This is a genomic window from Desulfobacterales bacterium (assembly GCA_034003325.1).
In the GTDB taxonomy this organism is placed as follows: Bacteria; Desulfobacterota; Desulfobacteria; order Desulfobacterales; family JAFDDL01; genus JAVEYW01.
In genome coordinates, this window is record JAVEYW010000015.1 from 57672 (window position 1) to 115342 (window position 57671).

Annotated in this window: 50 protein-coding genes and 2 pseudogenes (2 of these 52 cut by a window edge); 7 read left to right on the forward strand and 45 right to left on the reverse strand. The window is 54.1% G+C overall.

All coding sequences use genetic code 11. From position 1 onward, the window contains the following. The 22 genes from RBT11_15480 to RBT11_15585 all read right to left on the reverse strand — a co-directional run. Window positions 1-597, reverse strand: the 5' portion of a protein-coding gene (locus RBT11_15480; protein MDX9788182.1) for a hypothetical protein. Its footprint begins 240 nt before the window's first position; only the first 597 of its 837 coding nucleotides appear in the window; its start codon is at window positions 595-597; its stop codon lies off the left edge, out of view. 217 nt (window positions 598-814) lie between these two features. Next, entirely contained in the window at window positions 815-3556 is a 2742-nt protein-coding gene (locus tag RBT11_15485; GenBank protein MDX9788183.1) for a hypothetical protein, read from the reverse strand. Between the two features lie 57 nt (window positions 3557-3613). Next, entirely contained in the window at window positions 3614-4426 is an 813-nt protein-coding gene (locus tag RBT11_15490; protein MDX9788184.1) for a hypothetical protein, read from the reverse strand. Between the two features lie 100 nt (window positions 4427-4526). Continuing rightward, on the reverse strand, window positions 4527-5351 hold the full coding sequence (locus RBT11_15495; protein MDX9788185.1) for a ferredoxin--NADP reductase: 825 nt from the start codon (window positions 5349-5351) through the stop codon (window positions 4527-4529). Window positions 5352-5400: 49 nt separating this feature from the next. Continuing rightward, entirely contained in the window at window positions 5401-6279 is an 879-nt protein-coding gene (locus RBT11_15500; GenBank protein ID MDX9788186.1) for a bile acid:sodium symporter, read from the reverse strand. A 69-nt stretch (window positions 6280-6348) separates the two neighbouring features. Beyond that, window positions 6349-6750: a DUF202 domain-containing protein gene (locus RBT11_15505; GenBank protein MDX9788187.1), complete on the reverse strand. Its 402-nt coding sequence runs from the start codon at window positions 6748-6750 to the stop codon at window positions 6349-6351. 70 nt (window positions 6751-6820) lie between these two features. Beyond that, window positions 6821-7795: a glycyl-radical enzyme activating protein gene (locus RBT11_15510; protein MDX9788188.1), complete on the reverse strand. Its 975-nt coding sequence runs from the start codon at window positions 7793-7795 to the stop codon at window positions 6821-6823. Window positions 7796-7807: 12 nt separating this feature from the next. Beyond that, entirely contained in the window at window positions 7808-8965 is a 1158-nt protein-coding gene (locus tag RBT11_15515) for a 6-phosphofructokinase (GenBank protein ID MDX9788189.1), read from the reverse strand. 20 nt (window positions 8966-8985) lie between these two features. Next, a complete protein-coding gene (locus RBT11_15520; GenBank protein ID MDX9788190.1) occupies window positions 8986-9807 on the reverse strand; it encodes an SDR family NAD(P)-dependent oxidoreductase in 822 nt (273 codons plus the stop codon). Beyond that, entirely contained in the window at window positions 9808-10275 is a 468-nt protein-coding gene (locus RBT11_15525) for a threonine/serine exporter family protein (GenBank protein ID MDX9788191.1), read from the reverse strand. Window positions 10276-10292: 17 nt separating this feature from the next. Further along, complete coding sequence (locus RBT11_15530; protein MDX9788192.1) at window positions 10293-11036, reverse strand: threonine/serine exporter family protein; 744 nt, start codon at window positions 11034-11036, stop codon at window positions 10293-10295. 35 nt (window positions 11037-11071) lie between these two features. Next, window positions 11072-12511, reverse strand: a complete 1440-nt coding sequence (locus RBT11_15535; protein ID MDX9788193.1) for a DUF1254 domain-containing protein — start codon at window positions 12509-12511, stop codon at window positions 11072-11074. A gap of 174 nt (window positions 12512-12685) precedes the next feature. Further along, window positions 12686-14158: an aconitase X gene (locus tag RBT11_15540; protein ID MDX9788194.1), complete on the reverse strand. Its 1473-nt coding sequence runs from the start codon at window positions 14156-14158 to the stop codon at window positions 12686-12688. Between the two features lie 49 nt (window positions 14159-14207). After that, a complete protein-coding gene (locus RBT11_15545) occupies window positions 14208-14648 on the reverse strand; it encodes a DUF126 domain-containing protein (GenBank protein ID MDX9788195.1) in 441 nt (146 codons plus the stop codon). A 149-nt stretch (window positions 14649-14797) separates the two neighbouring features. Then, window positions 14798-17323 carry a pyruvate formate lyase family protein gene (locus RBT11_15550; protein ID MDX9788196.1) on the reverse strand — a complete coding sequence of 842 codons (2526 nt, stop codon included), beginning with the start codon at window positions 17321-17323 and terminating at the stop codon, window positions 14798-14800. Between the two features lie 122 nt (window positions 17324-17445). Beyond that, window positions 17446-18861: an aconitase X catalytic domain-containing protein gene (locus tag RBT11_15555; GenBank protein ID MDX9788197.1), complete on the reverse strand. Its 1416-nt coding sequence runs from the start codon at window positions 18859-18861 to the stop codon at window positions 17446-17448. A gap of 47 nt (window positions 18862-18908) precedes the next feature. Next, window positions 18909-19343 (reverse strand): DUF126 domain-containing protein, encoded by a 435-nt coding sequence (locus tag RBT11_15560; GenBank protein ID MDX9788198.1) that lies wholly within the window; start codon window positions 19341-19343, stop codon window positions 18909-18911. 141 nt (window positions 19344-19484) lie between these two features. Further along, entirely contained in the window at window positions 19485-19886 is a 402-nt protein-coding gene (locus RBT11_15565) for a response regulator transcription factor (protein MDX9788199.1), read from the reverse strand. Between the two features lie 345 nt (window positions 19887-20231). After that, window positions 20232-20873 (reverse strand): response regulator transcription factor, encoded by a 642-nt coding sequence (locus RBT11_15570; GenBank protein MDX9788200.1) that lies wholly within the window; start codon window positions 20871-20873, stop codon window positions 20232-20234. Window positions 20874-20899: 26 nt separating this feature from the next. Beyond that, complete coding sequence (locus tag RBT11_15575) at window positions 20900-23668, reverse strand: PAS domain S-box protein (GenBank protein ID MDX9788201.1); 2769 nt, start codon at window positions 23666-23668, stop codon at window positions 20900-20902. A 355-nt stretch (window positions 23669-24023) separates the two neighbouring features. Further along, window positions 24024-24200: a hypothetical protein gene (locus tag RBT11_15580; protein MDX9788202.1), complete on the reverse strand. Its 177-nt coding sequence runs from the start codon at window positions 24198-24200 to the stop codon at window positions 24024-24026. A 42-nt stretch (window positions 24201-24242) separates the two neighbouring features. Beyond that, window positions 24243-24413, reverse strand: a complete 171-nt coding sequence (locus tag RBT11_15585) for an efflux RND transporter permease subunit (GenBank protein MDX9788203.1) — start codon at window positions 24411-24413, stop codon at window positions 24243-24245. 44 nt (window positions 24414-24457) lie between these two features. On the opposite strand from RBT11_15585, the gene RBT11_15590 reads away from it, so the two are divergent. Beyond that, complete coding sequence (locus RBT11_15590) at window positions 24458-24775, forward strand: hypothetical protein (protein ID MDX9788204.1); 318 nt, start codon at window positions 24458-24460, stop codon at window positions 24773-24775. Here RBT11_15590 and RBT11_15595 read toward each other — a convergent pair. The 5 genes and pseudogenes from RBT11_15595 to RBT11_15615 form a co-directional block, all read right to left on the reverse strand. Beyond that, window positions 24717-24842 (reverse strand): annotated as a pseudogene (locus RBT11_15595) (IS630 family transposase). The gene RBT11_15590 and the pseudogene RBT11_15595 overlap by 59 nt on opposite strands. Window positions 24843-24937: 95 nt before the next feature. Beyond that, entirely contained in the window at window positions 24938-25876 is a 939-nt protein-coding gene (locus tag RBT11_15600) for a mechanosensitive ion channel (protein MDX9788205.1), read from the reverse strand. Between the two features lie 356 nt (window positions 25877-26232). Next, the gene (locus RBT11_15605; GenBank protein MDX9788206.1) at window positions 26233-26691 is read right to left on the reverse strand and encodes a hypothetical protein; all 459 of its coding nucleotides are present in this window, start codon (window positions 26689-26691) and stop codon (window positions 26233-26235) included. 213 nt (window positions 26692-26904) lie between these two features. After that, window positions 26905-28233 (reverse strand): annotated as a pseudogene (locus RBT11_15610) (sigma 54-interacting transcriptional regulator). A gap of 25 nt (window positions 28234-28258) precedes the next feature. Then, window positions 28259-29239, reverse strand: a complete 981-nt coding sequence (locus RBT11_15615) for a PAS domain-containing protein (GenBank protein ID MDX9788207.1) — start codon at window positions 29237-29239, stop codon at window positions 28259-28261. 532 nt (window positions 29240-29771) lie between these two features. Here RBT11_15615 and ilvB point away from each other — a divergent pair. Continuing rightward, entirely contained in the window at window positions 29772-31463 is a 1692-nt protein-coding gene (gene ilvB, locus RBT11_15620; GenBank protein ID MDX9788208.1) for a biosynthetic-type acetolactate synthase large subunit, read from the forward strand. Then, window positions 31456-31965: an acetolactate synthase small subunit gene (gene ilvN / locus RBT11_15625; protein MDX9788209.1), complete on the forward strand. Its 510-nt coding sequence runs from the start codon at window positions 31456-31458 to the stop codon at window positions 31963-31965. The genes ilvB and ilvN overlap by 8 nt, the downstream gene beginning before the upstream one ends. A gap of 184 nt (window positions 31966-32149) precedes the next feature. Here ilvN and RBT11_15630 read toward each other — a convergent pair whose 3' ends face one another. The 7 genes from RBT11_15630 to RBT11_15660 form a co-directional block, all read right to left on the reverse strand. Further along, a complete protein-coding gene (locus tag RBT11_15630; GenBank protein ID MDX9788210.1) occupies window positions 32150-33892 on the reverse strand; it encodes a cache domain-containing protein in 1743 nt (580 codons plus the stop codon). Window positions 33893-34152: 260 nt separating this feature from the next. Then, complete coding sequence (locus RBT11_15635; GenBank protein ID MDX9788211.1) at window positions 34153-34998, reverse strand: FAD/NAD(P)-binding protein; 846 nt, start codon at window positions 34996-34998, stop codon at window positions 34153-34155. A gap of 13 nt (window positions 34999-35011) precedes the next feature. Then, window positions 35012-36067, reverse strand: a complete 1056-nt coding sequence (locus RBT11_15640) for a 4Fe-4S dicluster domain-containing protein (protein MDX9788212.1) — start codon at window positions 36065-36067, stop codon at window positions 35012-35014. 20 nt (window positions 36068-36087) lie between these two features. After that, window positions 36088-37035 (reverse strand): 4Fe-4S ferredoxin, encoded by a 948-nt coding sequence (locus RBT11_15645; GenBank protein ID MDX9788213.1) that lies wholly within the window; start codon window positions 37033-37035, stop codon window positions 36088-36090. Next, window positions 37032-37469, reverse strand: a complete 438-nt coding sequence (locus tag RBT11_15650) for a hydrogenase iron-sulfur subunit (protein MDX9788214.1) — start codon at window positions 37467-37469, stop codon at window positions 37032-37034. The genes RBT11_15645 and RBT11_15650 overlap by 4 nt, the downstream gene beginning before the upstream one ends. Before the next feature lie 39 nt (window positions 37470-37508). Further along, window positions 37509-41954 (reverse strand): FAD-dependent oxidoreductase, encoded by a 4446-nt coding sequence (locus tag RBT11_15655; protein ID MDX9788215.1) that lies wholly within the window; start codon window positions 41952-41954, stop codon window positions 37509-37511. Window positions 41955-42410: 456 nt separating this feature from the next. Next, window positions 42411-42890: a ferritin family protein gene (locus RBT11_15660; protein MDX9788216.1), complete on the reverse strand. Its 480-nt coding sequence runs from the start codon at window positions 42888-42890 to the stop codon at window positions 42411-42413. Window positions 42891-43177: 287 nt separating this feature from the next. Between RBT11_15660 and RBT11_15665 the strand changes: the two genes are divergently transcribed. The 3 genes from RBT11_15665 to RBT11_15675 are packed head-to-tail and all read left to right on the forward strand — an operon-like array spanning window position 43178 to window position 45651. Next, the gene (locus RBT11_15665; protein MDX9788217.1) at window positions 43178-44110 is read left to right on the forward strand and encodes a response regulator; all 933 of its coding nucleotides are present in this window, start codon (window positions 43178-43180) and stop codon (window positions 44108-44110) included. Window positions 44111-44150: 40 nt separating this feature from the next. Continuing rightward, window positions 44151-45245 (forward strand): ATP-binding protein, encoded by a 1095-nt coding sequence (locus tag RBT11_15670; GenBank protein MDX9788218.1) that lies wholly within the window; start codon window positions 44151-44153, stop codon window positions 45243-45245. 16 nt (window positions 45246-45261) lie between these two features. Beyond that, entirely contained in the window at window positions 45262-45651 is a 390-nt protein-coding gene (locus tag RBT11_15675; GenBank protein MDX9788219.1) for a response regulator, read from the forward strand. A gap of 83 nt (window positions 45652-45734) precedes the next feature. Here RBT11_15675 and RBT11_15680 read toward each other — a convergent pair whose 3' ends face one another. The 10 genes from RBT11_15680 to RBT11_15725 all read right to left on the reverse strand — a co-directional run bounded on the left by RBT11_15680 (window position 45735) and on the right by RBT11_15725 (window position 56445). After that, window positions 45735-46823 (reverse strand): trypsin-like peptidase domain-containing protein, encoded by a 1089-nt coding sequence (locus RBT11_15680; protein MDX9788220.1) that lies wholly within the window; start codon window positions 46821-46823, stop codon window positions 45735-45737. Window positions 46824-46835: 12 nt separating this feature from the next. Further along, window positions 46836-47354 carry a VTT domain-containing protein gene (locus tag RBT11_15685; GenBank protein MDX9788221.1) on the reverse strand — a complete coding sequence of 173 codons (519 nt, stop codon included), beginning with the start codon at window positions 47352-47354 and terminating at the stop codon, window positions 46836-46838. Between the two features lie 173 nt (window positions 47355-47527). Continuing rightward, complete coding sequence (locus RBT11_15690) at window positions 47528-48727, reverse strand: phosphoglycerate kinase (protein MDX9788222.1); 1200 nt, start codon at window positions 48725-48727, stop codon at window positions 47528-47530. Continuing rightward, entirely contained in the window at window positions 48724-49020 is a 297-nt protein-coding gene (locus tag RBT11_15695; protein MDX9788223.1) for a hypothetical protein, read from the reverse strand. The genes RBT11_15690 and RBT11_15695 overlap by 4 nt, the downstream gene beginning before the upstream one ends. A 270-nt stretch (window positions 49021-49290) precedes the next feature. After that, window positions 49291-50007 (reverse strand): DNA repair protein RadC, encoded by a 717-nt coding sequence (gene radC, locus RBT11_15700; GenBank protein ID MDX9788224.1) that lies wholly within the window; start codon window positions 50005-50007, stop codon window positions 49291-49293. Between the two features lie 14 nt (window positions 50008-50021). Further along, on the reverse strand, window positions 50022-51065 hold the full coding sequence (locus RBT11_15705) for an NAD(P)H-dependent glycerol-3-phosphate dehydrogenase (protein ID MDX9788225.1): 1044 nt from the start codon (window positions 51063-51065) through the stop codon (window positions 50022-50024). Then, on the reverse strand, window positions 51062-53584 hold the full coding sequence (gyrA, locus tag RBT11_15710; GenBank protein ID MDX9788226.1) for a DNA gyrase subunit A: 2523 nt from the start codon (window positions 53582-53584) through the stop codon (window positions 51062-51064). Before gyrA ends, RBT11_15705 begins: the two co-directional genes overlap by 4 nt. A gap of 6 nt (window positions 53585-53590) precedes the next feature. Next, window positions 53591-54703: an AI-2E family transporter gene (locus RBT11_15715; GenBank protein MDX9788227.1), complete on the reverse strand. Its 1113-nt coding sequence runs from the start codon at window positions 54701-54703 to the stop codon at window positions 53591-53593. 170 nt (window positions 54704-54873) lie between these two features. Further along, window positions 54874-55029 (reverse strand): hypothetical protein, encoded by a 156-nt coding sequence (locus tag RBT11_15720; protein ID MDX9788228.1) that lies wholly within the window; start codon window positions 55027-55029, stop codon window positions 54874-54876. Between the two features lie 129 nt (window positions 55030-55158). Further along, the gene (locus RBT11_15725; protein MDX9788229.1) at window positions 55159-56445 is read right to left on the reverse strand and encodes an acetyl-CoA C-acetyltransferase; all 1287 of its coding nucleotides are present in this window, start codon (window positions 56443-56445) and stop codon (window positions 55159-55161) included. A 133-nt stretch (window positions 56446-56578) separates the two neighbouring features. On the opposite strand from RBT11_15725, the gene RBT11_15730 reads away from it, so the two are divergent. After that, window positions 56579-57400 (forward strand): NRDE family protein, encoded by an 822-nt coding sequence (locus RBT11_15730; protein ID MDX9788230.1) that lies wholly within the window; start codon window positions 56579-56581, stop codon window positions 57398-57400. Here RBT11_15730 and RBT11_15735 read toward each other — a convergent pair. Further along, a protein-coding gene (locus RBT11_15735) for a replication-associated recombination protein A (GenBank protein MDX9788231.1) crosses the window boundary here: on the reverse strand, window positions 57337-57671 show its 3' portion. The gene runs 1012 nt beyond the window's last position; 335 of the gene's 1347 nt are visible here — the last part of the coding sequence; its start codon lies off the right edge, out of view; it ends in the stop codon at window positions 57337-57339. The two genes, RBT11_15730 and RBT11_15735, sit on opposite strands and share 64 nt — an antisense overlap.

Here is a 57671-nt window from a genome sequence, read left to right on the forward strand (position 1 = left end):
GCCGTCCCAATTATCTGCCGATTCAGAAATGTTTCTGTCTCTTGCACTCACCGGTCCGGTGACATTGAGACTCAGCTCGGACTTAAGATAGAGATAACGTGCACCCCCTAATATCTCCATCCTGAAAGCGCCGGTGTCGATGAAGCGGTAGCCAATGGCCGGCGTAACAACCCAGGCCTCCAAATCCACATCGGCTCTCGCCTTGATTCCGGGCCGGCCGGGCACCCCAATCATGCCGTCGTTTTCCTCATTCAAATTCAAATACATCAGATCCGTCGCGATGTGCCATTTGCCGTTGAGCGCATGGATACCCCCTAAAGCGGCGAACTCCAGGTTGTCGATGACGTCGTCGACTGGAATATCGATATCGTCCCCGCCGGCGGTTTCTCCGCCGATGGCGATCGCCCACAAGTATAGATCGCCGTTAACTTGCCAACCGCCATCCCCTTCCGTTTGCCCCGCGGTCGCACGGGCCGGTATGACGGCGACCAGTACGAAAAGCATAAAAAGAAGAAAAGCACACCCTCTCGACATTCCTGTGCCCGCCCATCCGTTATGATTGCGGTTCCCTGAAAAACGCCTCCATTTTTTTTTCATTATATCCCCCATGATGTTCGTTTACGCCTGTGATCTTATATCAGCCGATGTCCTTAATTCCTCAAAATTTAAAAAAACTCCCCTTTTTTCTTCCGTTAAACCTCGGTCGTTCAATGCTTTTCCCGGCCCAACTCGCGGGATAGCTCCGTCAGCCGCGCACGGGTCGGGTGTTGATTTGGTACGGCAGAGGACAGCTGTGATCGGACATGTTCCCTCCTCAAATCCCTCCGGCCGGTTCTCCGCCCACCTGCTCTCTGATGAGCCGGGTCACCATGCGCGAACGTTCGGTTTCCAGGAGGGATTTGGTATCGACGCGTCCGAAGATGTCCATGAGCAAAGCGACCAGACCGGTCCACCCCGTCTGATGGCTGGCCCCGAGTCCCGCGCCGTTGTCACCGTGAAAGTACTCATGAAACAGGATCAGATCTCGCCAATGCGGATCTTCCTGGAACCTGGCCATCCCGCCGTAGACCGGACGCCGGCCGTCGGCATCGCGCAGAAAGGTGCCCGCCAGCCGGCGGGAAATTTCCTGAGCCACGTCGAACAGCGTCATGTGCCGCCCCGACCCGGTCGGACACTCAACCTCGAATTCGTCACCGTAGAATGAATACAGATTTAAAAGCGCCCGGACGATCAGCACATTGACCGGCATCCACACCGGCCCCCGCCAATTGGAGTTCCCGCCGAACATCCCCGTATTTGACTCCGCCGGAAGGTATTGCACCTTATACTGCTCATGGCCCACCTGGAAAATAAAGGGATGATCCAGGTGATACCGGGAGAGGGAACGGATGCCGTGGGGGCCTAAAAACTCATTCTCGTCAAGCAAATAACCGAGCACCCGGGTGAGCTTCTTCTTGCTCAGGATCGAGAGAAGACGGCGTCCTTTGTATCCGATGAAACCCTCGTCGATCGGCGCCACGTGGGAAACCAACTCGGGGTGGCGTTTCCGAAAGAGGGTCATCATTTCCATCAGCTTCGGATACCGTGTCACGGCATCCCCCTCGAACACCGTGGATGCGCACAGCGGCAGAAGTCCCACCAGGGACCGCACCTTCAACCGCATGGCCTGCCCGTCCGGAAGCTTCAACAGATCATAGAAAAATCCGTCTTGCTCATCCCACATCTCGTCGTGATGAACGCCGATGCGGTCCATGGCATAAGAAATCCACATGAAATGCTGGACAAACTTAAAGGCGGTCTCCTCGTACATCGGATCGTATTCGGTCAGAATCAGCGCGATTTCGAGCATGTTCTGGCAGTAGAACGCCATCCAGGCCGTTCCATCGGCCTGCTCCAGTGATCCGCCGGTAGGAAGTTGCGCGCTCCGGTCGAACACGCCGATGTTGTCCAGCCCCAGAAATCCGCCGGCAAAAACGTTTCGTCCGTCGGGGTCTTTCCGGTTCACCCACCAGTTGAAGTTCAGCATCAACCCCTGAAACGATCGTTCCAGGAACCGCAGGTCGGACCGGCCCAGGGTCCGCTCGTATTTGTACAGCCAGAGCGTCGCCCAGGCATGAACCGGCGGATTCACATCGCTGAAATTCCACTCGTAGGCAGGGATTTGCCCGTTGGGGTGAAGATAGAGACTTCGCAGCATCAGCAGAAGCTGCTCCTTGGCGAAATCGAAATCCACCAGCGCCAGGGTGGTCGTGTGGAAGGCCAGGTCCCAGGCCGCATACCACGGATACTCCCATTTGTCCGGCATCGAGATGATGTCGGCATTGAGCATGTGAAACCATTGCGTGTTGCGCACATCATGCCGGGCGGATTCGAGCAATGGATGACTCTTATGCTCAATCAGCCACGCTTCCAGATCAAAGTAATAGAACTGTTTGCTCCAGAGCATTCCGGCCAGCGCCTGGCGGTGCACCCGGCGTTCATCTTCGCCAAGCGCGTTCGGCGTGATTCTCTCGTAGAACTCGTCCGCGTCGCTGATTCTGCTGTTGAATGTCTTCTCGAAGTTGCGGAAAACATTTTCCGCCGGGGCGTTCGTGAGCCGCAGACGGACCGTCCGGCTGCCGCCGCCGGGCACTTCCAGCACGTAGTGGGCAGCGGCCTTGGTTCCCGTCTTGGCAGGATTTACCGCATCGGCCTGACCGGAAATGAGGTAGGCGTGGAACGCATCCTTGACATAGGGGGAGGTGTTGGGTTGCCCCCAGAGACGCTGTGAATTCGTCTCATTTTCCGTGAACAAGAGTTCCGGCGCTCCATCGCCGTACAACCAGTACTCGCCCAGAAATGGGTGTGCGGCCTGAATGGCGCCCGGCCCAACCTCGCGTAAGGAAGGCTTGGGCTGATCCTCTCCCCACGACCATGTGTTCCGGAACCACAGGGTCGGCAACAATCGAAGCCGGGCCGTTTCAGGGCCGCGATTGTGCAGGGTGATACGAATGGAAATGTTTTCCGGGTCTTCCTTGGCGTATTCCACAAACACGTCGAAATAGCGGTCGCCGTCAAACACCCCCGTATCGAGCAGTTCGTACTCCAACTCCTCCCGCGACCTTTTCCGGTTTGTCTCAATGAGATCCCGGTAGGGATATTCCCGCTGCGGATACTTGTAGAGATATTTCATGTAGGAGTGGGTAGGCGTGCTGTCGATATAAAAGTAGTACTCTTTCACATCCTCTCCGTGATTGGCCTCGCTATTGGTAAGCCCAAAAAGGCGTTCTTTCAGGATCGGGTCTTTCTCGTTCCAAAGCGCTAAGGCAAAGCAGAGCTGTTGCTTATCATCGCAGATCCCCCCAAGTCCATCTTCGCCCCAATGGTAGGCCCGCGCGCGCGACTGGTCATGCGTGAAGTAATTCCAGGCATCGCCGTTCTCGCTGTAATCCTCGCGCACCGTGCCCCACTGACGTTCGCTGAGATACGGTCCCCATTTCTTCCAGGGGATTCCCGCCTCTCGCGCGTCGTTCAGCCGTTTTTGCTCTGTGACATCGATGATTTTATGTTTCGTCATGGTTTCTCAATTTCCCGAAGATTCTCGGATCATCCTTTAAGGAATAGGGGGCTAATTCTATTTTGGGAACAAGAACGTTAACTGCGCCCTGAAGCCCCAACCCTCAGGGCCGTTATCCGGTGATTCGACCCAGTACTTCGCGCCTACGCCGAACTGGAGGATCTGCGGCCCGACCTTGAACAGTTGTGATATCACAGCGATTACCGGCACGGACCACGCCTCGTATTCCCAATCGTAGGTGGATTCCGTTTGCAACGTCAGGGTCGTCTTGGTCTTGGTGATGTAGCTTAAAAACGGCTGCAGGAAGGTGGCATTGATATCGGCCCGGTCGTCGTCGCCGGCCACGGACCAGATATGGTTGGCCAACATGCCGACCGTCCAGGCACCTTGTTGTTTCAGCACCACCACGGTCGGGCCCAGCCCCCACTTTTCACCGCCGAGCATCTCGTCGGTTGCGGACGGCAACAACTCGACCGGGCCGGCGCCCCAGATCCACCCGCCGGCGGTCGGCGCTTTCGGCGAGAAGAACTGGCTGGCCACGATATCGCCAAGGCCCGTCTCGTTCATTGCATCGACCGGGAAACCGTGCTGGTCAATCAAGGGCACAATGGTTCGGGTAATCACGTTCCATTGGTCGGTCAGCGAAAACGGGATAACCGGTTGAATGTTCAGCCGGCTTACCGAAGCGCCATCGTTCGATCCGCCGTACTCATCGTAGTTATACTGCGCCGGCACACTGATCAGGCTGGCGATCGGATTCGCCAGTTTTTTGGCCAGTTCAGCCGCTTGATCCGCCGCCCGGGCATGTGCTGGAAAGGCCAAGGTTGTGGTGATTACCATCAGCGTGACCAGCCAAAAGAAAGCCTTCATTCGACATATACGCACTGCTTTTCCCTCTCTTATGACAGAAGTTGAAGACGAATTTTCAACCTCCCGTCGATGTGGAAAGCGTCCTGGAAGGGAAGGAAGATCATCTCCAATATTTCTCTACGTGAATCTGCCCGGGATCGCCCTTACCGTCCTTTTTGAATCCCTCTTGCTGCAGTATCGCGAACATGGATTCACTCATATGGGGGCTGCCGCACATGAAAACATGCACATTTCCCGGCACCGGTCGGTAACCCCATGCCTTCTCAATTACCCCGCTTTTCCATACATCCTGGACATGACCCGTCGCACCTTTCCAGGGAACCGGCTCCTCCTGCGGCCGGCTGACAACCGGCAGGTAGATTAAGTTGGTGCGAAGGTTCTCCATGGCCATCAGGATCGATCGGTAACCCAGGTCCCACGAATGTCGCACGCCATGAATGATCGCTATCCGGCGCTGGGGCGGGAACTTCAAGTGGGTTTTCAGCATGCTGATGAAGGGCGCGAGACCGGAACCGGTGGTGATCAGAACCAGGTCGGCTTCCTCGGGCACTTTCGAATCGTCGTAGGTGAAATTGCCGACCGCCCTTTGGGACATCCAAATGCGGTCGCCGATCTTCAGGTTGAACAGACGAGGCGTCAGCGTACCGCTCGGAACCAGGGCCACGTAGAATTCCAAAAAATCCCGGTTCACCGGAGACGAGGCGATGCTGTAGGCACGTTTGATCAATTTTTCCGGATCCACGGGATTTCTTTCGGGTTCGGCAAGGGCGCAGCGGGGTGCCGAACCGAACAATCCCAGGGAAGTTATCTGGCCGGGTACATAGTCGGGAAAATCCCAACCATCCGGTACGACCTGCAGGATCATCAGCCAGGGTGAAACCTCGTTACGCAGGGTGACCACCGCATTTAAAATTGTTTTGTCCATGCCCGTTTCCCTTAGGTTGTTATCTGAAGCCTGTTGTCCAACATTTGCATCAATATGAATGCGTATCGCCGGCCGGATCACTTGCCGCGCTCAAGCGCGACAGCACCCGGGCTGTGGCGAATCCAACGATGGCCCCAATATAGACCGACATAACGCACATCGTGATGGCGCGCTGATCCGCGCCGGCCACAGCGTACAACGGGGCAATGGCGGGCCCGGTGTTCCGCGTGCAAACGCCGAGAGCGAGGACACTCTTCTGACCATGGGAAAGCCCGAAGCCTACCCCGTACGACGCGGCCGCCAATACGCCGTAGTAGACGAACTGGGTTGCGATCGCGTAAGTCCCGACCGCGCCAAGAAAGTCCCTCCAATTGGCCAACAAGAGGATGATCAGCAGGAGTAGGGTGTCAATCCCCGTCACTTTCTTAACGATCGGATGGGCCTTTTCGGCAAACGGTTCCGCGGCACGACGTACTGCTATTCCGAGCGCCAGCGGGAATGCAATGAATAATACGAGGGGCTTGGCGATGGTCCAGGTATCCGCAGTGATCCCCTTGCACAACACCGGGACCATGAGCGGCATGTATACCACCGTGCCCACCGCGGCCAGCAGCATGAAAGTCGCCACGTAAGCCAGGTCCCCGCGTGCCTTTTGCGCCACTATCGGCATGAACGGCGCGCATGGCACCATTCCCAGCAGGATCAGACCGAGGGCGTACGGCTCAGCCAACGGCAGGATTTTCGTGAGCAAAACGGCAAAGAGCGGGCCAAGGACAAAACACCAGATCAAGCTCAGTGTCACGAAACGCACGTTGCGCAAGGCTTGGAGGGCCTCATCGAGCTTGAGCTTGAGCCCCATCTCCAGCAAGTTGCCGAACATGAAGATGACGATGGTAATCGGTAACAGCTTATTCATTATTTCGATCACAGCTTACCTCCTTTTTCACCAGTCGATACACCAAGGCGACGCGCCACTATCAGCGGCCCTCTTTCTCTGTCATAAAAAGCTTATGCGTAAGATAATGGTAAGGATCAGAATTGCCCCCAACAAAAAGATGGCGCCGGCGGCCAGAAAATTCGGCTCCAGGAGCATATTGCCCTTGTAGCCCAATCGTTTTATTCCCCGGACGTATTCAATGATCGCTAAAAGCAGGGGTATGGTTCCCGTGAGAAGCAGAAACAGCCCGACATTTCTGGGGGTCTCAGGTCGCATCAATAATGAGGTACCCTCCTTTAACACATATTGGAGGACCTTGAATATGGTAAAGCCAAAACCGATCAACGATAGCGATGTGCGTACCCAGGCCAGGAGCGTACTGCGTTCCGCATGAATCGTACGCTGGATCGCAAGTTTATCAACCATTTTCAATTCTTCGAGCTTAATTATATCATTATTCATTCACGATTCCTTCCGCTCAGCCATAGACCCGTGATCAGTCGCCAGCCATCAGCATCTTTCACCTTAACCGTCAACTACGCGCCGGCGTGCCGCTGCGGCCGAAGGCCTCGTCTATGATCGCCTGCAGACGTTTGACGGTTTCCGGCGTCGGCGAAGCAAAGTCCATCATTTCGTAAACTTTCCCCAAAAAATCATATTTGCCTTCACCGAAGCGGTGATAGGGCAGCAGTTCGTAATCCACCACGTTCTTGTATGGCTTGATGAACGCCAAGGTTGCCCGAATGTGCTCTTCATCATCGTTGACACCCGGGATGAGCGGCGTACGGGCGATGAACTGCTTATCCGGAAATGTATCATAGGCCCGTATGAGGTTGGCACGGATGCGCGTGTTGTCCGCCCCGCACCACTTCTTGTGGCGCTCCGGTTCGGTCAACTTGATATCGTGGAGCACGGTATCGACATGAGGCAGGACCTTGGCCATAAAAGTCCATGGCACATTGCTCGCTGTTTCGATCGCGGTGTTGATTCCGCGCTGGTGGGCTCCGGACAGGAGGGCCGCCATGAAATCGGCCTGAAGCTGGCATTCGCCACCGCTCACCGTCATCCCGCCGCCGGATTCGCGGTAGAAGGCACTGTCCTGCTCCACCTCGTCGAGCACCTGGTCTACCGTCATTTCCTGTCCGAACATGTAGAGCGCATTGGCCGGGCAGACGGGAACGCACTGACCGCAGTTGGTGCACAGGTCCCAGTTGATCCGCACCTTATCGTCCGCCCGATCGCCGGATCCGACCACATAAATGGCCGACTCCGGGCAGACATTCTTCAGGCAGAACCCGCATTGTTTTTCCCCGATGCACTTGCCGGGGTTATACCCAAGCTCCGGCTTCGGGTAGATGCTCTCGGGATTGGCGCACCACTTGCAGCGGAGGGAGCAACCTTTAAGGAAAACGGTCGTCCTGATGCCTGGGCCGTCGTGGGTGCAAAAATGCTGAATGTTCAGGACCAGTGCCGTCGGAGGTGTTGTGTTCATTTGCCGATTCTCCATGATTGTTTCTCCTCAGTCTCCAAGAGAGATTCCCAGCGCCCGCGCGATCTGAACGAACTCGCTGTCCGCGGGTACGGTCCTATATTTGTTGATGGCCTCGGCCATGGGCACGAACTTCAGGTCCGGCGGCTGGAAGACCACCATGACGCCGTTCTGATCGTTTTTCAGGGCGCGCACCGCACCGGCGCCATAGGCCAGCCCCAGTTGGCGATCGACAACCGTCGGGGTTCCGCCTTTGGCCAAATGCCCCAAAACGATGGGGTAGGTCTCCTGGTCGGTCAATCGCTGGATCTCAAGGGCGACCTCTGCGGCAACCCGGCCGGATCGCTCGATGACATGGAAGCCCTCGTCGCCCGCGGCTCCGGGGGAGAGCGCGGCTTTCATTTTCGGATCCGAGGTCATGGCAGGTGCATTGAGGCCGGCCAACGGTTTTGCGCCTTCGGCCACCACCACCAGCCCAAACGTTTGCCCGGCTTTTGCCTTCTCCTGCAGCTTCGCCGCGACCTTGCGAAGGTCGTAGTTAATCTCGGGGATGAGGACGGCATCGGCGCAAACGGCCATTCCCGCCTGCAGCGCCAGCCATCCCGCGCGTTCCCCCAAAACCTCGATGACCCCGATCCGCCGCGCTGACTGAGCCGCCTGCCGGCACCGTTCAAGCATTTCAGCCATGAAGCTCAGAGCGCTGTTGAACCCAAAAGATCGCACCGTGGCCGCCACATCGTTTTCGATCGACTTCGGCACGCAAATCGTCTTGAGTCCTTTTTTGCTGAGTTTCCAGAGAATGCTGAGCGCCCTGGCGCCGACAACGGAGATGACCGCATCGATATTCTCCTTCTGGATCATCCCTATAAGCTCATCGGACCGGTCCAGTTCCTCAACCATATTCTCCGTGTTGATGGTGCGGACATGGAAGGGATCGCTCTGGGCCGCGGTACCCAGGATGCACCCGCCTGTTCCGGCGAGGTTGTCAACTTTTTGGGGGATGAGCTTCACCAGTCCACCATCGGGGTAACGGTCGGGGAATAGAAGGCCTTCGTATCCATCGCGGATGCCCACGGTCTCACAGCCCAGTTCGCTCGCTGCCAGGACCGCACCCGTGATGACGGCGTTGAGCCCGGGGACATAGCCCCCGCCAAAATTGATGGCAATGCGTTTTATTTGTGTTGTCATGATTGAACTCCCTTTCGATATCAGTGGTTGCCGCCGGCTTTCATATCTTCCATTCGTTTCCGGACCACGGCCCGCAGATCCTCTCCGAAGCCGGTAAGCATCCCCCCGTCCACAGCCAGCATCTGACCGGTGATCATGCCGGCGCGATCACTGGCGAGAAAGCTCACGGCCTCGCCGATCTCTTCGATCGTGGTAAAACGGCCCAGCGGAACCAACCTCTTGACCGTCATCTCCCTGTACTCGGGCGTTGTCCCCGCTTCCATCAGCGGGGTTTGAACGCCGCCCGGACAAACCGTGTTGACGGTGATATTGGAATCCGCCAGTTCCCAGGCAAGGTGCTGGTTCAGGCCTGTCACGCCGTGCTTGGAAACCGTGTAATCAAGACTTCCGAAAAAGGTCATCCTGATCCCTGCGGTGGAGGCGATGTTCACGATGCGGCCCTTATTCTGTTTCATCATTTGCGGAATGACCGCCTGACAGCAGAGGAAGACACCTTTTAAATTAACGCCCAAAACCCGGTCCCACTGCTCCTCCGAAAGATCCTTGGCCAGCCCGGGAGTGCCTTCAATTCCGGCATTGTTCACCAGGATGTCGATAGCCCCGAACCGCTTGACCGTTGCTGCGGCCATGGCATGAACATCGGCTTTCCTGGCGGAATCGGCCGTGAAGGCCATGGCCCCTCCGCCCCGGGACTCTATCTTTTTAGCGACCGCTGCGATCTCGTCCATTTTTCTGGCGGTCAAAACGACATTTGCCCCTTCCCGGGCGAGGACAAGTGCTATTCCCTCGCCGATCCCTCTTCCTGAACCGGTTACGATGGCTGTCTTACCTTTAAGTTCCATTTATTCCCCTTCCCGTCTGAAAAGTCGGGTGATGGCCACGCCCGCTCCAAGCCCCAGCGCGATAGCCAAAGATGTGGTAAAGACTTTGCCCATGTTGGCAATCAATGCGACCGATGCGCCGCTGAGGGCCTCTCCTTGAATGCTTGAAACCCTCATCAGTTCCACAATTCCATTGAACATGGCTACGGCGGCGCCGAGCGGGAGGACCCCGCTGATCATGACAACAGGGGATACCTCATGCCCGCGGATGAGGATCACTGCGACCCAGACAACAACGGCGGCGGCAACCGCGGTCGACCAGTTTTGATTCATTCCCCAACTCATGAATGCATCACGAACGAAACGCCCGGCAAAACCGCTGAGAAATGCGGGGACAATGTATCGAGGCGGCGCCGTGAGAAGAATCCCCAGGCCGCCGGCGAAAAGGCCCGCCCACAGACTATTCATAAGAATTGCCAAGAGGTCCATTTTCCTTTTCCTGTTTCTTACTCGACGACAGCAATGGCGAGCGCAATGGCAACCGCCAGGACCAGAAACAAAAACACGGCAGCGGCTATCCGTTCCAATCCCACAAACATATATTTTTGGGATACCATGCCAACAAATCCGTTGATTAACGGGAGACCCGGGACCATGTAGATAACCGACGCAATCAGCGTCGCCGGCGCCGTCTGGCTCAGACCCATCCGCAGCCCGATACAGGCAATAAAAGCAGAAAGCACTCCACAGACAAGCGTCACGGGTGCGACTGCGAGCCTCCGGGACTGAAGCAGGGACCGGACAAACTGCCCAACACCCGCAGCCGCAAAGGCTATGCCGAGTGCCCCCCAATCCCCCCCGGGGATCCGGGAAAAAAACGCCGCGGTGCAGGCTGCGGCCGCTACCATCACCCACCGATTATAGGGAGTGGCAAGTGCCTTAATGCGCTCGATCTCGGCATCAAGGGCCGCAGTGCCGACCTCTCCTCTTGCCACCCGCTCGCCAAGGATCTCTGCTTCGGAGGCGCGATTCAGGTTGACGCCGATCGGGCCGACCGGCCGCAGGATCGTTGAAGACCGTCCTTCCGCTACACAGTTTGCCGCCACGAAATCCAGCCGCCATGCCGCGGTAACGCTGTTCTGTTTGCATCCTTTGATGACATTCTGAAAGGTCCGATCCGCCATCGCCGTTGAGCCGCCATTCTGCATGACGATCAAAGCCACATCCAACGCCCTCTCAACCGGTTGCATCGTCCTTTCCTTTCACAATTGTATCGGACTGCGTCTTAACCCAATAACTCGATTTCCCTTGGACGCCACGTTTTATTGAACCAGGGTTCGAGCGCGCCGTAAAGACGAAGCATCGTGAACCAGCCTTTTCCGGGCATGGTTTGTATCCAGTTGCTTTCCTTGCCGGCCGGGGCTTCCGGTCCGAAGTACACATCTACGGATCCGTCTGCGTTTGCTTTCACTGTTCCGGATTCGCTGGTCAGCGCCGTGTCGCGCTGATCTGTCTGCAACACCGAGCGTGTCTGGGTGTCATAGGGAATCAACGACCAAAATCGGTTGACCGGCACGTTCGGCGGCAGATGAAGACGATAGGTCTTTCCACCGTCAAGGTAGTTGCGCTCCGCGTCCAGAGTGGCCACGGCATACTGCGACCCGCCGCCGACAATCTTCACGGCCATTGCCGGAGAAATCCCGGTCGCGAAATAGAAGAAACCGGCGCGCGCATCAAGCAGCCGAACGTTGTTCCGGATGAACTCATGGCTGCCGCCGACGAAGGGCTCGGTCCACGACGATTCGCCTGGGTAGAAATAGTTGGCGGTGTCCCGCGGGCGGAAGGTGAGAGCCCGGCCGGTGGCGTTTCCGATCGCCGCCGCATCCGTGAGAATCTTTTCCATTCGCTTGTCCGGCGCAAACGGCCGGCCCTTCACGATGCCGATCGCCGCAAGCTGTCCAAGAATCTCGGGGTCGGCTGCGTCGGCGGGCTCCTCCTGGATGACGGTGTTGATCTCCTCGAAGAAGTTGAAGTCGGTCGATTGGATCGTGTTAAAGTACAGACCGGAACCATTGATAAACGTCATCGGGGGCGGGTTCGTTTTTCGAGCGAGCGGGTAGACCTTAAACTGTTCTTTGAAGGTCTTCACTACCGGACCCAAGTCGCCATTGACCGCGAAACCGCGCAAACCATACCACACGTGATAGGTGCGGGATCGCGCCACAAAGTAGTCCTCTGACACCGGGCCGTCGTAAACCGGCGGCAGGAAGAGGTACTTCCCGCCTTTGCCCTTGTCCGGTCCGGCAAGAACCAGGTCGATGATGTAGCGCATCCACAGATCGTCAGCAAGGCCGAGCACGCCCGGCGGCACTTCGACAACCACTGGGCCGTCCTTCAGGTTCATGTGTGCCCAGAGCGTCGCCGTCTGGGTGTTCGGGGTCAGCAGAAGCGTTTTGGCGTCCACCCGATTCTCGTGGATGACCGCCGAGAATATATCGCAACCCACACTTTTCAATCCTTCGATGTTGGCAAGGGCCGAGGCCGCTGACATCGTATTGAGGAAGACGTCCACTCCGCGAATCAGATCGAGATTGTCGTAGACCTTCCGAACGGTGTCGGCGTCCGGAAGACCGTCGAAAAACCTCAGCGTGCCCAGCGAGGTCTCAACTTGGTCAGGCGTGGTGATGGACGCCGGAATCTCTGTTCTCATCTTTGGACTATTCATGATTAGCCCTCAATCCTTTGTTTCTTTATTCATGGATGCAACCCACCATCAACAGCAATCATCGCAACCTTCCCCGGGCGAATAAAGGCCTGGTGAACCTCTCCAAATCTTTGTCACACTGAGCGCCCCGGTTGCCAGGGGCGCCCGGTAAATCTCGAAAGGCAGCATCCGCTCTTAGGAGACCATCGGCTGGATGCCGTCATACAGCGGCTTATCCTTTTCGCTGGCCAACCGATTTTCCTTTGGCTGGCTCCAGTAATCCCAGCGCGCGGTCGGCTTGAACACGCCGGTGACCGCCGCATTGACGAGGGCCTCCGGGTTGGCGTAGATCCAGGTCGTTCCCTCCGCCCCAAAGCCCGCGCACAGCTTCGTGTACTTGAAACTGCTCGTTGCGACGGTGCAGTTCTTCGGGAAGTGCCGGAATGGGAGCATACACATGCAGGTCTGGTGGTAGATCTTGCCGCCGGCATCCTCGATGCTCTTGGTATCGCCGTAGTGCTGCGCCATGAAGTAGGTCGGCGTGTCGGTCTGCACCCAAAGCTGCACGCCCTCCTTGATCTTCCTGCCCTTCACCAGGCGGGCGATCTCGCGGACTTCATCCCAAGTCGCGTGCGGACAACCGACAATCACGATATCCACCGGCTTCGCGTCTTTCGGGCCGGGCGCCGGCGCCAGGTTGTTGAGGTAGTGGTACATCTCAACGATGTCGTCCATCGTCACCTTGAACCGTTCCGGGTTCTTGGGCATGTTGCCTTTGAACGCGGCTTCCAGCGTCGGTGATTCCGGCGTGATGCCCATCAGATGCAGGATCGGATCGTTCATGCCGGGCGAAGCGCAGGAGATCAGATTCTTGGTCGCGCCCGGGAACATGATTTTCGGCAGGTTGAGCACTGCCATGATCCGGTTTCCCGCCTTCGCCGCGATGCAGGCGCCCAGGGCGCCAAAATCGGCCATGCCCTTGACGTTATCGCGAACTTCGTCATCCAACTCCACGATGCACTTGGCCGCCCGATTCTCGTCCAGGTGGCTGCCATACAATGGCAGGCAGCCGGTGTAGGCGCAGTATACGGTGTTGACGGGGGATTCCCGATTGGTCCTTGCACCCAGGACGGTGTTGATGTAGCACGCCGCACTGGACTCCGAGCTGGCACAGTACTCCCCCATCTTGGGGATGCGGGTATTGAGATAAGTGTTGCACGAGGACCAGTTGAGCCAGCCATGCTCATGCAGCTTGTCATACCCCGCCTTGTAATCCCGCACCATTTCCGGATCGAGCTTGAAGCTGCCCTTGCCCGGGATCTCGAAGTTCCACGGGTAGCCCTTTTCTTCGACCTTGTCCAACTGGCACAAATAGGGATCGTTTCCGCAGGCAGTGCCGGTTTCGTCGGCGACGTGCGCGTCCTTCATGGCGAAGATCGGATCATAGAGCGGGCTGTGTCCCAGGTCGTAGGCATTGAGCTTCGCCAACGTTGCCGGGTTCCTGCGGTCCTTCGACCAGATGGGGCACTCGTTGAGCACGAGCGTGAGGTCCACCATTTCCGTAGACTCGACCGCTTCGCCGAAGTCCACGAGTTTTTCCATACAGAACTGCTTGCATTCGCCATGCTTGCCGTCGAGCATTTCCTGTTGTTTTTTGGTAAGTTTCATACTCATATTCAAATCTCCTTTCTTTCAGTTGACTGTCTTTGCGCGAGCCTTACGCACCCTTGCGGGTGATCGTGACGGTGGCCTTCTTGCCGACCGCTGGCGCGTCGATCTCAACCATGTCGCCGTTCTTGATGGTTGTGATCGGGTCCTGGTCCAAATTGTCCACGGCCGGAATCTCGGCGGCAATGGCGCCGCTGATATCGAAGGGGAAGACCTCCCGGCAGATGATGGCCACGGGGCCGTGCTTGGACTCCTTGACCTTGTAGTACAGGCTGATAGCGCCGCTGGTGGAGCCGGTCACGGTGGGATATACCACGATCTTGCCCTCCACGGATTGGCCCAGGTTATCCCAGCCGGCCGTCAGGATTTTGCCGTCCTCGTTGCCGACGTGGTTGAACGCCCATCCAAAGCGATGGCTGAACACCATCGCTTCGGCTTTCGCTTTGCCTTTCGACCGGGCAATGCCTGTTAAAACGATCCTTGTTTCCATATGTTATCTCCTTCTGTGATTAGCGCTGCTTCCTTTGTCGGCAACGCAGCGCCGATTTTATTTTCCGGTGTCCGTTATCGGGCGCCGGATGGCCTGGTCAATTCGGAGAATCCGATTGGTGCCTTAATCTTGTTGGCCCTTCTCACAGCTCAGCCCATTTGCTCTTCCGTCCGCGCGATGATCTCCGCCTGCTGCGAGGGCGAAAGTTCGGTGAAATACGCGCAGTAGCCGGCAACCCGAACGACGAGATCCCGGTATTTTTCCGGATTTTTCTGCGCGTCCAGCAGGGATTGCTTATTGAGGATATTGAACTGAATATGTGCATGTTTCTGACTGCACCAGGCGCGGATAAGATGCATCAGCCGGCGAGTCCCCTCTTCCCCGGCCACATTCGCGGGGGCCATTTTCATATTCAGCAGGTCTTCGCGATGCTCCTTGTAGATTTGGCAGGTCGCCCTGGCGATGGACTGGAGCGTCACCGTGGGCCCCTTGGTGTCGCAGCCGTGGGAGGGAACAATCCCGTCGGAGAGGAATTCTCCGGCCGGCCGGCCGTTCGGCGTGGCCATGGTCGCCTTGCCGCAGGGGTTGTGGAAGGTGATCGGAATGATGCGCATATTGTAACTCTGACCATGGGGCTTGGGATACTTGTGGGCGTATTCCATAACCGTGCGCTGGATATGGTAGCCGATGGCGTCCACCCACTCGATGCCGTTGCCGTACTTGGGGGCATTGAGACACATCTGGCGAATGGCTTCCCTGCCTTCCCAGTTGCACTCCAGGGCCTCCAGGAGCTGGTCCCAGGTCAGCTTCTTCGTGTCATAGACGAGGTGCTTGATCGCTGCCAGGGAGTCAATGCAGGTGGCGAATCCGCCAAGCCCGTCGATACAGCCCGCATCCAGCCCCCCCGGGAAGTAATCCGCGTGTGTGTGGAGATCCCGGCCTTGCTCCATGGCCAAATCATGCATCAGGGAGGCCAGCGGAGCCGCGATATACCTGGGCTTCAGGGTGACTGCCGTGGTAGTCTGTATCATGCAATGCTTGGTAACATTCTCCAATTGCATCTTGAAGGCATTCCACACCTCGTCATACGTCTTGAAGGTCCTCGGATCGCCTGTATTCAAGCCGAATTGCTCGTCCTGATGGATTTTCATCCTGCCGTCCCGGAGCGTCATCTCAATGACAGCGCCGTAATTGATGCCGGAATTTCCGGTCTTGTGGGTTTCGCGGTTCGGCAGACGCGATTCGCTGCATCCGGATATGGCGTAATCCAGGGCTTCTTTTCTCACGATGCCGTTGCTCATAAACCACGGCACCATGAACTCGTCGTTCAGCAGTTTGGGCGAGCCTTTGCCGTCCTTGATGACCTCAGCCACGGCATGCAGGAACTTGTCGGGGGTATTGGCATGAATCCGCACTCCCAGCTCCGGGTAGCTGCACTTGAGCGCCCGGGTCGATTCCAGCAACACATAGGAAAGCTCGTTCGTGGCGTCGAAACCGTCGGGGGTCTGGCCGCCGATGGTTACGGTCTCGTGGTGGGAGAATCCCTCGCGGCCCTTGGCAAAGGCGGGCGACATCGAAGACTGAATGCACTGCATGATGTTCAACCAGAGGCACTGGAACAGCTCCCGGGCCGCTTCCGGCGTGATCCGGCCCTCCTCGAGGTCTTTTTTGTACGTGGGATAGAAATACTGGTCCATCCGGCCTGAGTTGATATCTCCTCCGACCATCTCCTCAAAGCGCGAGAAAAGCTGGGTGAACCACTGGGACTGGATCGCCTCCCGGAAAGTGCGCGCCGGATTTTCCGGAACCCACGCGCAGATGGCCGCGATCTCCTCCAGTTCCTTCTTGCGCTGCACATCTTTCGTCTGGGCTGCCATCTGGGCGGCCAACTCCGAGTAACGCTTCGCGAACAGGCTCAATGCGTCGCAGGTGATGATCGCCGCTTCGTAGAATGGCCCTTTGAGGACAATATCCCGCGGATGCTCCAGCGCGGCCAGCCGTGCTTTGGCTTCCTCGCGCAAGCCCTTGCAGCCGCGCTTCAGCATCTTCTCAAAATCAAGGACCCAGTTCTGGGAATGCCGCATGGTGGAAGTACTGACGACCACGAACGTCTGTTTGCTCCCGACGTTCTCCGGATCCCGCCCGTAGTTCATGGCCCGGCTTTCAGGAGGCAGCGCCCTGACGAAATTAGGGGTAAAGTCCTTGCCATTCCAGTAGGGGAAGAGAACCTCGTCAATGATCTTCTTGTCTTCCTCGGTGACGGCAACAGCGTCCGGAGCCCCTTTAGCCGCAATGAATGCTTCCGCTCCCGCTTTCATGATGCTGCCGTCCAGTTCGGGAAAGACCAGAGAATACCGCCCGAACCAGGTGTTGGGCCGGCCCACGATCAGCTCATCGTCGAAGATGGTGACGGTCATTTTTTCCGCGATGTTCTTCAGGGCCTTGGCCCAGCGCAGAACCAGCGGCTGGCCTTCAGTGACCTTGAAAGACTCGGTGAAGTAGACCGCCCGATCCAGGGTGACGCGGGGGGGGCCGTAGGTGCGAATGGCGTCGAACATTCTGAGGACCCGGTCGGTCACGGTGCCGTGCAAGACCTTCTTGCCCTCGAGAATGGCCTGTTCTTGTGCTGATAGTACCTGTGCGGTTTCCATACCCATTGTACCTCCCTTTTTCATATGTTTCTTCCTGCCATCTTATACTCCTTACGAACCCCAAAGCCTTCGCCTATGAGTGACATCACACGGCAGCGGGACTTCTCCCCCGCAGTCAGGCAGGGAAGCCCCACACCGATTTTCACTTAAAAGATTTCATGTTTTCCTCTGAACTCCTCAATGTCGTCGATGCTGGGATCGGGAATCACTCTGTCGATCTCAAGCGGTTCATCCCACCGGGTGGAATCATACTTCCCGGTCACCGCCGCGTTGATCAGTTCGGGCAGGCTGGCGAATATGACCCCGTGTCCCAGGCCGCCAAAGATCTTGAACTGCTTGAAGCTGTTGGTGGCGACGTTGAAGTCGCTACCCCAGTCCACACTCAACGCATTCATACCCCAGCAGACTTGGTGATAGATCTTGCCGCCGGCGTCCTCGATGATCTTGGCATCCCCGTAATGCTTCGCCATGTGGTAGCTCGGCGTATCGGTCTGCACCCAGAGCATGACGTCTTTGTGCACTTTTTTGCCCTTGATGGCTTGGGCGATCTGATGGATTTCCTCGTAGATCAGCAGCGGACAACCCATGTGGACGATATCCACCTTGTCGGTTTTGGCCGTACGCAGCTCCGCATACATCGCCTTCACATCCTTGAGGGAGAGGGGAATACGTTCCACGTCCTTGGGCACCTTGCCCCCGAAGGCGGCCTCCAGCGTCGGGGAGCCGGGCGTGATGCCGATCAGATGCAGCATCGGATCGTTCATGCCGGGGGAAGCGCAGGCGCACAAAGCCTTGGCGGCCGAGGGCATCAAGCGGGGAGGCATATTGAGCACAGCCGGAAGCCGGTTGTTGGCCCGCTTTGCAATGGCGCCGCCTAATGCAGCCCAGTCGGCCGGATCATCCACAAGGTTGAGTTTGATGTCATCGTCCAGTTCATAAATCACTTTCGGTAGGCGATTCTCGTCCAGCAGCATTCCGTACTTCGGGATACAGCCGGTGATTGTCGCATACGGGGCAGCCACGGCACTCTCCCGGTTCGTCTTGACGCCGAGGATGGTGTTGAGGTAGCAGGCGCAGCTCGATTCACAACTGGCGGCGTATTCCCCGTGCAGAGGAAAAGCGCTGTTGAAGTGGGGCGTGCAGGAGTAGGTCGGCAGCCAGCCCATCTTATGCAGGGCATTGTAGCCTTCCTTGACGGCTTCATAAACGGTCTTCGACATCTTGAAATACTTGTTGTTCCAAGGCATTCCCTCCTTCTCATACGCGTCGATTTGAAGGACGTAGGGGTCCATGCAGCAAACGAGGTTGGGATCATCGGATACCTTGGCGCCCATATCCCAGAAGGGCTCCAGAACCAGGCCTTGCCCCCACTCGAACTGTTCATATTCCGGTGAGTCTTTCGGAAAGCCTTTGGGGCAGCCGATGTAGTGAATAAAGGACAGCTTTACCATTTCTTCAGCCTCAACAGCCTCGCCAAAGGCCATCAGTCCTTCCATGGCGAGCTTCTTGGCCTCGCCGTGAACCCCGTCGAGCATTTCTCGTTCGTATTTTGTAAGCTTCATGATTGTCTCCTTTTCTAAAGTCGTCGTTCCAATTTCGTTGGGAGAAGCTACCCCCTCCGGGTTACGGTAACGATGGCCGGCTTGTCGAAGCCGTCTGCCTCGATGGTCACCCAGTCGCCGCTCTTGATGGCCTTCAATGGATCGGTGTCGAGACTGTCCACGGCGGGAATCCTGCTTGCGACGGCGCCGCCGACATCAATGCCATGGACAGCCTGGCAGATGATGCCTGCAGGGCCCTGCTTGGATCCCCTGACCTTGAACAGCAACCCGAAGGCGCCGGAGGTGGAGCCGGTCACCGTCGGGTAGACCACAATCTTGTCCTTCACGCTTTGACCACTCATCGGGTTTCCGACCATCTTGATGATTCCATTATTCAGGATGGAACACGGGGCCCAACTTAGAGGCATCTCGCTTACCAGAGCCTCGCCTTCTGCTCTCCCCTTGGCCTTAGTCTTGCCTTTCAACACCACTTTCTCTTCCATGATCAGTCTCCTTTATGTTTGGGCGCTGCCGTGAAGCGGCGCAAATTTCACCGGGACCGCGCCTTTCACGATTCCGGATGCCTCGAACTCGTTTCTATCCAAGATCTTTTAAGCGCAAAATCACCTGAATCTGATTTCCGATCACGACACGCCATTCATAAGCGATGAAATGTATTTCCGGCCTTCAAGGACTTCCCGGATGGCTGGAATCAAATCGATCACTGCTCTTCGCTTTAAAACAAAGCCATCGGCTCCTGCCGCCATCGCGTCTTTTATTATTGATCTTTCTTCATGGAGGCTCAGAATAATGATTTTTATGTTGGGAAAATCTCTTTTGAGCGCCGATGCAATGTTTATTCCCCCTGAAAATGGAAGCGACTGATCAACCAACACCACATCGGGATGGAAGCTTTCCAGGGCATCATAGAGCGACCTCTCGTCGGCCACCATCAAAACCGTCTTGGCCTCATCTTCAAGAAGGCGGCATATCCCTCCCAGCATGTTTGCATGTTTATCAGCGAGCATGATGCGGCTTTTTTTCAAGATGTTTTTGCCCCTCCGGGCGTTGTCCGGATAATTTTCTCTATGGTTTCAGGAAAATTTGAATAGCGACCCACCACTCTTGCCCCATACAATCGCTTCCGCCAAAGGTATCAAGACTGCGGCGTCCGGTACCAACAGATCCAATTAATTTGGTCATGTTGAAACTTAGGGTATAGAGACGGCGATCATAAAACAACCGGGGTAATTACTCGGTTCAGGGGAAAACTTTACGGATCGGCTACTAGTAAAGTTACGATGTTCAGGAGGGATTTTTACGAGGAACCCAAAAACTCGCGTCATCTCCGGATTGATGGGGGCGAATGGGGTGTCGCCAACCGCTATACGTTATACCGAGACGATGCCGTGTTTCACGGCGAACTGGACCAATTCGGCGCTGGTCTTGATATTGAGCTGTTCCATCATCTTGTATTTATGAAATTCAACCGTCCGGGTTGAAACATTCAAAACGGATGCGATTTCTTTGGCGGACCTACCTTCGGCCAGGAGCTGTAAAACCTCCCGCTGCCGAGGGCTTATCTTATTCAACAGAAACTTTTCCGGTGAAACCCCTTCCTGATAGGTGCGGATAAGGTCTCCCGCGATCAGGGGGGTTATATACGTTCGCCCCTTCATGGCTTCATGGATCGCCGTAACCAGCTCGGATGGAGCCGAGTGTTTCAGGACAAAACCGGAAGCACCCGCCTCGAAGGCGCTCGCAGCATAGGTTACGTCCGGGTGCATGGTTAGAAAAACGATTTTAATATTTTTATCGGTTATTTTAATCCGGCGAGCCGCTTCAATACCGTTGAGCTGGGGCATCGAAATATCCGCCACAATCACATCCGGACGGAGTGCGGCCGCCTGATCCACAAGTGCCCGACCATCCTCAACGCTTGCCACAATTTCAAACTCGCCCTCCAGAAGGCTTTTCATCCCTTCGAGGACGATCTTATGATCATCCGCCAACAGCACCCGTGGTTTTTTCATGCGTCCTCCTTCATTAAACCCCGTTGTTACAACTTCAAAGGAACTCTGACGGAGATCAGGGTTCCCTTTTCCGGCTGGGAGTGAATGGCAAGCTCCCCATTGATCAGCCTGACCCGTTCACGAATGCTTGAGAGCCCCAGTCCCGGTTTATACTTAACTTCCACCGGATCGAATCCAATGCCGTTATCCTGCACCGATAACAAAACGTCATGCGCCTTGCCTTGTAAAGAAACAGAGACATCTCCTGCACAGGCATGTTTTGAAATGTTGTTGAGCCCCTCCTGGATAATGCGGTAAAGGGAAAGGCAAATATCCTTCGGGATATCCGTTCGGATGTTCTCATGATTAAAGACGACGTTTATCCCTTCCCTCCTTGAAAAGTTCGTGCATTCCGATTCGACCGCCTTGGTCAGTCCTAAATCATCCAGGATGGATGGGTGCAACTGGCGCGAGAGGTTGTGGACATCTCCGGAAGTTTTCACCAACCCCTCTTTTATCACACGAAGTTTCTCCCGAACAAGAGCAGGTAAAGTCGGCAATTGCCCTTCGAGTTTGCCGATATCGATCGCAAATACCGCCAAGCGCTGCACCAGATCATCATGGAGCTCCCGGGCCAAACGGCTGCGCTCCAGCTCCTGATTGAAAATCAGTCTTCCAGCAAGCTGCCGGAGATCTTTTTCACTCTGTCGCAACAACCAGTCTCTTTTTCGAGATGTCTCTTCCGTCTGCTTACGTTCCAGGGCATTGACTAAAATCTCTCCCAGCAGGCGCAGTCGCGGGATAAATTCCTCCGGCCAGTCCCGCTCGCTTTTCACCGAATTGAAGACGATGATATGATCAACGGACCCACCGATGATGATTGGAATGTTCAGGTTGGATCGAATTCCCCACTTGATCCAGGTCTGTTTGTCCACGTCCGCCTCAGCCGGTAGATCATCGAGGCGTGAAACAGACAATACTTCGTGCCTTCGAATCAGTTTGTCGTACGCCCATGGGTTGATCGATACAGGGAGCTTTATCCCCCGGGGAACCGGTGGCAAAATCTCTTGTTCGCTAACATGGGTGATCTTCCATTCCGTCTTATCCGGCAATACCTGAAGCAGTGCGCAGCGGTCGCTCTGAAAGAATTCGAGGATCTGTTTCAGTTTGTCCTCGATCTCAGGGTCCAGCTGATCAGGAGATATGTTCACCAACCCGGCCGAGATGTTTGATACCAAACGTTCAAACCTCAGCAGATCCTCCAGGGTTTTCTCCGCTTGTTTACGCTCGGTGATGTCTTGAACGAATCCCGAATAGTAGAGCGTTTCCCCACCCGAGCCGACCACCCTCCGGCTGCTGACCGATGCCCAAATTTTCACGCCATCCCGTCGCATTATTTCTAGCTCAAAACCAAGCACAACATCCTGCTTTTCCATCAACCTCAATAACTCCAGACGCTTATCCGGATCTGAGTATAGCTGACGTCCCAAGTCCTGAATCTTTGACATAAACTCACCGGACGAATCATATCCCAAGATCCTTGCCAGAGTGGGGTTGACCGTCAGGGGTTTTCCCTGCGGCGAGGTTTCAAAAATACCTTCCACGGCACCTTCGAAAATGTTTCGGTACTTTTTTTCCGCTTCCCTGAGGGATGTCTCGGCCGACTTTTTCCGGCGTATCTGGCCAACGAGAAAAATGATCAGGACGCTTTCCGCCAGGCAGAAGGCCAAAATCCCGATCATGTGATACTTGAAGTCCCAGATCGTGAACTCCTTATTGCTGATGATGCTTCCCTTCGGTAAAGCGCTTTCGCTCAGGTGCCAACGCTTGAGCTGCCGCCAGTCGAATATGGGTACGGGAGGCGTCTTCAGGATTTCGGAGGCATCCCTCCTCGGCGCAATGCCGCTGAGGAAATCCAGAACGAGTTTCCCCGCCTGCGAGCCGATACGCTCGGAGTCGAGGAGACTGCCTCCCACAATCCCGTATCCCAGACCGGTGTCGACAACCCCGAAGATTGGCGCTGCGGAGACCTGACTTAATCTTTGGGCAACTATCGGGGTCGTGTACTTTGCCCCTTTGATATCCTGAACAAGAGCCAACAACAGAAGAATGGATCCGGGCGGCACGTTGGAGACGGTAGCCAGCATCTCCTCGAAGGGCATGTGGCTCAGGTACTGAAATTCAAGCCTGGTCTCCCATTTTTTCAAATCGCGACGTGCCTGCGCTTCTATCCGCCTGTCAACTTCGTGTTTACCGCTCACGACATAGACGCGTTTTACGCCCGGAACCAAGCTCAGCGCAATTTCAAGGGTTCCCGTGATATCGAGTGAAGCGGTATGCCCGACGATGGTGCGATCCGCAGTTGACAAATCAACGTTCTTTTGCAGGTACAAGGCGATGGTGGGAACATCCGGAAAGATATCTCCGCAATCTTTCAGCAAAAACGCCAAGGCTTCCGGGTACATGGTGATTATCACGTCGACTTTTCGATGGCCGTACTGCAGGCGAAATTTTTCGGCCAGGGCTTTCCTGTACTCGGCACCGGGGGTCCGGATGAGGCTCAGGGACTCGAAAAACAGTTTCGGGCCGGAAAACCCGCCGAAGCCCAGCGTTGTTGAGAGTCCTTTGTCGGTACTTTGGAAAAGAGGCCCGTTGGTTTCGCCGGAATGTATGACCAGAACGTTCTTTCCGCTCAGATCAACCTGAACCTGTGTCTGGGCAGGGGCCGGGCCGGCACCAAGCCCAAGGGCGGGCAGGAGGAAAAAACATAATGAACAGGCTACCAATATCCATCCGATTCGGCGGGCTATCGACATTTCTGATTTCGGCGGCAGGTTCAAATATTAATCCTCGAAATACGCCGTCTTGCCTTCTTTCTCCAAAATGCCGGCACGTCCTTCCTCTTCCCGGCACATGCCCGGGTTTCCATCGAGGGGCGTGTCAACGTATTATAACACCATTCCATCGGTCTCCCCTCATTCGACGCCGCGAACTGTCGGCGTCATCGGTCGCCTCGCAACAGCACCTCTCCTCTATAGCTAATGGTTGATCGGTGTCCCACGTTCCAAACTTCGGGGCGCACATCCCGATAAACTGGGGCAAATTCGATTATAATTTATCAGGAGGAGTTCCAATGTCAATCAGTTTATCCGTTTATTTTACCGATTTGGCCTAATTTAACTGAGTCGGTCCGTCGAGGCCGGCGGGTGCCGCCGAGAGGTCGAAATCCGGTTGAGAGCTGTTCTTCTTCCTTATGCGGGTCAGGACGCCGAGCAGGATCTCAAATACATTGATGGCTACCTCGGGCATCGGCAAGCCGTCCCACGGTGTCCACGCACCAGGCTTCATATCGGATTCATCCCGACGGATTCGGACGGCGAGGGAGGCAATTTACGCGCGCTTCCCGAAGCGTTTTTTGCTTTTCCAGAGTTTGTATACGGCCGGATATACGAGGAGTTCCAGCAGAAAGGAGGTGGCAAGTCCGCCGATCATAGGGGAAGCGATGCGTTTCATCACATCCGATCCGGCGGCGGTGGACCACATGATGGGAAGAAGGCCCATGCCTGTTCTATTGATCGGCCATGGATTCAGCTTGAGTCAATCAGATGCTGGTGCTCATCGAGAGAACCGCAAGGAAGAATATCGACAACCGGGACCGCGGACTGGACGGATTTATATCAAACAAAAAGGATGTCCGTAATCCGCGCAGCGAGTTCATGCTGAAAGAGTTCGAAGATATCGTCCGGGGACAAATACCCATGCCCGACGGAAATAGCTATGGCTTTGTATCCGAACTCAATGATCTTCAAAAAGATATTCTCTCCATCCTGAACATTCCATTTCACTACTATGACTACTGTCTCGTCAAGCACCAAGTGTCGGATAAAGACGGGATAACTTTATCCGAGCATCCTTGGTGGTAAACTGCCAATTCACCTTGGCGTTTCGGTTGTTTCTGAACTCTTGCCATGCCCGTGCTTCTTTGTATTTCTTCATAGCCAAGCCTCCTGGGTTACGGATTGATCATGAAGAAACTATAAATCATTTTTTACGACATTTTACGACATTTTAAGGTTGACATGACACTATCTTGCCCCTACTGTCACGCCGATGGGCTGAGCCTTTTCATCGCTCCCGGGGCCGGCGGGTTCGGTATACCAATTCGCTTTGGCAACCACTTTAGCCCTCTCCGGATCACCTTCGTAGCTCGGCGTCATGATCTGCACGCCGTATTCGTTGAACAGGTCGAGAATATTGTGATGCAGTTGCGTGTAAAGCCCTGCCATTTGCCAAGGATCATCGCAATAGGCATTCAATTCGTATGTAATCGCAAAATCGCCGAGTTCCGTCTGCTGGACAAAGAGGGCGGGATTTTTTAAGATCTTCGGCGTTCGGTCAGCCGCCATGAGCAGCATTGCCTCTACCTGCCGCCAGGGGACTTCATAACGGATACCCACCCTCGTGTAGAGGATAAGTTTATTTTCGCGCAGGAGGCTGGAATAGTTCAACACTTGTCCTTCCAGGATCACCGAATTCGGAATAATAATTTCTTCATTGTGTATCGTCTTCAGGTGGGTGACCATGTTGCGCATTCTGGTCACATCGCCGATGGTATCGTTGATTTTCACGCGATCCCCGATTTTAAAGGCACGCCGGTAGATCAGGGTGTAACCCGCGATAATGTTGGATATGACGGATGAAGAGCCCAGGGAAAAAAGAGCACCGACAGACAGCGAAACGCCTTTGAAAGCGTCCGACCCGGACCCGGGAATGTAAGGGTAGGCAAATACCAAAGAAAGCGCGATAACGAAATAACGGACCAGCTTAAAGGTAGGCTGTGCCCATTCAGGTTCAAATCCTTGCAAGACAATAATGCCGCTTTCAATCGAATTTAAAAAGGACCGAAATATCCCTAATACATAGCGGGTTATGACAATGAGAAGGGTGATGAATATAAAACTGGGGATATAATTCAGGACGGCCCGCCCCATTATTTCCAGCGGATCGAGGATATAGTTCAACATGTGTTGGCCCAGGAAACGGGTCCAGGGGAAAATATTTAAAACCACTCTTGTCCAAAAACGGTTTCAAAGTGGAGTAATCCAATAAGATCTTGAAAAAAAGCCTCCTTGTAAGGCATGGTTTTACAGCGACGAAAAACCCTTAGCCAAAAACAAGGAGGCAGCATGATGGTACGACATGCAAGTCTGTTTAGTCAATTGGTTGCTTTGTTTATGTTAGCAACTAATAGAAATGTCCGCTTTTATAGCAAGTAAACTGTCCACTTTGTAATGTATAGGAAACTAAACAAAGTAGCTGGGAAATCCCGCAGGCCCAAAATATCCGGAGGGATTTTCCCAGCGGGCTACCACTACGGGAATCACGCTGCCATATCCACCTTTGAATCGATTAATACCCTTTTTTCATTATACTTTGACAACTTTCGCGGGCCATGAAAAACTGCCAAACTTCCATTCGGATAACGATGCACTCGAACCTGAACTTTTACATAATGCATGCGATACGGGTTTGAGGGAATCTGCAACTTGAGTCCCTCAAATTGTACGCAATTATCATTTCCCACGCGCCGCTCGAACTGTTCGCAGAGAATGTCGTCTATATTGTCCCCCCAAAAAGGGACAAATGCAGAACCCTTCTCCGCAGCTATCCTTTTAAACTCTTGATTAAAAGCGGGGCAATAAATCTCTTCCAAATAGCGATTGGCACTCTCTATTTTGGTGATTCCGGCCAGAGCAAGCTCCTTGGGAAGTCGGTTCTGGTGGGTACCGAAAGCCCTTTCGCTTCTGCCTCTGGCTTCGGGCGAATACGCGGCAATCATCTCCGCTAAGGGTTTTTCGTCGCTGTAAAACCATGCCTTACAAGGAGGCTTTTTTTCAAGATCTTATTGGATTACTCCACTTTGAAACCGTTTTTGGACAAGAGTGATTTCTTATGTAAGATTTCTTTCTGTAAGGCAGGAGCAAGGAGACAACCTCAGCATATTGCTGATCAGCAATATGTTGAGGCCTTTTGGTTGCGGGTGGACGCCCTTTCAGGCGCGCTTGATGCCCAGCTTCTTGATCCTGAACCGAAGCGTGCTCGGGTGAAGATTGAGAATCGCGGCCGCGCCGTTCGGCCCTTCGATTCTCCAGCCTTTTTCGCAAAGCACCCGCAGGATGTGCTCTCTTTCCATTCCGGCCAGGTCCTTCAAGGACGCATCCGCATGTACATTGACTTTCTGCGGTTCGAACCGGTCCGTCATTTGAAGCACAGGCCCGGTGGTAATGATGACGGCCCGCTCAATCACATGTTCCAGCTCCCTTACATTGCCGGGCCACCCGTACTGATGCAGTGTTTTGATGATGGATTTCGGGATGGTCTCAATCCGCCGGTTGAACTTTCGGGAAAACTTGTCCACGAAAAAATGGACCAGCATCGGAATATCATCGGGCCGCATCCGCAAGGGCGGGATTGAAACCGGGAAGACGTTCAGCCGATAGAAAAGGTCCTCCCGAAAGCGGCCGTTGCTGACATCCGCCTTCAGGTCCCGGTTGGTGGATGCAATGATCCGGACGTCGACTTTGATGGTGTGGGCGCTGCCCAGCCGTTCAAATTCGCCGTCCTGAAGCACCCGCAACAGCTTCGACTGAAGTTCCAGCGGCAGCTCGCCGATTTCATCGAGAAAAATCGTTCCCCGGTTCGCCACCTCGAACCGTCCCGCCTGCCGGCCGTGGGCACCTGTAAAAGCGCCCTTCTCCCGGCCGAAAAGCTAACTTTCGATGAGGTTGGCCGGCAGGGCGGCGCAGTTCACGGTGAGCATCGGCCGGTCCTTGCGGGCGCTAAGACCGTGAATGGCGTTGGCGACCAGGCCCTTGCCCGTCCCGGTCTCCCCAAGAATCAGGACGGTGGCGTCGGTGGCAGCCACCTGCTCGATTCGAAAAAGCACATAGTTGAGCGCATCGCTGCTTCCCACAATCTTCTCGAACCCCTGCACCCTTTTTATATCTTTCTGGAGGTACAGGTTCTCGTCTTCAAGGTGCTCACTGAGCGCTTTAATTTCCTGAAGGTGCAGCAGGGCTTTATTCTCCATCCGTTTGCGTTCTATCGCGTTGGCAAATACTTGCGCGATCAGCGCAAGCTGCCCGACCAGCTCCTCCGGCCAGGCACAGTTCTCCCGTGTGCTATTGAGTCCAAAGGCGCCAATGGGCCGCTCGCCCCCTACCGAGAGCGGGAGTGTCAAATTCGACTTGATGCCTAGCTCTCGACACATTTCCAGATCACGGGCGGCCTCCGCCGGTAGCTCTTCCACCGAAGAAATTTTAATGCCGCGGCCGGCTTTGATTTGCTCTGTGCACCAGGGAAAATAGTCGTCGGCGACCATACCAATAGCAAGCTGCGGGCCGCCCTCACCACGGTAAAAGTGAGTGAGCGTAGCGGAATCCGTGGCCGAGTCCGGCAACCACTGCCAACGTCAACTTGTGCGCAGAGATGTCAAACGACACGCCAATGAAACGATTCAGCTCTTTTGTTTCTTTAGCATACAGTCGACCGAGAGAGCGAATCCATCGAATGTTTCCATCGGAAAGTATGATCCGGTGATCGCTCTGCATCCTATCTCCGTGCAGCAGCGCCAGCCGAACCGCCTCGTTGGCCCGGTCACGATCGTCGGGATGAATTTTCTCAATAAAACTTTCATAATTCAGCTCTTCATCCAAGGCGATATGGTACAGCTCCCTGGTTTTCGCCGAGGCATATACCGCTCCGGTGCCGGGACTCAAGCTCCAGAGGTTTGCCCCCGCGGCTTCCATCGCCAGGCTCAGACGTTCCTCGCTTTCGCGAAGGGCCAGATCCGCAGCCCCGCGCGCCAACGCATTGACGAAGATTTCACCGAGAAGCTTGAGCCGGGATATACATTCTTCCGGCCAGTCCCGTTCGCGCGTCACGGAATTGAGGACAAAAATATGAGAAACCGGTCCATCCATGACAATCGGGATGTTCAGGGTGGATCGAACCCCCCAGTCGACATAGTTTTGCTTGTCCGCAAGCGCTTCGACCGGCAAATCATCCAGCCGCGAAAACGAAACCACTTCACGCTTTCGGATCAGCGTGTCATTTGCCCATGAGCGAATCGATACGGGATATTCAACCCGGAGAGCCGGCGATCTCACCGCCGTTGTTTCGAACTCCGCCTCGGCCATATGGGTAACCATAAATGAGGTTTCACTCAATATCTGAACCAAACCGCAGCGATCAACCTGAAAAAATTCCAGGAGCTGCTTCAGTGCCCATGTGATCTCTTCATCCAACCGATCGGGCGGTATGTTCGCGAATCTGGACGATATATCCGACAACAATCGCTCAAACGTCAGTGGTGTTTCTGATACCATCTTGTTAACATCCCCACCTGTTCGTCTCCCTCCGAGTATCGGGAAGACGTAAAACCGGCTGATTTTTGTCTGAGTAAATAGTTGATCTCTTGAACCGCGTCCAAAACCCTTTCGTTCGGCCAAGGTTCAAGGCACATCAAAGTGTCAACTGGAGAAATGCATTATATCTTTCGAAAATGAAAATATTGATCCAACGCCGAAAGCCGCTTTGCTCTGGTTTTGAATAGAATAAATCGGTTCAAATTGTCAATTTTAACCGCCTTCCAAAAACATAACAGCTTATTATATTTGTTAATAAAAACAATCATCAGCAGCGGCCAACATCGCTATTATTTAGTGTATATTGAGAAATGCCATATCCCGGCTCAGCGCAAGGCTCTGGCAGGGGGGTTCAAGCCGTTGCCAATTATTTTTAACCATTAGAAATTATGTATTAAATATTGCTTGCATGCCATAAATAAGTTTGCTACTGCAAATTTTTTCGGTTTAGCATGCAAATGAAGAGAATGCCGTCAACCATCGGAGATAATAGATGACACCCCCCATGAAAACAGGGGCCGAAATACTCATTCAGGCCCTGATCGATGAAGGCACGGAACATATTTTCGGGTATCCGGGCGGCGCCATCATCCCTACCTATGATGTACTTTATGATGCGCCGTTAAAGCACATACTGGCCCGGCACGAGCAGGGGGCCGCCCATGCCGCGGACGGATACGCGCGTGCGACCGGGCGGGTGGGCGTCTGCATCGCCACCTCGGGACCGGGCGCCACCAACCTGGTGACCGGTCTATCCACCGCGCATATGGATTCGGTGCCGATGATCGCCATCACGGGCCAGGTGCCGGTGCCCATGATCGGCTCCGATAGTTTTCAGGAAGCGGATATTTACGGCATCTCCATTCCCGTCACCAAATATAATTATCTGGTCAAGGACGTAAATGACCTTCAGGGAATCATTAAAGAAGCCTTTTATATCGCCAGTACCGGCAGACCCGGCCCCGTGCTGATCGATTTTCCAAAAGACGTTCAGCTCGCCAAAACCCGGCTTAAAAAACTGGGACCCGTCCGGCTTCCGGGCAATCGCCCCGTCATTCCCACCGGGCACCCGAAGCAGATCGAGGCGATCGCCGCTGCTTTAAAGCGGGCACACCGTCCGGTCATTTACGCCGGCGGCGGCGTGGTCAGCTCCGGCGCGAGCGAGGAGCTGGTGACATTCGCCCGGGCAACCCACATTCCCGTCACCACGACCCTGATGGGCAAAGGAATTTATTCTGAAAGAGACGCGCTTTCCCTCGGCATGCTCGGCATGCACGGCACCAAATATGCCAATTACGCAATTCACGACGCCGATCTCATTCTGGCCATGGGGGTTCGCTTTGATGACCGGGTGGTCGGGAATATTAAGGATTTCGCCCCATTGGCAAAGATCGTGCATATCGACATCGATGCGGCCGAAATCGGCAAGCGAATCGCCGTCGACATACCGGTGGTCGGTGATATCAAAGCGATTCTCGCCGCACTCAACCAGAGAATAGGCATCTCGACCCGCAAACACTGGCTGACCCATCTGGCCCGGCTTAAAAGGGAAAATCCGCTTTCTTTTAAAGACAACGGAACCTTGAAACCGCAGCACATTATTCGTTCCTTAAGCGACATGACTCAAGGGGAGCTGATTGTCACTACGGACGTGGGACAGCATCAAATGTGGGCGGCGCTCTATTATCTTGCCACGGCGCCGCGCCGCTTCATCACCTCCGGCGGCGCCGGCACCATGGGATTCGGTTTTCCCGCGGCTATCGGTGCGAGTGTGGGGCGTTCGGATCTGCCGGTGGTGGCGCTTTGCGGAGACGGCAGTTTTCAGATGTGCATTCAGGAGCTGGCAACAGTTCGCATGTACAACCTGCCGGTCAAAATCTTTATCCTCAACAACGGGTGCCTCGGCATGGTGCGGCAATGGCAGCAGATTTTTCATAACAGCCGTTATTCCCACACCTGCTTTGACTATAACCCAGACTTTTGCAAAGTGGCCGAAGCCTATGATATCGCCGCCATGCGCGTTACCGAGCCTACGCAAGTCAAACAAGCTATCGAAAAAGCGCTTCGCAGCGAAGGGCCGATGCTGGTCGATTTTCGCGTGGTGCAGGAAGAAAACGTAATCCCCATGATACCGCCGGGCGGCGGTCAAACACAGTTCATCGGAGAAGATAAAGACGATGCCTAAAATCCTTTCGCTGCTGGTACGAAATCATCCGGGCGTCCTGTCTCATATTGCCGGGCTCTTTACACGACGCGGATACAATATTGAAAGCATTGCAGCAGGAGAAACCGCCACTCCGAACACCACCCGCATCACGATCGTGGTCGGCGAAGACGAATCGATGATCGAACGGGTTTCCAAACAGATTCGAAAGCTGATTGATGTGATAAAGGTTCAGGAGCTTACGTATGAGGGCTCTATTACGCGGGAGCTGTTGCTGCTGACCCTGCTGGTGCCGGTCAACAAGCGATCCGAGGTGATCACGATTACCAACACCTTCGGCGCCACGGTTGTGGATATTTCAGATAAGACCATGACCATTGAAATTTCCGGCAACAGCCTGAAAATCAACACCACGATTCGGGCGCTCGGGGAATACAAAATCAAGGAACTGGCGCGTACCGGAATGGTGGCGCTGCCGCTTGAAAGCATGCTGGATCATCCGAAAAAAAACACAAGGGACTAGCCAAATCACCTCCTAATCAGGCAAAGCCGGATGCTGGGATGCATAAAAGCCATCTTTCACCTTCGGCGAATATACACGCAAAAGCGTGCATGTTTCTGGTAAAGGGTCTAAACCGGCAAAGCCGGAAGCTGGGCGGCTGGGATGCTTGGCAGCGAACGACCTTCTCCAATGATAAACGCTTTTTTCAAATCGCTCCCCTGTCCTGCGTCTCCTCATCAAAAGAAAGCGCGATTTTTTTTTCCAGAATCAGACGAAGGCAGGCATCCACACTCGGGGCATGGTAGCGAGTTCCCCGGCCCGAGCGGATTTCATTAAGGGCCATTGTAATCCCGAGAGACGGCCGATAGGGACGGTGGGATGACATAGCCTCAACCACATCGGCAACAGCAAGAATCTTTGCCTCCAGCAAAATATCGTCATCCTTCAATCCCCGGGGATAACCCGATCCATCCAGGTGTTCATGATGCTGATAAACAATCTCCGCGACCGGCCAGGGGAATTGAATGTTTTTTAAGATTTCGTGCCCGACCTGGGGATGGCATTTGAAAACGGCCTTTTCCTCTCTGGACAGCTCGGTAGGCTTGGCAAGATATTCGGATGGCAGCGTAATTTTACCGATGTCGTGCAATAGCGCCGCGATATGGAGACCCTCGATCCGCTCTTCGGGAAATCCCTGCTCCCTTGCGATCGCGCAGGCAAGGCGTTCAACCCGCTGCTGGTGCCCGGCGGTATAGGGATCGCGTTTTTCAGCAGTGGATGCCAGTGACGTCACTGTCTCTTCGAGACTGGCATGCAGGTCATCACGGCTTTTCTTGAGGATCTCCATGGCGGTTTTGCGCTCGGTGATGTCCCGAGCGACCCCCCGGTATCCCGTCAGGTTTTCCTTTTCATCAAAGATCGGCACTGCGTTGTACTCAAGAACCACCACCCGGCCGTCTTTGGCCAGACTGGGAACTTCAAAGCCGCTGAACGCCTTGTGCTCGGCTATCAATTCCATAAACGATGCATTCAACGCGGCAACCTGATCCGGTGATGCGAAATTCACCAGGCTGGCATGAATCACCTCTTCCAGCCGATAGCCGAGCAGGGTTTCGACGTGGGGACTCGAATAGGTATACCGTCCCTTCCGGTCAGTTTCCCAGATCCAGTCACTGGTCGTCTCGAGCAGGTTGCGAAATCGCTCCTTGCTCTCTTCCAGGGACTTCATCAGGGCTTCCCGCTCCAGAAAGATACGCTGCCGTTCCCGGTCCGCCATCAGGCTCTGACGGACGGAGTAAAGCGCGAGCAGCGAAATAATCAACAGAATCCCTGCGGAAACAACGGAAAGCTTGTTGCGAATCGCAGCGATCTCGGCATGAACGTCATCGACATAAATGCCTGTACCGATGACCCATCCCCATGGCTTGAATTCTTCGACATACGAAATCTTCGGTACTATTTTCTCCGGGTCGTCCTTCCACTGCCACATATAATCGACATACCCGGCTCCCTGTTTCCGCACCACTCGCACAAACTCCACAAAGAGGCGCTTACCGTTCGGGTCCTGAAAGCTGGAAATATCCTTTCCATCCAGGTCGGAACGATACGGATGCATGATCATCCGCGGGGTCATGTCATTAATCCAGAAATAATCCTTTTTTTCCTGCCCGTAGCGAAGCTTGCGGATTCGCAGGATGGCCCGCAACTGAGCCTCATCCTTGCTCAGCTCACCGGACTTCTCCCGTTCGTGGTACGAATCGAGCAGGCTCCGAACCGTTCCCGTCAGCTCCTTGATCATTTCCTGTTTTCGGGTCATCAAACTTTGCTCAAGTTGCGGCAAAATAATAAAAAAAATGGCGGTTACAAATAGGAAAATGGTCAGAAACGCCGGCAAGGCAATCCGTCTGGATATCCGATTGGCAATCTTTTTCAACTTTTTTTCCGGCATGGCGTTCGGTAACATCTCTTTCTAAAAGGGCCTCCGTAGAGACCAGTGAAAGACAACTTATATCGAGGCGATATCGCAAAAAGATAACACTTTGTTTTTTATAAATAAAAATATAAACAATTGCAACAGTAAATCGGGGGAGGGCTCGCCGGGCACTATGCCCGGCTCACGTAAGGGAAAAAGTGTTAAAAAAGGTTCCGCCGGATACCGGGAGAACCTTTTTTCTGTTAAAATCACTCTGGCATGTCATGAATTTTTTATCAATATTCGCGGGGTGTTTGGTTGATTTGGGTCAGCGTGAACACCGGCCCATCCTTGCAAACCAATTCCCGGCCGATATTGCAGCGACCGCAGATGCCGATGCCGCATTTCATGCGGTTTTCGAGCGACAAGATAATATGATCATGATCGTATCCCAGCTTTTCAAGAACGGGCTGCGTAAATTTGATCATGATCGGCGGACCGCACACAATGGCGTAGCTGTCCGCATCCCCGTGCGGCGCCTTTTGCTCGGTAATGGGCGGAACGAACCCCACATTATATTTCCAATCTGAATCATTGGTGCCGTCGACCGTGATATGCATATCGATGTCGTCCCGCTTTTCCCATTCGATCAGCTCATCCTTATAAAGGAGCATGCCGGGAGATCTGGCACCATAAATAACGGTAATTTTATTGTATTTTGGCCGATTGGCCGGATCGAGCAGAAAAATGATCGAGGATCGCAACGTGGTGAAGGCAAACCCGCCGCCGACAATGAGAATATTTTTCCCTTCCAGGGTTTCCCAGGGGTAGGCGTTCCCCAACGGACCCCGAATGCCCATGATGTCGCCCACCTTCATCTGGTGCAGGTGGCTGGTGACAAGGCCAGCCTTGTTGACCGTGAATTTGATGAACCCCTTTTCCACCGGAGAAGAAGCGATGCCGATGGGAATTTCCCCCTTGCCGGCAATGGAGAGTTCCGCGAACTGGCCGGCCCGATAGGCGAATTTCCCCTCGTCGCCGGGATTGAGAAAAACAAATTTAAAGGTTTTAAGATTACGGTCCTCGCTTTCGACGACGATATCATCAATGCGAACCGGATATGGCAAATATGGATTTCCCACGCGCTCCCCCTTTTCACTTTCCCTCAGCGCAGACGTTTTCAGCGGCTCGGCTGTTCATCAGACCGCATACGTTACGAATATCGATGTTGACCGGGCACGCACGAATGCAGCGGCCACACCCCACGCACATGATGCCGGCCTCATATTTACCGACGAAATATTTGAGTTTGTGCATGAAGCGCTGACGCACGCGATGCAGCTTGGTTCCGCGCGGATTATGGCCGGTGGTATGAATGGTAAAGATCGGGAACATGCAACTATCCCAGTTGCGGGCGCGCTTTCCCGTTTTACCGTGAACCTCATCCTGAATATCAAAGCACCAGCAGGTCGGGCATACGAAGGTGCAGGTGCCGCAGTTGATGCAAGCAAAGGAGATATCTTCCCAAAAATCGGCCCCATAAAGTGCCAGCGTATCGGCCGAAGCAAGCCGGTCCGTGGCCACGCTGGAACCTATTTTCGCCTCTGCAGCCGCTTTGTTTTTATCAAAATCCGCTTCAGCCGGTTTCAACCACCCGGCCACGGCAAGCAATTGCCGCCCTTTTTCGGAAAGCGGTTTGGCCAGGTAGTGGTCACCCCGGTCTGAAATCAGCACATCCAACCCCTCCTCATGGTAGGGGCCGCACCCGGCCGTGGTGCAGAAGCAGGTTTGACAAGGCGTATCACAGGCCATTCCCACGAATGTGGTCGCTTCAAAAAGTCCCATCCAGTAAGGATCCCGGTACGCTCTCGTATCAAAATTCATTCGCGTCAGCGACACGGCCTTGGCATCGCAGGGGCGTATTCCGAAAATAACCCGCGGGCTGTAATCTTTGGGCGCTTCCTTCAGAAAATGAGCGTCTTCCCGTGTCGAATCCAAGGTATAGGTAAACATATCTTCTGATTGCGGAAAGACGATGCCCTTCGGGGACAATCGGGTGTTTTGGTATGAGAAGTCGGGATCACGGTCCTTTTCAAGTTCCCTAAAGGTGTAAGATGACTTCTCGGCAACCGGCCCGAAGAGCTTGTACCCCTTTCGCAGGGCCGCCAGGCCATCCGATAGCTCAGTTTTTGTAATGGTGATGACCGTCATAGCAGGTGCCTTCTTCATATTTATTTGATGAATTCTCCGGGGTCATTGGCCTTAAAAACATCCAGGGCCGGACGGGTTTCGAGGGACATACCGGCTTCCCATCCGTATAAATCAAAGCAGTCCTTGTTGAGTTTCTTCGTAAAGGCCCTCATGTCGATGCCGACTGGGCAGGCGCGCGCGCAAGCGCCGCAGTCGGTACAGCGTCCCGCGCAATGGTACGCCCGCAGGAAATGAAAGGTTCGAATATCGACCGGATCCTGGCCCTTTCCCACCCATTGGGGCTTTGCCTCGTCCACGAAACAGGTCGGACAATAGCAAAGCGGGCAAGCGTTTCGGCACGCATAACATCGCAGGCAGGGCGCCAGAAGGTCGTCGAAATACTTCCACTTTTCATCCGGTGTCATGGCCTCGATGGCCCGCACATCCGAATAGGGGTCCACATCGGCTTGTTCAGCAACCGGTTCCGCCACCATTTCATCAAAGATAACCGGGTTGCGGTGCCGGCACACCCGGCAATTGGATTGCAACACCTCGGCTTTGGCGATACTCTCTTCGCCCGCTGTCGTCTTGACTTCAATCTTGCTGTTCAATTCGCGCACGGATACGATTTCCGCTGTTGCCATTTCGGCGACTTTTCGCTTATCGATCATGCCCTGACAGGGCACACCGACGATCACAAGCTGCTCGCGTTTAATTTTATTTTCAACGATATGGGTCACCATATTGCGGGAATCACACCCCTTTGCAAAGACGGCGATCTTTTCCTTGCGGTCCGTCAGATAATTGGCCAGGTTGATGCCGCAATGGCTGTCCCACATCAGTTGGTCCACGTCCTCGGGCCTTCGTACCATGCAAGGCTCACTCATCATGGGAACAGAGCCCTGACGGAAACCGATCACCATCTCCACCTGGCAGGATTGAAGCAGGCGTTTGGCGATTTCCCGTATTTTATCCGTATAACCTGTCATGGTTGAGCACCCTTCGCCTCTTGCTTGATAAAATGTTGATTCGGCCCCAGGGCCTTGACCTTTGCCGAGATTTCATTCACCACGCTCACGAACTTGGTCGATTCGGCCGACGAAATCCAGGAAAAATGAATTCGGTCCGGTTCAACGCCCATGTGTTCAAGCAGATTCTTCATCAATACGAATTTCCGACGTGCATGATAATTACCTTCCAGGTAATGGCATTCGCCGGGATGTCACCCCGACACCCATACGGCATCGGCACCTTCACGCAAGGCTGCCAGGGCAAACTTCGGACTCATGCGGCCGGTGCAGGGAATGCGCACCACCCGAATATGGGGGGGGTATTCCATGCGGCTGACGCCGGCCAGATCCGCGGCCCCGTAGCTGCACCAATTGCAAAGAAACGTAACGATTTTAGGTTCCCAATTTAACATAGGTCGACTCCATACCGGTGGCAGGCTTCCCCCAAAAGGCTATCCCGCCATGTTTAACGCAAAGATCTGCGCAAAAATTTGTTCGTTGTCAAAGCCCTTCAAGTGAATCGCGCCTGAACGGCACGACGCCACACATAACCCGCATCCCTTGCACAATACCGGATTAATCTGAGCCTTGCCGGGATTCATGCGGGCATCCTCCGGAATAAAGGAGGGCGCGGAATAGGGGCAAATCGAAACACATACGCCGCACCGGCTGCAACTCATCGGCTCGGTTTCCGCTATCTGACCATTGGTGAAAATGGTTTTTCTCGCCAGCAAGGTGATGGCGCGCGAGGCGGCCGCCTTGCCTTGAGCGATGGCCTCATCAATGGGTTTGGGGTAATGCGCCAGCCCGCACAGAAAAACACCGTCCGTGGCGAACTCACTCGGCCCCAATTTGGCATGCCGTTCCACAAAGAATCCGTCGTCGTTGACGGGAACCTTGAAGAAATTGGCCAGCTTCTCATCCCGGTTAGGCAAAATGGCCGTCGCCAACGTCAGAATATCCGCCTCGATTCGTACCGGCCACCCCAACACATGATCGATTACCTCGACACAGAGCTGACCACCGGACAGCGTGACTTTCGGTTTCTTCTGCGCACTGTAACGGATGAAAATGACCCCTTCCCGCCGGGCCTCCTGGTATAACAGTTCCCGCTCGCCGTATGTCCGTATGTCACGATACAGGATATACACATTCATCTCCGGGTTGCGGCGTTTAAGCGCCAGGGCGGCGTTTACCGAATGCGTGCAGCAAACTCTGGAACAATAGGGCCGGTCCGGCTCGCGCGAGCCGACGCATTGAATAAAAACCGCCGACCGGGCCTGATCCAGAATTGGATCCCGCGCGATGAACTTTTGGTCCAGTTCAAGACTCGTCAGAATACGGGCATCTTTTCCGTATTCATATTCATGGGGTATCAGCGCGTGGCCACCCGTAGCGATGACGGCAACGCCGTGTTCCAGTAAGGTTTCATTCGATGGCCCCGTTAATGTGCTTTTGAAACTGCCCACAAAGCCTTCGACATCGGCCAAGCGGGTATTCAAATGGATGGTAATGTTCTCGTTTTCTTCAAGGGATCGGACCAGGGTTTTCAGCTTCTCTTTAACATTTTCACCCTTCGCGGTTTGAGCAAGGTGAAGGGCCTGACCCCCCAACCGGTCCGCTTGTTCCACGATATGGGTTTCGTATCCCTGCCCGGCAAGACTTTGGGCCGCCGCCATGCCGGAGAGTCCACCTCCAATGACCAGCGCATTTTGATTGATCGTCAACTGGGCCTCACTTAGCGGTTGCGCGAGGGCTACCTTGGAGACAGCCGATCGGATCAGATCCTTGGCTTTTAGCGTCGCCAGTTCGGGGTTGTTCTTATGCACCCAGGAATCATGGTTGCGAATATTGGCCATTTCAAAAAGGTACTTATTCAATCCCGCGCTGATGAGCGTTTCCTGAAAGAGCGGCTCATGGGTTCTGGGCGTGCAGGCCGCCACCACCACCCGGTTGAGATGTTGTTCTTTGATAATCTGCGTCATTGCATCCTGCGTGTCCTGAGAGCAGGAGTACATATTGTCATTGGCGTATTCAACATAAGGCAGGGTTTTCGCGTAGGCGGTCACCGAGGTGGTATCCACCACTCCGGCAATATTGGTTCCGCAGCGGCAGACAAAAACACCGATGCGGGGTCGTTCGCCGGCGATATTGATTTCCGGTTTCTTTTCGGGCGCCTTTGTGAGGGTGTTGCGCGCAGGCGCCAGAATCTCGCCTGCGGCCGCAGCCGCCGCACTGGCGTCCACCACGGACTGGGGAATGTCCTTTGGCCCCTGAAAAGCGCCGCAGACAAAGATACCCGGTTTTGAAGAGGCAACCGGAGAGAAACTGTCGGTTTCGCAGAAACGGCCGGGTGTCAGATCAATTTCGAGCTTGTTGGCCAACGCGACCACTTCCGGATTGGTTTCCAGCCCGACGCTCAGCACGATCATATCATAGGTTTCGCGGGTAAGGCGGCCCTCTTCCGTAATGTACTGAACTTCCAGACTGTCATTCCGAGCAGGATTGATGGTGTGCACCTTGCTGCGTTCAAAGCGGATGCCGTGCTTGTCCCGCGCCGCGTTGTAATAACGCTCGAAATCCTTCCCGTGGGTTCGCATGTCCATGTAAAAGATGGTGCACTCCAGATCCTTTCCGACATGTTCCTTTGCGATAACAGCCTGCTTGAGCGCGTACATACAACATACCGAGGAGCAATAGGCATTATCACACCGGTTTAAATCCCGTGAGCCCACGCATTGAAACCAGGCGATTTTTTTTGGATCTTTGTGATCCTTGGAGCGGCGTGCCACATGCCCCTGAGTGGGGCCCGAGGCCGATAGAAGCCGTTCAAACTGCGTGGAGGTAACAACATTGGGCAAATTGGCGTACTGGTAATTATCGAAACGGGTGGGATCAAAGGCCGTAAATCCCGGCGACAAAATAACTGCACCGATTTCAATCTCTTTTTCGCTGGGCAGTTGATCGTGGCAAATGGCATTGGCAAGGCATGCGTCCACGCACTGGTAACACTCGCTGCAATAGCCGCAGTTGAGGCATCGTTCGGCTTCCGCCTGCCCGGCCTCCGGCGCGAATCCCAACTCCACCTCGTTAAAATTGCCTGTCCGAGCAGAAACCGGCAGATGAGGCATGGGCGCCCTGGGGACCTTGATCACATCCGCGGGGATCGGCCGGTATTCAGGAGATTCAGGTGCCTTGGACTCCCGGCCCGCCGCCATGTCCTTGCCATCAAAAAATCGAACAATCGACTCCGCAGCCTCACGGCCTGCCGCGATGGCGGCGATAGCGACACCGGGGCCGGTCTGAACATCGCCGCCCGCAAACACGCCCGCTCTGCCCATTGCATAGGTCACCGGATCCACCTCTGTAGTGCCGTAACGGGTCACCTTGATGCCCGAAACGTTTTCGATGGCGGAAAAATCCGGTCTCTGACCGATAGCGGGAATGATCTGATCCACTGCCATGTCAAACGCGCTGCCCGAAATCTCGACCGGCCGTCTTCGGCCGGAGGCATCCGGCTCTCCGAGTTCCATTCGAACACATCGAATTCCCGTTAGCTTGCCGTTTTCGGAAAGAACCTTCTCGGGCGCGGTCAGGTATTCGATTTTTACGCCCTCGTCCTCAGCCGCGCACAACTCCTCTTCCCAGGCCGGCATTTCCACTCGGGTTCGCCGATAGAGAATGGTTACGGTTTCAGCACCCAAACGCATGGCGGCCCTGGAAACATCCACGGCCACGTTACCGCCGCCGATAATCACGACATTTCGGCCCACCGGCGCTTTTCCGGTCAGGTTTACCTCTCGAAGAAAGTCCACCCCCTGACGGACGCCCTCGGTCTCTTCGCCCGCAATACCCAGCCCGATACCCTTGTGGGCGCCCAAGGCCAGATAAACCGCCTTGTACCCGTTGCCCAACAGCTGATCAATGGTCAGCTCCGGCCCCAGGGGCGTATTGCATCTGATTTCAACACCCAGGTTCGTAATAACTTCGATTTCACGGTCCAGAATATCCCTTGGCAACCGATGATCCGGAATCCCCACGCGCAACATGCCGCCAGCCTCGGGAAGCGCTTCGTATATAACACTCTTGACGCCTTTTCGGGCCAGATGGTAAGCAGCGGAAAGACCGGCGGGCCCGGAACCGATAATGGCCACTTTTTCAGGCCGTTCCGGCAAGCAGTCAATGGGAATTTGGCGGGGATCGAATTGGTCCGCAGCCAGACGTTTGAGATCCCGGATCGCCACCGGCGCATCCACGCTGCACCTGCGGCAGACATCCTCGCAACTGTGGGGACAAATTCGGCCCAACACACCGGGCAACGGCAAGTCCTCCATGATGATCTGAAGCGCTTCCATGTATTTTCCCTGCTTGACCATCTGAACGTAGCCTTGCACGTTCAATCCGGCCGGGCACGCCAAACGGCAGGGCGCCTTATCGGTTTTTTGAATGGCAAACGCCCCCGGAATCGCCTGGGCGTACTGCTTAAAGGTTGCCTTTTTGATTGAAAGCCCCTCATCATACTCATTGGGCAATTCCACAGGGCAAACCTTGGCGCATTCACCGCAACCGGTACATTTTTTGACATCAATAAACCGGGGCTGCTGTTTGATCCGGGCGGTAAACCGTCCGGGTCGGCCGTCAAGGGCCAGAAGTTCGGAATTTGTCAGTAACTCGATGTTTAGATGCCGGCCGACCTCGACCAGTTTAGGGGAGATAATTCACATCGCGCAATCGTTGGTGGGAAAGGTTTTGTCCAATTGGGACATCACCCCGCCGATAGCGGACGATTTTTCAACCAAATATACGTAATAGCCGGCATCAGCCATGTCCAAGGCGGCCTGCATTCCGGCGATACCACCCCCGACGACCATGGCGGAACCGATTACTTCTTTGGACATAAGCACTTTTCTCCTTATATTGCCGATATTCCAGCCAATGCCACCGAACCGGAACTCGTTCTGTGACGCAATGGGGAGAGAGGCATCGGGAAATCCGTACCCCTCCTTTTTTTGCCAAACTCGGAATTTATAGGGTCAATGGTGAATTGTCAAATTCTTTTTACCCATAACAGAGGGGGTATTCCTCAGTGTCGACAAACAGGATTCAAAGCCGCTCACTAGGTTCATTGTAGGTTGCTATTCGGCAGCTTACCCGTTTAGACCATGGATCAGAAACATGCACAAAAAAGCCCGGCATCTTCCTGGACGAGGTCAAAAACCTGCTGCCCGATGGCGACAAGGGGATGATCTCAGGGATGTAACTGCCTTTTATCCGGAACAGGAATAATAACCGGATGCACCCCGAACCGATTGGCGGTGCGGGGTGCGATGACATTCAGTATTGAAGGCAGCGCTTCATTCTTTCCGATAAGCGCCCAATTCTTGGCTGAGCAGGCGAATGTGGCCCATTTCCTCTTTAATGATCTCATCGAGCCGTTCGGCGCCCATTTCCCGGGGCACAGCTTCCCGCATTCCCAGGTAGAAAACAATCGAATCCTTTTCGGCCGTAATGGCGTCTTTAAGAATTGTTTCCATGGAAGACGTGTCTAACGTTTTATCGAAAAACACCCGCATGTCGGCAAGCGCCCGAAGATATGCGACAGCTTCGTTTTGAGGATCGAAAACGGTAGTCTCTTTCTCTTTGGCGGTTAATTGGGCTCTCATTTGGGAGAATACTTTTTCATGATTATCTTCCATATCAGCGAGCTTTTCCAACAGGCTCCTGGCGGTTTCATCCGTTATGGCGCTGGCGGCCATGCGGTAAAATTTTGAGCCGTTGCGTTCCATTTGCCCGGCAATTTCGAATATCTCATCGGCATTAAAATCGTACATCATGTTATCATGTGCTCCTTTCCCTTAGTTCTGATTTTCGAAAGAGGATTAGGCCCTTTCGATAAACCCTTTATCAGAAACATGCACGAAAAAGCGTGTATCATTGGAGAAGGTTGTTAGCTGCCCAGCTTCCGGCCTTGCCGGATTAGATCTGAAGTCCGTTACATTTGTCAAATGAAAAATTTGGCGTATCTTTTTTCTCGACTAAAGGTGGCTTTAAGATTATATTAATTTCTATATTGGCTTTTAATTTCAGCAAATCCTAAGGGTTATAAATAAGCAGGCGCCGGATGAATGAAAAGGAGACTATTGCCGTAACAGGCGCTTCGCAAAAGACAATCCTGGTGGTGGACGACGAGCCGGATGCCCGCGCCTTTTTATCGATTTGCATTGAAAGCGCAGGGTTCAAGGTTGAGACCGCCAGGGACGGCGAAGAGGCTTTGAAGAAGATCGAGGCAAATCCCCCGGATTTGATAACGCTGGATATGATCATGCCCCGAAAATCCGGCCTCCAGCTGATGCGGGAGCTCAGGCATAACGAGCGATTTGTCAACCTTCCGGTGATCGTTATCTCGGCACATAGCGACGATGAATTCGGCAGTGCTGATTACAAGAACCTCATCTCCTTTGCTTCGGAACTGAAACCCTGTTACACGATGGAAAAACCGGTAGCCCCGGAACGCCTCATCGAAACCATCAGCCATATCCTCGACGTTAACATCGATCAGCCCGCACGCGGCGGCGTGACAACGACTGACGGGTGTGAAAATATCTTGTTTTGCAGTGATTTCTCGGATGATGCCGACTTTGCTTTTTCTCATGCCGCTTATGAATGCAAAAAATACGGCGCCCGCCTTCATGTCATGCATGTGATTTTGTCTCCGGCTTCTTATTCCGGGCCGGCTGCCAACATGAGTCTGCCCGGGCTGGATCATCTGGATGAGGCGTCTAAAAAAAAGAAGATTGAAGAGCAGGCGCTGCTAGCGCTCAAACGCCACTATGAACCCAGGATTTTAGATTCCATCGCGTTTGTGTTTGCCGTTCGGTTTGGGTCGCCGGATGTTCAAATCATTAACTATGCAACAGAAAACGATATTGGAATGATCGTGCTTGGCGTTGTCGGGAAACCATCCGCTCACCGCGGGCGGATGCTCAAAACAGCGGCCAATGTCGCAAAGTATGCAAACTGCCAGGTGGTCACCATCGGCAGGTCGAACCGTTGATAATCCAGCATCTCATAACAGAAAAAGGTGGTTTTCCATAATGATCGGCCCCGCTCCTCCCCCATCGGAACCCGCATCGACCAACCGGATGAATTTGTTGCTGGAACTCGGGTTTAAGAGCGTTCTGGATGCGCTTCCATGCTATATTACCCTTCAAGACTCGGATTTTTCAATTTTATACGCCAATCAAACCCTGCTAAATGATTTCGGTAAAGTCGTGGGCAAAACCTGTCATCTGCTTTTTAAAAATTCCAACACACCTTGCACCACTTGCCCGGCGGTGGCGTCCTTTGAAGACAAACAAATCCATGTCACGGAAGATTCTCTGCAGATGACAAACGGGCAGGTGCATCAGCTAATCAGCTGCACTGCACCGGTTCCGGATCTTTTCGGAAATCCCATGGCAGTGGTCAAAATATCCATCAACGCCACCAAGATCAAAGAGGCCCATCAAGAGTTGATTTTTCTGGGTCAATCCATGGCATTTTTGTCCCATGACATCAAAAACATTCTGGAGGGGCTTCAGGGCGGCGCCTATGTCGTGGATGAGGGGATCAAGGACAATGATATGAAGCTCGCCGGCCAGGGCTGGCGAATCGTTAAAAAAAACATATTTGAAATAACCCGGGTGGCTCAAAATATTTTATTCTCCTCTAAAAAAAGAGAGCCGGAGTTCCGGTCCGTTCATCCGGGGGCGGTTGTTCGGGATGTGGTCAAGCTTTTTCAAGATAAGGCGGCGTCCATGGGGATTCAGCTCGTCTTTGAGGTCAATCCCGCCCTGCCGCGGATAAAGATGGATCATGTCAGCATCTTGCGAATGCTCAGCAATCTCGTCTGGAACGGCATCGAGGCATGCGGCTCCGACAAGGACAAGATGTCTTATACGGTGAACATCCGGTCCGATTATTACGACAAAGAGCATTATATGTTCGAGGTGGAGGATAACGGAAAAGGAATGGATGACTCCATTCTGGAAAACCTCTTCAAGGACTTTTACACGACCAAGGGCAACGCTGGTACGGGCTTGGGGCTGATCGTGGTGGACAGGATTGTCAAACAACATAAAGGAAGAATCGATATTTTGAGCAAGAAAGGGGTCGGAAGCCTGTTTCGAGTAATCTTCGACTTAAAGTAATTCATAAAGGAGGCCTATGGCTAAAAAAAAGATTTTAGTGATCGATGACAACGCGGATTACCGTTTCACCATGGGAGTGTTCCTGGCGCGTAACGGTTTTGAAGTCATAAATGCTGAAAACGGCGAGATTGGATGGAAGATGATTAAAGAGCAGCATCCGGATCTGGTGCTGCTGGATGTAATGATGGAAATTCTGTTTTCCGGCTTTGAAGTCTGCCGACGGGTTCGCACCGACCCGGAGGTAAAGCATATTCCCATTATCGGTATTTCCGGCATGGGAAATGAAATCGGTGTCAAATTCGACCAAGTTGCGGATCAAGAGTATTTTTCACCCGATGAATACATGGAAAAGCCGGTGGATAAGGATGCCTTGCTTCAAAAAATAAAGGCTCTGCTGCGGATGTAACCAGATAGCATATTGGCTTTACGAAAGAAAACCATCGGCCATCTCAATAGGTGATCGGGCCGGAGCCTGTCCCGACCCGACTATCAAATCAGCTCCCGAAATTCCGCCAGGGCGCGCTCGATGATAATGGCAAACCCCATCCCTTCAAATTTATGGGTGATCTCCTTATAGGTGTTGACGCCGATCACCTTCCCGCCTTTTGTCACGAGCGGGCCCCCGCTGTTTCCCGGATAAATTTTGGCATCGGTTTTGGCGAAGTCACCTTCAACGCCCGAAAGGGTGCCGGAAGCAACCGAATTTCTGAATTCCAGCGGATTTCCGATGGCGTACACCGCATCCCCATCGGCGGTCTCATTGAATCGGGCCGGTTCTAGAAACGGGGTGCTAACCCCGTCCACTTTTAGCAGCGCCAAATCATAATTCTCGCTGCGCTTCACCAGATATGCGGAAAGGGTCGTATTATCGGCCAGAATAACGCTAAAGGTTTGATTCAGCGCCGCGACACTAGCATCCCTTTGGTAATCCGTTTTTTGATGCCATAGTTCCTTTTTGCGCTGCGAAAGCATTTTTTTGCGTTTTAGAAAATTTTCTTCCCACGCCACGATCGACTGAAAATCTGAAAGATATCTGGATGTATTCAGTTCCTTAACCGCGGAGTCCGGTTGTGAATCAATGACCGCTTTTGTCTTTTCGATATCTTTCTTGGCGCTGCTCAGTTGAGCTTCCTCCAGCTTAAATTTATCCTCGATATTCCGAAGGTCCGAATCAGCTGCTTCAAAGGCCGCGTCCACTTGCTTTTCCTGTACCTCGGTGAATTGAAGAACGTGCTTGTTGGTAAGAATATAGCCATCGCCGGAGATGAAAAACCCGGACCCGGACCCAATGGTGCTTTTGACGGCAACGGTGGCGGTAATCGCCTTTTCGATATCGTTTTGAGGGGAAAGGGCCTTTTCCAGCTTCGCGCGCAGGTCGATTATCCCGGTATCCCGCTCGATCATTCCTGTCATGGCCTCGCTCTCATCCGGAAGGGAAGCGGGCGCATCCGAAAAATGCCAAACGCCGTTTTCGTCTTTATATTTATATACGCCGGCGTTACCGAGTCCCACGGGAAAAAGGGAGATGGCGAGCCACACAACGAGGAGTGTTCCGGCACTCGAAATCCGCTTGTCCATTCATTTTCTCCTTTAAGTGCCGTGATTCTGTTTTTCAATCCACCGATAGAGCGGTTCTCTGAAACGATAAACCAGGTAAACAAGCAACAGACAGACAGCCAAGAGAACCGACGACAGCAGGTATTCGCGGTCATAAAGGCTTGCGCCCTGAAGGCTCAGCAACAAGGTGCCGGGCATTCGACCGATGGCCGCCATCAGCATAAACACGCGCAGCGGCAACAAACTAACGCCTAAAAACAGGCAAAGATAATCTTTGGGGAAACCGGGCAGTACAAAAAGAATAAAAATAATGACGGCGCCCTGGTGTTTAACCAGAAAATCCATTCGATTCAGGGTCGACGTCGGAATCATTTTCCGGACAAAGCCCCGCCCCATCAGACGCCCGATCAAAAAATTGATCCAGGACCCCACCGTCAAGGCAAGGGTAGAGTAAATAAAACCCGGCAGCGTGCCAAACAGGTATCCGCCGATGATCCCCGTCGCCTCGCCCGGAACCGGGGCAATCATCACCTGCAATATCTGAATGCCCATAAAGACGAGTGGCGCGGCGGCACCGAATTTTGTGATAAAAACACGGCTCTGCTCCCGGTCTGAAAATATGGGCCATAATAGGGACCAGGCATCGGAAAACGACGTCCGCAGCAGGTAAATGCATACCGCCCCCCCGAGGCATCCTATCAGTATCCAGGTAATACGCTTGGGGCTCAGTCCGCGCTCCTTGCGGCCGCTGCCTCCAGCGCCGCGACGGCTGGCAGGGTTTTGCCTTCCAGCAGTTCCAGAAAAGCTCCGCCACCCGTGGAAACATAGCTGACCCGATCCGTTTCGCCGGCCTGGTGCAAGGCGGCATCCGTATCCCCGCCGCCCACGATCGAGAGCGCGTGCGCATCGGCGATATGGGTGGCCATGGCCATGGTCCCCCGGCTAAAGGGCGCCATTTCAAAGACTCCCATGGGACCGTTCCAAACGATGGTTTTGGCATCATAGAGCGCCTGAGAAAATAATATCGAGGACGCGGGGCCGATATCGAGCACCATCCACTCTTCCGGAATTTCCTCTATCGGCACCATTTTCACCGGCGCCTTTTCGTCAAACAAAGGCGCAACCACCGCGTCCACGGGCAGATAAAACCGGACGCCCTTTTCGGCGGCGGTTTTCATCATTTTCGCGGCGGTTTCCACGAGATCCTCCTCCACCTTTGATTTGCCCACGCCAACGCCCTTTGCTTTCAAAAACGTATTGGCCATCGCGCCGCCGATGATGAGTTTATCCACATGGTCGAGCATATTGGTCAGAGCTGCCAGTTTGCTCGACACCTTGGCGCCGCCGATGACCGCCACCAGCGGCCGCTGAGGCGCGCCCATTGCCCTTTTAAAAAATTCAATTTCCCGCTCGAGCAGCAGGCCCGCCGCGCAAACCGGCACCTGCCGGGTCACCGCTTCCACCGAGGCATCGGGCCGGTGAGAGACGGCAAAGGCGTCGTTAACATAAATGTCGCACAATTCGGCCAACCCGGCGGCAAAGGCATCATCGTTTTTTTGCTCGGCGGCATGAAATCGCAGGTTCTCAAGCAACAGCACATCTCCCGGCACCATTGCAGCCACAAGCGCCGCCACTTCCGGCCCGATACAATCCGGCGCCAGTTTAACCACCTTGCCCAAAATCTCCCCCAGCCGGTCGGCCACCGGCGATAAGCTCATCTCCGGCACCGGCTTTCCCTTGGGCCGGCCCAGGTGGGAAGCCAAAATGACCTTTGCGCCTTTTGACACCATGTGGGTTATGGTCGGCACGACGGCCCGAATTCTGGCGTCATCGGTAATGCACTGATTCTCATCCAGCGGCACATTGAAATCCACACGACAAAGTACTCTTTTCCCCGAAAAATCTATATTCCGGATGGTTTTCATGACACCTCCCCACGAACGGTTTTTCGATTCGCCTGCTGCCGCCTTTGGTGTAATTGTTTCTTTTTGCTCCAGCGATGAAAAAACCCGATCAAGCCGGATTCATAGGCCCGGTCCACCATCTCTTCGTGCACGGGAATACCGCTGACGGCCTGCATGGCCTCCCGAAGGCATTCGGTTTTAAATACGCAGATCATGCATCCGGGCGGCGTATTTCTCAGGCCGTTTTCCCCCATGGGGAAGACCTTATCAAGGGAGCCGAAACAATTCGGATATGTTGTATTGGGTTTATCCATTAGAAGCACTGATATCCATTATGATCATCAACCTCCCGCAGAGGTACCGGCCGCGTTGTATCCGTGCACGTAAACGTACACGTGCACGTGCACGTGCACGGTTCTTTATATTTTTTTGTTATCATTAAAATAGCGCCGAATTCCATTGCCCAGCTTAAATGTTTCATAACCCGGCATAGTGATGGCTTCGTGCACGTGCACGTTCACGTGTACGTGCACGTGCACGAAACTGAAACCATTAGAGCACGGATACCCCAAAAAACTCAATTTCTATATTTTTTCATACGCCGCATTCATCCGAGCAATATGCCCCTGTTCGGCAAAGCTGTAATAGCAATTGTCGCCGATAATGAGATGCTCATGCACCGTGATACCCGAAACCTTGCACGCAAATAAGAGCCTTCGGGTCAAATCGATATCTTCGGGCGAAGGCGCCGGATCACCGGAAGGATGGTTGTGAACGAAAATAAGCGCGGCGGCATTTTGATTTAACGCGGCATGAACCACTTCCCTCGGATATACGGCGCTGGCGGTCAGCGTCCCTTCAAAGAGCGTCTGCGTCTCCATCACCTTGTTTCTCGCATCCAGGAATATCACCTCGAAGCATTCGCGGTGCCTGGCGCGCAGGCGATGGTATAGATAGTCAAACAGCGCCTTGGCGTTATGAATCGGATCCCGGTGAAGGAGTTGATCCTCAAGATACCGGTCCGCCACGGCCTTGACCAACTTCAGACCGATGATATTGCGAAGGCCCAAGCCGTCAATTTCGCAAAGGGCCGTGTTGGGCGCTTCAAAAACGCCGGGAAGGGTTTTAAACCGCTTCAGGATGGCCTTGGCCATGTCCTTACAGTCCTTGCGGGGCGTTCCAAGCGTCAACAACAGCTCAACCACCTCATAATCATGAAACCCGGACAACCCGGCCTGCATGAATCTGTCACGAAGCCGCAGGCGATGGCCCTCTCCCTTATGCGAAGCGCGCTGCGTCACGTTCTTTTTTCCTCCTAGCCTTCCCACCCGTCAAACTCATCCTTCAGGCTTCGGGTCATGAGCCGTTTCACCGCTTCCACCGGAGACACTTCCTCATACAGTATTCGGTACACCTCTTCACAAATGGGCATTTCAACCCCGATCTTCCGTGAGAGGTTAAAAATCGATTTGGCCGTCTTGACGCCTTCAGCCACCATCTTCATCTCGGAAAGAATGGCCTTAAGGGTCATGCCCGAGCCGAGCTTGATGCCAACCGTATAGTTCCGGCTGAGATTCCCGGTGCAGGTGAGGATCAGATCCCCGACACCGGAGAGTCCCGAAAAGGTCCTCGGATCAGCGCCGAGCCGAACCCCCAAGCGTCGCATCTCCGCAAGACCTCGCGTAATGAGGGCGGCCCGCGTGTCAAGCCCGAGCCCCAATCCATCAACAATACCCGAGGCGATCGCGATCACATTTTTGGCAGCCCCGCCCAACTCGACACCGATCACATCCAAATGGGTATATACCCTGAAATGCGGGCTTGAAAACACGTTCTGAACCAATTGGGCCGTTGCCGGGTTTTTGGACGCCACCGTGACGGCCGTGGGGACTTTGCGGCCGACTTCCCGGGCAAAACTCGGGCCGGATAAAATCGCAACGGAATCGTCCGGCACTTCCGGAAGTACTTCCCGGAGAACGCCGCTCATGCTCAGATACGTGTCATTTTCGATCCCCTTGGCCGCCGAGACCAGCACCACACCGGATGGCAGCAACCCGGCCATCCGCTTACCGACAGCTCGCATCAGATGAGACGGCACCACCAGCAATATCAAATCTTTATCCGCAATGACCGCAGAGAGATCATTGGACGGCCGCAAGTTGAGCGGCAGGGGTATTCCCGGTAAAAAGGTCTCATTCTCATGCCGGGTTTCGATCTGCGCTTTAACTTCTTTTTCAAAGGCCCAAAGATCGATATCATATCCCTTATGCGCCAGAAGGCAGGCCAACGCCGTTCCCCAGCTACCGGCGCCCACCACGGCGATGCGGGCGTTTTCAGCGTTGACTTTCAATTCGCTCATTCCTCGAATTCCTCCGGCCCGCTCTCTTCCACATCTTCTTCTAAATCTTCGTCAACGCCTTCTTCCGGGTTTATGGCGCCGCCCTGAAGTCGCGCCACGCTGGTGATTTTCTCTCCCGGCGATAGATCCATGAGTTTAACGCCCTGCGTGTTGCGGCTGATGACCGATATGCCGCTCACGAGAATGCGAATAATCTTACCGCCGTCGGTCATGAGCATCAGTTCATCGTCTTCTTCCACCAAAAGGGTTCCCACAACCCGCCCGTTTCGCTCATTGGTTTTAATGGTAATGACGCCCTTGCCGCCGCGCTTATGGACCGGGTACTCATCAATGGCGGTTCGTTTTCCGTAACCGTTTTCCGTAACCGCCATCAGGGTCTGGCCGTGGCTGAGCACTTCCATGCAAACAAGCCGGTCATCTTTTTCAATGCGCATACCGCGCACGCCGCGCGCGGTCCGGCCCGAGGGGCGAATGTCCGTTTCATGAAAACGGATCGATTTTCCCTGCGCACCGCTGAGAAAGACATTCATGAGACCATTGGTAATGCGAGCGGAAATCAGCTCATCTTCCGGCAACAGATCCAGCGCAATAATGCCGCCCGTGCGGGGCCGGCTAAAGGCCATGAGATCCGTCTTTTTGACGATGCCCAGGCGGGTCGCCATCATGACATGGTAGCCGGCTTCAAACTCCGGCACCGCCAGCACCGTGGTCAGTTGTTCGCCTTCTGTCAAATCCAGCAGGTTCACTACCGCTTTTCCGCGGCTGGCGCGACCGGACTGGGGAATGTCGTATACCTTGCACCAGTACACCTTTCCCCTGTTCGTAAAAAACAAAAAGGTGTGGTGCGTCGAGGCCACAAAGAGATGCTTGACAAAATCCTCTTCCTTGGTGCCCATGGCGGTTTTACCCTTCCCGCCCCGGCGCTGGCTCTGATAGAGCGTGACCGGGCCGCGTTTGATATAACCGCTCTCGGAAATGGTAACCACCATGTCCTCCTCGACGATCATATCCGCCATGGTGATCTCCCGAGTCTCCTCCACGATGAGCGTGCGCCGCGCATCACCGAAATTCGCCTTGATTTCGGTCAACTCCGTCTTGATAATCTCAAGCACCAACCGTTCGTTCCCAAGAATTTCAATGAACCGGGCGATGTCTTTGAGAAGCGCCTCGTACTCTTCGATAATCTTATTTCGTTCCAAACCGGTAAGCCGCTGCAACCGCATATCCAAAATGGCCTGGGCTTGAATGTCCGTCAGCTCGAACCGCTCGCAAAGTCGGGCCTTGGCTTCCGCCGGAGAAGCGGACTTTCGAATCATGTTCACGACTTCATCCAGATTATCCAGTGCGATTTTAAGCCCTTCCAACACATGGGCCCTGGCCCTGGCTTTTTTCAGGTCAAACCGGGTACGCCGGACAATGATGTCTTTGCGGTGCGCGATGAAGTGTTCCAGCAGCTCTTTTAAACTCAACATCTCGGGACGCTGGTTGACGACCGCCAGCAAAATGATGCCGAAGCTGACGGCCAGACGGGTATGCTTATAGAGCTGATTGGCCACCACCAGACCGGGAACATCCTTTTTCAGGGCGACGACCATGCGCATGCCGCTGCGATCCGACTCGTCCCGAACATAGCGAATGCCCTCGATCTGCTTGTGCTTGATCAACTCCGCGATCGATTCGATCAGCTTGGCCTTGTTGACCTGGTAGGGAAGCTCGGTGACAACGATGGTCTCGGCCTGGGCCTGCTTGTCTTCCTCAATTTCAATCTTCGCCCGGATGCGAATCACCCCTCTTCCGGTCTGGTACGCGTCATAAATACCCCTGGTGCCATAGATGATACCCCCTGTCGGGAAATCGGGTCCGGGAATGATGCGCGCTAAATCGGCCCAAGTCATTTCCGGGTTATCAATCAGCGCCGTGATGGCATCCACCACTTCGGAAAGGTTATGGGGCGGAATATTGGTGGCCATGCCCACGGCGATGCCCGCCGACCCGTTGATAAGCAAGGAGGGGAATTTTGCCGGTAACACGGCCGGTTCCGTCATGGACTCGTCATAGTTGGGAACGAACTCGACCGTTTCCTTTTCCAGATCCGCCAAAAGCTCGTGCGCCAGCTTTTGCATGCGCACCTCGGTGTATCGCATGGCAGCCGGGGAATCGCCGTCCACGGAGCCGAAATTGCCCTGGCCGTCGACCATGGTATACCGGAGCGAAAAATCCTGGGCCATGCGAACGATGGTGTCATACACAGCCGTATCGCCGTGAGGATGGTACTTACCGATAACATCACCGACCACACGCGCGGATTTTTTATACGGCTTGTTAAAGTCGTTTTTCAATTCGTGCATGGCGAAAAGAACCCGGCGATGCACCGGTTTCAACCCATCGCGCACATCGGGAAGCGCCCGGCCGATGATAACGCTCATGGCGTAATCAAGATACGATTTTTTCATTTCGCTCTCGATACTGACTTCCGGGAACGGTTTGCTATCTGTCTGAATTACATTGTCATCCGTCATTGTTTTTTAGGTTTCCAGCTTGTCCGCAGGCTCAACGAGCCGCTGATAGTTCGAATAGTAAATATCCGTTAATGTTAAAAAAGCGGTAACCACAAGGGGGCCGTAGATAATACCCAATATGCCGAAAAGCTTGAGCCCGCCGATAATGGCCAAAAACACCAGCAGCGTATGCATCTGAACCCGATTGCCCACCAGCTTGGGTTTGAACCCATACTCGATGCCGCCGGAAAGAACGAAGTAAAAAAGGACAAAGAAGATACCGGCGCCGAATCGACCTTTTAAAAATAAAATCAAAGCTGCCGGAATGAAAACAGCGCCAATGCCGACGATGGGCAAAAAGGCCAGCAGAGCCATAATCCCCCCCCAAAGAAAGGGGGATTTGAGTCCAAATAAGGCAAAAACCACGCCCCCCAATACCCCCTGAATCAAACCGCCCAGGCCGTTACCCACGAGAATTGCACCGGCCATGTCCTTGAATTTGCAAATCAGCTTCTCGTCCTGTTCCCGCGGCAATGGCGAGAGATCCACGATAAAAGCCACCAAGCGCCCGCCGTCGATGAGCAGGTAGTATATCACCAGCAGCATCAAAAAAAAATTAACCAGAAAGCTCAAAATATTGGATGCGATCGCACTGGCCTGCTCATATAATACCAAACCGATATTTTTCGCAATCTCGGAAAGGGAGCGTTGAATCTCCTCGCCGGCCGGATCGAACCCCAGACTGGTCATCAGGGGGGTTATCCGTCCAAGGATCTCATGTTTGATAATAAACGCATGAATGCGGCTTTCCTTGAACAGCTCATGAATGTTATCGCTTAATACAGCCCCTTTGGCCGCCTGGTAGAGATCGTAGGCCTCGTTGGACAACACGCTGACAAAAAATACGATGGGAATGAACAAAAACAGAAATATCAATATGCATGTCAGCAAGGACGCCGGTGATGGCTTCAGTTTTCGGTTCAACCACTGGTATACCGGCGAGAAAATTCCGCTAACCACCGCCCCCAGCACGATGATCGATAGAAACGGCCAGAGCAACCAGCCGAGCAGGATAATGGAAACGATAAACAGCGCCAAAAAGAACCACAATATCAGATCCCGTTGTGTTCCCTCAGCCACATTGATCTCCTTAGAAACCCCATATGCGGTTACGGTCTTCGATGGCGACAGATTCACATCGCGTTTCAAAATTCACCTTCCCGTAAAAACGGGAAAACCGGAGCATCGAGACGAAAGAACGTCCCGATGCCGCCGGTTCCGAATGAGCCTACAGGAAGCGGGCGAATGGGTTATTTGCTGACAATTCCACCGGCCAACGCATAAAGCATCGCTTCATAAACAACCACCGGAATAAAATCATGAAAAATACCGTAAACAATGCCGCCGCCGACAATGGCGGGAACGGCGGTAAAAATCAAAATACCGATTCTGCGACTGATATCCATTGAAATGGGTCTCCAATTTTTTCTTTGCAAAGGTCCTGTTTCGACATAGGCCCGACGACGCTTCTATTTAACAATAACCATCCGTCATGTAAAGAAAAAAATTATCGTTTAGCGGACAGGTTTTCCGGGTTAGCGTTCCACGATCATGGCCATGCCCATGCCACCGCCGATGCACATGGAAATCAGGCCGGTATGATAATCTTTTCGCTTCATCTCATGCATGCAGGTCACCATCTGGCGAGCGCCGGTGCAGCCGATGGGGTGCCCTAGGGAAATGCCGCTGCCCAATTGATTGGGCCGATCCGTCGCAATGCCAAGCTCGCGCATACAACCTATGGCCTGCGAGGCGAAGGCTTCGTTGAGTTCGATCGTATCGATATCCTTCAGGCTCATGCCCGTGGATTTTAGAACTTTACGAATGGCCGGCACCGGGCCGAGTCCCATATAGGCCGGATCCAGGCCTCCGGAGGCAAAGGCCTTGATTTTAAGAATCGGTGTCAACCCCATTGCCTTGGCTTTTTCCACGCTCATGAGCAGCACCGCGGCAGCCCCGTCGTTGATTCCGGATGCATTTCCAGCGGTCACGGTACCACCCTTTTTGAACGCGGGACTCAGTTTGGCCATTTTTTCCATATTGGTGTCCATGGGCCGCTCGTCCGTGTCAAACACCACATCCCCTTTTTTGCCCTTCTGAACAACCGGCACTATCTCTTCAGCAAAAAGGCCGTTGGCAATCGCGGCTCTGGCCCGCTGATGACTCATCACGCCCAGCTCATCCTGCTCCTGCCGGGAAATATCGTACATGGCGGCAATGTTTTCCGCCGTCATGCCCATATGATAGCCGTAAAAAATCTCATACAACCCATCAAAGACCACCAGATCCGCCACATTGCCCATGCCGCTGATCTCCATGCGGTAACCCCATCGGGCTTTGGGAAGCGCCATAGGCGCCTGGCTCATGCTTTCCATGCCGCCGGCCAGCACCACCTCGGCGGAGCCGCACATGATGGCCTGAGCACCCAGCGCGATCGCTTTAAGTCCCGAACCGCATACCTTGTTCATGGTAAAGGCGGGCGTCTCCTTGGGTATGCCGGCGCGAACCATGGCCTGCCGGCCCGGGTTTTGCCCCTGGCCTGCCTGAAGGACGTTTCCCATAATCACTTCATCGATGGTAACGGGAGCTGCGCCCGCATCATAATCATAACCTTTTTTTTCAAGGTCGATTTGCCCTTGCGCTTTTAGCGTATCTGCGGCAAAGGACAGCATCTCATCACTGCACACCGGTTTGAGACCGGCGCGTTTAATTGTTTCTTTCATCACCAGCGTGCCCAAATCCACCACCGGCACATCTTTAAGTCCACCCCCGAAACTACCGACGGCCGTTCTGGCCCCACTGACGATCACCACTTCTTTCATCACTATGTCCTCCGTTTCATTCCTTTAGTAAGGTTTATTTGACATAAAACGCGTTAGGTCTTAATAAATGCAAGTGGCAACTATAGCCTAATCCGTTTTTAAGGTCAACGAAACTATGCCGGGTTAACCCACCATGTGTCTGATACTTTTTGCATACCGCATTCATCCGGAATTCAAGCTAATTCTCGCTGCCAACCGGGATGAATTCTACGATCGCCCCGCCCTTCCCCTGGGGGTCTGGCAAGACCGGCCGCACATTCTGGCAGGTCGGGATTTAAGAGGCGGCGGTACGTGGTTGGGTGTGACGCGAACCGGCCGTTTCGCCGCCATCACCAATTACAGGGACCCAGCGTCTGTCAAACCGAATGCCCCTTCCCGGGGACTGCTCTTAACCGATTATCTCATCTCCGATTCTCCGCCGGAAACCTATCTGAACAATATCAGCCAAAACGCTCAGCAATACAATGGCTTTAATCTGTTGATAGGCAATGCAACCGAACTGTATTATTATTCCAACCGGGAAGGCGCCGTGAAATGCCTTGAACCGGGGCTGTACGGCCTCAGCAATCATCTGCTGAATACCGCCTGGCCGAAGGTGGCGCGAGGGAAAAACAGCCTAAAAAAATTGCTTCAAAACAAAAACGGGGTCGGACCGGAGCAGGTGTTTCAACTCTTGTTCGATAAGTCAACCCCACCCGCAGAGCAGTTGCCCGATACCGGCGTCGGGCTGCGCAAGGAAAAAATGCTGAGCCCCATGTTCATTTCCAGCAAGGGGTACGGCACCCGGTCTTCTTCCGTGCTCCTGATGTCCCATTCAGGGCAAATATCCTTTGCGGAGCGGTCTTATACTCCTTCAACGTATCTTCCGCCGAAATCCTACACCCGTCAGTTTCATTTCTCTGTGGATTTCATCTTCTCCCACCAGGCGAGCCGCTCTTTAATGGTCTTTTCATAACCCCGATCCACCGGCTCGTAAAAGGTCGTTCCCGCGATTTCCCCGGGAAGATAGGTCTGCGCCGCGATCCCCGCCTCAAAGTCATGGGCATATTTATAATCTTTTCCATATCCCAGGGATTTCATCAGCCCGGTGGGCGCATTTCGAATGTGCAGCGGTACGGGCAGTGCGCCAGTTTTTTCAATGACGGCCCGCACGTTTCCATAGGCCTTGTAAAGGCTGTTGCTTTTGGGGGCCGTGGCCAGATACACGGCCGCCTGCACCAAGGCCA

What these genes read in the sequence shown, in the direction of transcription:
- RBT11_15695 (MDX9788223.1), bottom strand. Translation starts at nt 49,020, where the DNA reads ATGGATAAACCCAATACAACATATCCGAATTGTTTCGGCTCCCTTGAT.
- gyrA (MDX9788226.1), bottom strand. Translation starts at nt 53,584, where the DNA reads ATGACGGATGACAATGTAATTCAGACAGATAGCAAACCGTTCCCGGAA.
- RBT11_15645 (MDX9788213.1), bottom strand. Translation starts at nt 37,035, where the DNA reads ATGACAGGTTATACGGATAAAATACGGGAAATCGCCAAACGCCTGCTT.
- RBT11_15515 (MDX9788189.1), bottom strand. Translation starts at nt 8,965, where the DNA reads ATGACAACACAAATAAAACGCATTGCCATCAATTTTGGCGGGGGCTAT.
- RBT11_15705 (MDX9788225.1), bottom strand. Translation starts at nt 51,065, where the DNA reads ATGAGCGAATTGAAAGTCAACGCTGAAAACGCCCGCATCGCCGTGGTG.
- RBT11_15545 (MDX9788195.1), bottom strand. Translation starts at nt 14,648, where the DNA reads ATGGAAACAAGGATCGTTTTAACAGGCATTGCCCGGTCGAAAGGCAAA.
- RBT11_15720 (MDX9788228.1), bottom strand. Translation starts at nt 55,029, where the DNA reads ATGGATATCAGTCGCAGAATCGGTATTTTGATTTTTACCGCCGTTCCC.
- RBT11_15490 (MDX9788184.1), bottom strand. Translation starts at nt 4,426, where the DNA reads ATGAAGGCTTTCTTTTGGCTGGTCACGCTGATGGTAATCACCACAACC.
- RBT11_15560 (MDX9788198.1), bottom strand. Translation starts at nt 19,343, where the DNA reads ATGGAAGAGAAAGTGGTGTTGAAAGGCAAGACTAAGGCCAAGGGGAGA.
- RBT11_15510 (MDX9788188.1), bottom strand. Translation starts at nt 7,795, where the DNA reads ATGGAGAATCGGCAAATGAACACAACACCTCCGACGGCACTGGTCCTG.
- RBT11_15485 (MDX9788183.1), bottom strand. Translation starts at nt 3,556, where the DNA reads ATGACGAAACATAAAATCATCGATGTCACAGAGCAAAAACGGCTGAAC.
- RBT11_15530 (MDX9788192.1), bottom strand. Translation starts at nt 11,036, where the DNA reads ATGCAACCGGTTGAGAGGGCGTTGGATGTGGCTTTGATCGTCATGCAG.
- RBT11_15730 (MDX9788230.1), top strand. Translation starts at nt 56,579, where the DNA reads ATGTGTCTGATACTTTTTGCATACCGCATTCATCCGGAATTCAAGCTA.
- RBT11_15495 (MDX9788185.1), bottom strand. Translation starts at nt 5,351, where the DNA reads ATGGACAAAACAATTTTAAATGCGGTGGTCACCCTGCGTAACGAGGTT.
- RBT11_15665 (MDX9788217.1), top strand. Translation starts at nt 43,178, where the DNA reads ATGAATGAAAAGGAGACTATTGCCGTAACAGGCGCTTCGCAAAAGACA.
- RBT11_15630 (MDX9788210.1), bottom strand. Translation starts at nt 33,892, where the DNA reads ATGCCGGAAAAAAAGTTGAAAAAGATTGCCAATCGGATATCCAGACGG.
- RBT11_15550 (MDX9788196.1), bottom strand. Translation starts at nt 17,323, where the DNA reads ATGAAAAAGGGAGGTACAATGGGTATGGAAACCGCACAGGTACTATCA.
- RBT11_15600 (MDX9788205.1), bottom strand. Translation starts at nt 25,876, where the DNA reads ATGTTGAACTATATCCTCGATCCGCTGGAAATAATGGGGCGGGCCGTC.
- RBT11_15580 (MDX9788202.1), bottom strand. Translation starts at nt 24,200, where the DNA reads ATGAAGCCTGGTGCGTGGACACCGTGGGACGGCTTGCCGATGCCCGAG.
- RBT11_15675 (MDX9788219.1), top strand. Translation starts at nt 45,262, where the DNA reads ATGGCTAAAAAAAAGATTTTAGTGATCGATGACAACGCGGATTACCGT.
- RBT11_15640 (MDX9788212.1), bottom strand. Translation starts at nt 36,067, where the DNA reads ATGACGGTCATCACCATTACAAAAACTGAGCTATCGGATGGCCTGGCG.
- RBT11_15570 (MDX9788200.1), bottom strand. Translation starts at nt 20,873, where the DNA reads ATGAAAAAACCACGGGTGCTGTTGGCGGATGATCATAAGATCGTCCTC.
- RBT11_15525 (MDX9788191.1), bottom strand. Translation starts at nt 10,275, where the DNA reads ATGGACCTCTTGGCAATTCTTATGAATAGTCTGTGGGCGGGCCTTTTC.
- ilvB (MDX9788208.1), top strand. Translation starts at nt 29,772, where the DNA reads ATGACACCCCCCATGAAAACAGGGGCCGAAATACTCATTCAGGCCCTG.
- RBT11_15505 (MDX9788187.1), bottom strand. Translation starts at nt 6,750, where the DNA reads ATGAATAATGATATAATTAAGCTCGAAGAATTGAAAATGGTTGATAAA.
- RBT11_15575 (MDX9788201.1), bottom strand. Translation starts at nt 23,668, where the DNA reads ATGTCGATAGCCCGCCGAATCGGATGGATATTGGTAGCCTGTTCATTA.
- RBT11_15680 (MDX9788220.1), bottom strand. Translation starts at nt 46,823, where the DNA reads ATGGACAAGCGGATTTCGAGTGCCGGAACACTCCTCGTTGTGTGGCTC.
- RBT11_15725 (MDX9788229.1), bottom strand. Translation starts at nt 56,445, where the DNA reads ATGAAAGAAGTGGTGATCGTCAGTGGGGCCAGAACGGCCGTCGGTAGT.
- RBT11_15685 (MDX9788221.1), bottom strand. Translation starts at nt 47,354, where the DNA reads ATGGGCATTCAGATATTGCAGGTGATGATTGCCCCGGTTCCGGGCGAG.
- RBT11_15590 (MDX9788204.1), top strand. Translation starts at nt 24,458, where the DNA reads ATGCTGGTGCTCATCGAGAGAACCGCAAGGAAGAATATCGACAACCGG.
- RBT11_15555 (MDX9788197.1), bottom strand. Translation starts at nt 18,861, where the DNA reads ATGAAGCTTACAAAATACGAACGAGAAATGCTCGACGGGGTTCACGGC.
- RBT11_15535 (MDX9788193.1), bottom strand. Translation starts at nt 12,511, where the DNA reads ATGAATAGTCCAAAGATGAGAACAGAGATTCCGGCGTCCATCACCACG.
- RBT11_15660 (MDX9788216.1), bottom strand. Translation starts at nt 42,890, where the DNA reads ATGATGTACGATTTTAATGCCGATGAGATATTCGAAATTGCCGGGCAA.
- RBT11_15540 (MDX9788194.1), bottom strand. Translation starts at nt 14,158, where the DNA reads ATGAAACTTACCAAAAAACAACAGGAAATGCTCGACGGCAAGCATGGC.
- RBT11_15690 (MDX9788222.1), bottom strand. Translation starts at nt 48,727, where the DNA reads ATGAAAACCATCCGGAATATAGATTTTTCGGGGAAAAGAGTACTTTGT.
- RBT11_15670 (MDX9788218.1), top strand. Translation starts at nt 44,151, where the DNA reads ATGATCGGCCCCGCTCCTCCCCCATCGGAACCCGCATCGACCAACCGG.
- RBT11_15520 (MDX9788190.1), bottom strand. Translation starts at nt 9,807, where the DNA reads ATGGAACTTAAAGGTAAGACAGCCATCGTAACCGGTTCAGGAAGAGGG.
- RBT11_15585 (MDX9788203.1), bottom strand. Translation starts at nt 24,413, where the DNA reads ATGGGCCTTCTTCCCATCATGTGGTCCACCGCCGCCGGATCGGATGTG.
- RBT11_15605 (MDX9788206.1), bottom strand. Translation starts at nt 26,691, where the DNA reads ATGATTGCCGCGTATTCGCCCGAAGCCAGAGGCAGAAGCGAAAGGGCT.
- RBT11_15615 (MDX9788207.1), bottom strand. Translation starts at nt 29,239, where the DNA reads ATGGTATCAGAAACACCACTGACGTTTGAGCGATTGTTGTCGGATATA.
- ilvN (MDX9788209.1), top strand. Translation starts at nt 31,456, where the DNA reads ATGCCTAAAATCCTTTCGCTGCTGGTACGAAATCATCCGGGCGTCCTG.